This is a genomic window from Microseira sp. BLCC-F43, from assembly GCF_041929235.1.
GTDB lineage: Bacteria > Cyanobacteriota > Cyanobacteriia > Cyanobacteriales > Aerosakkonemataceae > Microseira.
This window is the reverse complement of the sequence record NZ_JBHFNP010000089.1, coordinates 1-48,998: the sequence shown is the minus strand read 5'-3', so window position 1 is coordinate 48,998 and position 48,998 is coordinate 1. Positions and strand designations below refer to the sequence as shown.

At 46.1% G+C, this 48,998-nt stretch carries 47 protein-coding genes, 1 tRNA gene and 2 pseudogenes; 26 read left to right on the top strand and 24 right to left on the bottom strand.

What is annotated here, in order from left to right; translation table 11 throughout:
* Nucleotides 1–123 precede the first annotated feature (123 nt).
* Nucleotides 124–336: pseudogene (gene tnpA / locus ACE1CM_RS13765) on the top strand (IS200/IS605 family transposase); the annotation flags it as partial.
* Between the two features lie 81 nt (nt 337–417).
* Here tnpA and ACE1CM_RS13760 read toward each other — a convergent pair.
* The 11 genes from ACE1CM_RS13760 to ACE1CM_RS13710 form a co-directional block, all read right to left on the bottom strand.
* Nucleotides 418–491: transfer RNA gene (locus ACE1CM_RS13760), tRNA-Met, on the bottom strand.
* Nucleotides 492–638: 147 nt separating this feature from the next.
* Entirely contained in the window at nt 639–2,975 is a 2,337-nt protein-coding gene (locus tag ACE1CM_RS13755) for a peptidoglycan DD-metalloendopeptidase family protein (protein ID WP_374878088.1), read from the bottom strand.
* A gap of 787 nt (nt 2,976–3,762) precedes the next feature.
* Entirely contained in the window at nt 3,763–4,224 is a 462-nt protein-coding gene (locus tag ACE1CM_RS13750; protein WP_374878087.1) for a tRNA (cytidine(34)-2'-O)-methyltransferase, read from the bottom strand.
* A 113-nt stretch (nt 4,225–4,337) separates the two neighbouring features.
* The gene (locus ACE1CM_RS13745) at nt 4,338–4,502 is read right to left on the bottom strand and encodes a hypothetical protein (RefSeq protein WP_374878086.1); all 165 of its coding nucleotides are present in this window, start codon (nt 4,500–4,502) and stop codon (nt 4,338–4,340) included.
* A gap of 33 nt (nt 4,503–4,535) precedes the next feature.
* Nucleotides 4,536–5,672, bottom strand: a complete 1,137-nt coding sequence (gene gshA / locus ACE1CM_RS13740) for a glutamate--cysteine ligase (RefSeq protein ID WP_374878085.1) — start codon at nt 5,670–5,672, stop codon at nt 4,536–4,538.
* A gap of 135 nt (nt 5,673–5,807) precedes the next feature.
* A complete protein-coding gene (locus ACE1CM_RS13735) occupies nt 5,808–6,725 on the bottom strand; it encodes a histone deacetylase (RefSeq protein WP_374878091.1) in 918 nt (305 codons plus the stop codon).
* A 108-nt stretch (nt 6,726–6,833) separates the two neighbouring features.
* Nucleotides 6,834–7,475 carry a DUF4276 family protein gene (locus ACE1CM_RS13730; RefSeq protein WP_374878084.1) on the bottom strand — a complete coding sequence of 214 codons (642 nt, stop codon included), beginning with the start codon at nt 7,473–7,475 and terminating at the stop codon, nt 6,834–6,836.
* Complete coding sequence (locus tag ACE1CM_RS13725; protein ID WP_374878083.1) at nt 7,469–8,644, bottom strand: AAA family ATPase; 1,176 nt, start codon at nt 8,642–8,644, stop codon at nt 7,469–7,471. Before ACE1CM_RS13725 ends, ACE1CM_RS13730 begins: the two co-directional genes overlap by 7 nt.
* 172 nt (nt 8,645–8,816) lie before the next feature.
* Entirely contained in the window at nt 8,817–9,170 is a 354-nt protein-coding gene (locus ACE1CM_RS13720) for a DUF86 domain-containing protein (RefSeq protein ID WP_374878082.1), read from the bottom strand.
* A complete protein-coding gene (locus ACE1CM_RS13715) occupies nt 9,160–9,450 on the bottom strand; it encodes a nucleotidyltransferase family protein (protein WP_374878081.1) in 291 nt (96 codons plus the stop codon). Before ACE1CM_RS13715 ends, ACE1CM_RS13720 begins: the two co-directional genes overlap by 11 nt.
* A gap of 422 nt (nt 9,451–9,872) precedes the next feature.
* The gene (locus ACE1CM_RS13710; protein ID WP_374878080.1) at nt 9,873–10,592 is read right to left on the bottom strand and encodes a Uma2 family endonuclease; all 720 of its coding nucleotides are present in this window, start codon (nt 10,590–10,592) and stop codon (nt 9,873–9,875) included.
* A 78-nt stretch (nt 10,593–10,670) separates the two neighbouring features.
* Between ACE1CM_RS13710 and ACE1CM_RS13705 the strand changes: the two genes are divergently transcribed.
* On the top strand, nt 10,671–11,129 hold the full coding sequence (locus ACE1CM_RS13705; protein WP_374878079.1) for a hypothetical protein: 459 nt from the start codon (nt 10,671–10,673) through the stop codon (nt 11,127–11,129).
* A 75-nt stretch (nt 11,130–11,204) separates the two neighbouring features.
* Here the strand turns inward: ACE1CM_RS13705 and ACE1CM_RS13700 are convergent.
* Nucleotides 11,205–11,792 (bottom strand): annotated as a pseudogene (locus ACE1CM_RS13700) (Uma2 family endonuclease).
* A 171-nt stretch (nt 11,793–11,963) separates the two neighbouring features.
* Between ACE1CM_RS13700 and ACE1CM_RS13695 the strand changes: the two are divergent.
* On the top strand, nt 11,964–12,479 hold the full coding sequence (locus ACE1CM_RS13695) for a hypothetical protein (protein WP_374878078.1): 516 nt from the start codon (nt 11,964–11,966) through the stop codon (nt 12,477–12,479).
* On the opposite strand, the gene ACE1CM_RS13690 is transcribed toward ACE1CM_RS13695, so the two are convergent.
* From ACE1CM_RS13690 to ACE1CM_RS13675, 4 genes are all read right to left on the bottom strand, one after another.
* Nucleotides 12,480–12,953: an MEKHLA domain-containing protein gene (locus ACE1CM_RS13690; RefSeq protein ID WP_374878077.1), complete on the bottom strand. Its 474-nt coding sequence runs from the start codon at nt 12,951–12,953 to the stop codon at nt 12,480–12,482.
* An 812-nt stretch (nt 12,954–13,765) separates the two neighbouring features.
* The gene (locus tag ACE1CM_RS13685; RefSeq protein ID WP_374878076.1) at nt 13,766–15,361 is read right to left on the bottom strand and encodes a glycosyltransferase family 39 protein; all 1,596 of its coding nucleotides are present in this window, start codon (nt 15,359–15,361) and stop codon (nt 13,766–13,768) included.
* A 47-nt stretch (nt 15,362–15,408) separates the two neighbouring features.
* Nucleotides 15,409–15,588, bottom strand: a complete 180-nt coding sequence (locus tag ACE1CM_RS13680) for a hypothetical protein (protein ID WP_374878075.1) — start codon at nt 15,586–15,588, stop codon at nt 15,409–15,411.
* Nucleotides 15,589–15,612: 24 nt separating this feature from the next.
* Nucleotides 15,613–18,075 (bottom strand): S-layer homology domain-containing protein, encoded by a 2,463-nt coding sequence (locus ACE1CM_RS13675; protein ID WP_374878074.1) that lies wholly within the window; start codon nt 18,073–18,075, stop codon nt 15,613–15,615.
* 128 nt (nt 18,076–18,203) lie between these two features.
* Between ACE1CM_RS13675 and ACE1CM_RS13670 the strand changes: the two genes are divergently transcribed.
* Nucleotides 18,204–19,094 (top strand): alpha/beta fold hydrolase, encoded by an 891-nt coding sequence (locus ACE1CM_RS13670; protein ID WP_374878073.1) that lies wholly within the window; start codon nt 18,204–18,206, stop codon nt 19,092–19,094.
* Nucleotides 19,095–19,676: 582 nt separating this feature from the next.
* On the opposite strand, the gene ACE1CM_RS13665 is transcribed toward ACE1CM_RS13670, so the two are convergent.
* Entirely contained in the window at nt 19,677–20,579 is a 903-nt protein-coding gene (locus ACE1CM_RS13665; protein WP_374878090.1) for a CHAT domain-containing protein, read from the bottom strand.
* Nucleotides 20,580–20,681: 102 nt separating this feature from the next.
* Nucleotides 20,682–21,932 carry a tetratricopeptide repeat protein gene (locus ACE1CM_RS13660; protein WP_374878072.1) on the bottom strand — a complete coding sequence of 417 codons (1,251 nt, stop codon included), beginning with the start codon at nt 21,930–21,932 and terminating at the stop codon, nt 20,682–20,684.
* A 236-nt stretch (nt 21,933–22,168) separates the two neighbouring features.
* Between ACE1CM_RS13660 and ACE1CM_RS13655 the strand changes: the two genes are divergently transcribed.
* Complete coding sequence (locus ACE1CM_RS13655) at nt 22,169–22,645, top strand: hypothetical protein (RefSeq protein WP_374878071.1); 477 nt, start codon at nt 22,169–22,171, stop codon at nt 22,643–22,645.
* Between the two features lie 3 nt (nt 22,646–22,648).
* Complete coding sequence (locus ACE1CM_RS13650) at nt 22,649–22,918, top strand: hypothetical protein (RefSeq protein WP_374878070.1); 270 nt, start codon at nt 22,649–22,651, stop codon at nt 22,916–22,918.
* A gap of 567 nt (nt 22,919–23,485) precedes the next feature.
* On the opposite strand, the gene ACE1CM_RS13645 is transcribed toward ACE1CM_RS13650, so the two are convergent.
* Nucleotides 23,486–24,337, bottom strand: a complete 852-nt coding sequence (locus ACE1CM_RS13645) for a caspase family protein (protein ID WP_374878069.1) — start codon at nt 24,335–24,337, stop codon at nt 23,486–23,488.
* A 961-nt stretch (nt 24,338–25,298) separates the two neighbouring features.
* On the opposite strand from ACE1CM_RS13645, the gene ACE1CM_RS13640 reads away from it, so the two are divergent.
* Nucleotides 25,299–26,198: a hypothetical protein gene (locus ACE1CM_RS13640; RefSeq protein ID WP_374878068.1), complete on the top strand. Its 900-nt coding sequence runs from the start codon at nt 25,299–25,301 to the stop codon at nt 26,196–26,198.
* Between the two features lie 235 nt (nt 26,199–26,433).
* Here the strand turns inward: ACE1CM_RS13640 and ACE1CM_RS13635 are convergent, their stop codons facing one another.
* A complete protein-coding gene (locus ACE1CM_RS13635; RefSeq protein ID WP_374878067.1) occupies nt 26,434–27,279 on the bottom strand; it encodes a GGDEF domain-containing protein in 846 nt (281 codons plus the stop codon).
* A 397-nt stretch (nt 27,280–27,676) separates the two neighbouring features.
* Nucleotides 27,677–28,936 carry an HhoA/HhoB/HtrA family serine endopeptidase gene (locus ACE1CM_RS13630; protein ID WP_374878066.1) on the bottom strand — a complete coding sequence of 420 codons (1,260 nt, stop codon included), beginning with the start codon at nt 28,934–28,936 and terminating at the stop codon, nt 27,677–27,679.
* 244 nt (nt 28,937–29,180) lie between these two features.
* Between ACE1CM_RS13630 and ACE1CM_RS13625 the strand changes: the two genes are divergently transcribed.
* The 11 genes from ACE1CM_RS13625 (at nt 29,181) to ACE1CM_RS13575 (ending at nt 38,061) form a co-directional block, all read left to right on the top strand.
* The gene (locus ACE1CM_RS13625; protein WP_374878065.1) at nt 29,181–30,302 is read left to right on the top strand and encodes an AI-2E family transporter; all 1,122 of its coding nucleotides are present in this window, start codon (nt 29,181–29,183) and stop codon (nt 30,300–30,302) included.
* A 118-nt stretch (nt 30,303–30,420) separates the two neighbouring features.
* Nucleotides 30,421–31,923: an acyl--CoA ligase gene (locus ACE1CM_RS13620; protein WP_374878064.1), complete on the top strand. Its 1,503-nt coding sequence runs from the start codon at nt 30,421–30,423 to the stop codon at nt 31,921–31,923.
* Entirely contained in the window at nt 31,920–32,927 is a 1,008-nt protein-coding gene (locus tag ACE1CM_RS13615) for a 2-dehydropantoate 2-reductase (protein WP_374878063.1), read from the top strand. Before ACE1CM_RS13620 ends, ACE1CM_RS13615 begins: the two co-directional genes overlap by 4 nt.
* A gap of 199 nt (nt 32,928–33,126) precedes the next feature.
* Nucleotides 33,127–34,515 carry a F0F1 ATP synthase subunit beta gene (gene atpD, locus ACE1CM_RS13610; protein ID WP_374878089.1) on the top strand — a complete coding sequence of 463 codons (1,389 nt, stop codon included), beginning with the start codon at nt 33,127–33,129 and terminating at the stop codon, nt 34,513–34,515.
* On the top strand, nt 34,512–34,901 hold the full coding sequence (locus ACE1CM_RS13605; protein WP_374878062.1) for a F0F1 ATP synthase subunit epsilon: 390 nt from the start codon (nt 34,512–34,514) through the stop codon (nt 34,899–34,901). Before atpD ends, ACE1CM_RS13605 begins: the two co-directional genes overlap by 4 nt.
* A gap of 213 nt (nt 34,902–35,114) precedes the next feature.
* Entirely contained in the window at nt 35,115–35,459 is a 345-nt protein-coding gene (locus ACE1CM_RS13600) for an AtpZ/AtpI family protein (protein ID WP_374878061.1), read from the top strand.
* On the top strand, nt 35,452–35,742 hold the full coding sequence (locus tag ACE1CM_RS13595; RefSeq protein ID WP_374878060.1) for an ATP synthase subunit I: 291 nt from the start codon (nt 35,452–35,454) through the stop codon (nt 35,740–35,742). The genes ACE1CM_RS13600 and ACE1CM_RS13595 overlap by 8 nt, the downstream gene beginning before the upstream one ends.
* Before the next feature lie 110 nt (nt 35,743–35,852).
* Complete coding sequence (locus ACE1CM_RS13590; protein ID WP_374878058.1) at nt 35,853–36,551, top strand: F0F1 ATP synthase subunit A; 699 nt, start codon at nt 35,853–35,855, stop codon at nt 36,549–36,551.
* Nucleotides 36,544–36,822 (top strand): F0F1 ATP synthase subunit C, encoded by a 279-nt coding sequence (locus ACE1CM_RS13585; protein ID WP_374878056.1) that lies wholly within the window; start codon nt 36,544–36,546, stop codon nt 36,820–36,822. The genes ACE1CM_RS13590 and ACE1CM_RS13585 overlap by 8 nt, the downstream gene beginning before the upstream one ends.
* Before the next feature lies 1 nt (nt 36,823).
* The gene (locus tag ACE1CM_RS13580) at nt 36,824–37,582 is read left to right on the top strand and encodes a F0F1 ATP synthase subunit delta (protein ID WP_374878054.1); all 759 of its coding nucleotides are present in this window, start codon (nt 36,824–36,826) and stop codon (nt 37,580–37,582) included.
* A 167-nt stretch (nt 37,583–37,749) separates the two neighbouring features.
* Nucleotides 37,750–38,061 (top strand): response regulator, encoded by a 312-nt coding sequence (locus ACE1CM_RS13575; RefSeq protein WP_374878053.1) that lies wholly within the window; start codon nt 37,750–37,752, stop codon nt 38,059–38,061.
* Nucleotides 38,062–38,324: 263 nt separating this feature from the next.
* Here the strand turns inward: ACE1CM_RS13575 and ACE1CM_RS13570 are convergent, their stop codons facing one another.
* Complete coding sequence (locus ACE1CM_RS13570) at nt 38,325–39,308, bottom strand: helix-turn-helix domain-containing protein (protein ID WP_374878052.1); 984 nt, start codon at nt 39,306–39,308, stop codon at nt 38,325–38,327.
* Between the two features lie 448 nt (nt 39,309–39,756).
* On the opposite strand from ACE1CM_RS13570, the gene iscB reads away from it, so the two are divergent.
* The 5 genes from iscB to serC all read left to right on the top strand — a co-directional run bounded on the left by iscB (nt 39,757) and on the right by serC (nt 44,650).
* Nucleotides 39,757–41,049, top strand: coding sequence for an RNA-guided endonuclease IscB (gene iscB / locus ACE1CM_RS13565; protein WP_374878051.1), 1,293 nt, complete (start codon nt 39,757–39,759; stop codon nt 41,047–41,049).
* 41 nt (nt 41,050–41,090) lie between these two features.
* Nucleotides 41,091–42,167 carry an RNA-guided endonuclease InsQ/TnpB family protein gene (locus ACE1CM_RS13560; RefSeq protein WP_374878050.1) on the top strand — a complete coding sequence of 359 codons (1,077 nt, stop codon included), beginning with the start codon at nt 41,091–41,093 and terminating at the stop codon, nt 42,165–42,167.
* Entirely contained in the window at nt 42,124–42,474 is a 351-nt protein-coding gene (locus tag ACE1CM_RS13555) for a zinc ribbon domain-containing protein (RefSeq protein WP_374878049.1), read from the top strand. Before ACE1CM_RS13560 ends, ACE1CM_RS13555 begins: the two co-directional genes overlap by 44 nt.
* A gap of 660 nt (nt 42,475–43,134) precedes the next feature.
* A complete protein-coding gene (locus tag ACE1CM_RS13550) occupies nt 43,135–43,410 on the top strand; it encodes a hypothetical protein (RefSeq protein ID WP_374878048.1) in 276 nt (91 codons plus the stop codon).
* A 100-nt stretch (nt 43,411–43,510) separates the two neighbouring features.
* The gene (gene serC, locus ACE1CM_RS13545; protein WP_374878047.1) at nt 43,511–44,650 is read left to right on the top strand and encodes a 3-phosphoserine/phosphohydroxythreonine transaminase; all 1,140 of its coding nucleotides are present in this window, start codon (nt 43,511–43,513) and stop codon (nt 44,648–44,650) included.
* A 68-nt stretch (nt 44,651–44,718) separates the two neighbouring features.
* Here the strand turns inward: serC and ACE1CM_RS13540 are convergent, their stop codons facing one another.
* The gene (locus ACE1CM_RS13540) at nt 44,719–45,390 is read right to left on the bottom strand and encodes a class I SAM-dependent methyltransferase (protein WP_374878046.1); all 672 of its coding nucleotides are present in this window, start codon (nt 45,388–45,390) and stop codon (nt 44,719–44,721) included.
* Between the two features lie 138 nt (nt 45,391–45,528).
* Here ACE1CM_RS13540 and ACE1CM_RS13535 point away from each other — a divergent pair, with 138 nt between their 5' ends.
* The 3 genes from ACE1CM_RS13535 to ACE1CM_RS13525 all read left to right on the top strand — a co-directional run bounded on the left by ACE1CM_RS13535 (nt 45,529) and on the right by ACE1CM_RS13525 (nt 48,292).
* The gene (locus tag ACE1CM_RS13535) at nt 45,529–46,926 is read left to right on the top strand and encodes a methyltransferase domain-containing protein (RefSeq protein ID WP_374878045.1); all 1,398 of its coding nucleotides are present in this window, start codon (nt 45,529–45,531) and stop codon (nt 46,924–46,926) included.
* 366 nt (nt 46,927–47,292) lie between these two features.
* A complete protein-coding gene (locus ACE1CM_RS13530; RefSeq protein WP_374878092.1) occupies nt 47,293–48,111 on the top strand; it encodes a DMT family transporter in 819 nt (272 codons plus the stop codon).
* A complete protein-coding gene (locus ACE1CM_RS13525) occupies nt 48,011–48,292 on the top strand; it encodes an EamA family transporter (RefSeq protein WP_374878044.1) in 282 nt (93 codons plus the stop codon). Before ACE1CM_RS13530 ends, ACE1CM_RS13525 begins: the two co-directional genes overlap by 101 nt.
* Before the next feature lie 134 nt (nt 48,293–48,426).
* On the opposite strand, the gene ACE1CM_RS13520 is transcribed toward ACE1CM_RS13525, so the two are convergent.
* On the bottom strand, nt 48,427–48,570 hold the full coding sequence (locus ACE1CM_RS13520) for a hypothetical protein (RefSeq protein WP_374878043.1): 144 nt from the start codon (nt 48,568–48,570) through the stop codon (nt 48,427–48,429).
* Nucleotides 48,571–48,998 lie beyond the last annotated feature (428 nt).

The following is a 48,998-nucleotide window of genomic DNA, read 5'->3' as shown; positions in this document are numbered from 1 at the left end:
TCCCCTAATCCTGAAACACCGGAAAGCGGTACACATGACAAGTGCCAAACAAACGAGGAGCCGATGAGGTGAAAGTCTCACGTCCGGTTTTGAAGGAGAGTTCGGGTAGGTGACTACTCGTTCGACTCTAACCATTTGTTTTTAAATGTGAAACCTACGGATGCACCAGCAGATATTATGAGAAAGATTAAGGGACGTGCATCCCATCATTTAAGAAAGGAGTTCCCAGAGCTTCTTAAAATCCCGACTTTATGGACTCCAAGTTACTTTGTCTCGACTGCTGGTAATGTCTGCACGGAGACGGTGAAGCGATACATTGAACAACAAAAAGGTTAGCGAGACTAAAGTCTCACGCGGTTACCCCGGTCTCTTGACGCGGGGTGACCGCGTTAACTCCTATAAAAAAGATGGGAGAAATGGCTCAGGTCGGATTTGAACCAACGACCTTGGGCTTATGAGTCCCCTGCTCTGACCTACTGAGCTACTGAGCCAAGCTTTATTAGATTAGCACAAAACAAATAAAAATTGGAATAGCTGCACCCGTTTCAAGCAAAAATGGGGGAGGGGGTGAAATGGGTTTGGGGTGAGCTGAAGACTTTTGCAGTCTCCAGTCCCCAGTTCCCAGTCACCTTAACGTATTAGCGACGGCGGGGCAGGAAAGCCATTGGGTTGACTGCTCCCCGTCCGGAGGGATGGATCTCGAAGTGCAGGTGCGGCCCGGTGCTGAAGCCGGTGCTGCCCATGGCAGAAATATGCTGTCCTTGCTCGACGACTTGGCCTTCTTGCACGAAAATGCGGCTGTTGTGACCGTAGCGAGTCAAACTGCCATCGGCATGTCTGATATCGACCAGATTGCCGTAACCGCCAGAATTCCAGCGGGCGTAAACCACGACGCCGGGAGCGGCGGCGAAAATCGGCGTGCCAGTTGGAGCGGCAATATCGATTCCTCGGTGCATCCGTCCCCAACGACGACCATAACCAGAGGTGAGGACTCCCCGCGTCGGCCACATAAACCCGTTCAAGTTTTGGGAGCCACCGGGCAGGTATTGATTCGGGTCGCCCAGGGGCGGTAGATCGGGAGACACCATTTGTCCCCTGGAAGGCTGGAAGGGTTGATAGGGTTCGGATCCCAAGGGTGCGGTAGCAACCGTTGGTGGTTGGGTTCTGGGTAAAGTTTGAGTTTGAGGCAGGTTGGCTCGCTCGCTGGCGGCTCTTCTTTCAATTTCGGCTTGTAATGCCTGGTTATAACGGCGGGAATCGAACTCGGGATTGACGGGAGCAGCAGGTGTGGGTGAGGGAGCGGGAGCGTTTGCTGTTTGGTGGCGGAAGCTTGCTTGCCCGTTGCGATACTGGTCGCGCAGTTGAGAAAGTTCTGCCCGCAGTCGTTCGATGTAGGGATTGTTTTGCTGTTTTGGTTTGGCGGCGATCTCGTTTCTATCTTCCGCGTCAGAGTACTTGGATTCAGGTTCCCCTACTGCGAGTTGCTTAACTCCAGTACCGTTGAACTTTGGTGGGGCAAAATCCGTGCCCAAGTTAGCGTCACCAGATGCTGCCAGAGGCACTGAAGCTTCATCTGACAATGGCACCGTCGGCCCTAAATTGCGATCGCGATCTGGGTCGATGACTAAACCTGGAACAACTGCCAGCGCCAGGGTTGAAGACGTTCTTTGCTTGGTTGGCACCGCCACGTTAGTTAGCCAAGATGCACTTGCAGGCAACTGCTGCCCCGGACGAATGTAGGCTGTTTCTCTGAGGTGGGATCCGAAGTTTTGGGCGTTTGCTACTAGGGTAGTGCCGCCTTTCTCGGTTTGAGGAATTGCCAGTAATTGAGCAATTTGAAGCCGGTGCGGGTTGTCGATGTGATTTGCCTGAGCCAGCACCGTTGCCGTTACACCGTAATGCTGGGCGATGCCGCTGAGGGTGTCTCCCGGTTGTACTTGATAAACCGCGGTCACCGCTTCGGTTCGGGTTGGTTCGGGTACGACAACCTGGGGTAATGCTTCTACGCGAGCGTTTTGCTGTTCCGACTGTGGCTTTCTGGCAGATATAACTGGTTCTGTTGCGGGTTCGGTAACGCTAGCGCTTCCTACCGCCTCAACTTGCCCATCCACCACGTCTGCCGACTCTTGTTGTGAGGGGACAACGGGGTTGACATAGCTAGGAACGTAGGGTTGATATAGCTCGTTACTTTGATCTGGTAAATTGGTATACTCCTCAGACTTCCACTCCGCCAGACTGCTTCTTAAACGGTTCGATGAATCCCTCAAGCGGTCGATTGCAACTGTTTGCTTGGCTTTTAACAGGTCGTTAACCGGATTGGGAATTGTGGCTGCAACGCCTGCCGATGATTCTTGTGCCACTGACGGCTTGTAAGGAGAGGTAACTCTGCCGAGGCGCGCAGCGAAGCTATCCCTGCTAGCCCCATCGCTGCTGTAGCCGTTTGCTCTTTGCAAGATAGCCGGTGCGATGCCCAAGAGTGGATTCTCTGGAGCAGAAATCCCCTGACTCTTTTCCATCAACGCCGGTATTCTGGGAGCTGCTGCACTCGTTGCGATCAAAGCTGGCAACTTCGTCTCGGCGGCCAAGGTTGGATCAACCTGGTTCGTTTGAGTGTTTGACCCAATGGTTTGCCCTTCCCGATCCTGGTGCCCAATTGCTGGCTGTTTGGGCATGATCTCTGCTGCTGCCATGATGGGCTGCCCTTGTGTCTCGCCCACTGCTGGCGAGGTTGCAGGTGCGGGAACTGTTGATACTGGACTACCGTCTGTTGCTTCGGTAGCCATCGCACCTTCTCCCTGCTGTGGTAGCAAGAGGCTAGACGCACCCACTGAAATGGCCAAGCCAATCATGGCAGCGCTTCTGCCCACCCGAAGATTGCCCTCGCTTGGCAATGACTTCAGGTTTTCTTCCGCTGCACGATCAAGGAAGGCACAGGCGGGAATTGGCTTAACCTTTTGCGTCAATACTCGTTTCAAAGAACGACCTCCTGTGATGACTAGCGCTTAACTTTCCCCGATTTATGCTGTCTAACTTACCAGTCTATGACTTGGATCGTTAGGAAAATTGATCTGGATCACTGACAGTAAATATTACTTAGGTCAGATTACCCTGGTTTCTGAATTTAGACAAGATTACACAACTAGGCAATCTTTAAATAGCCTCTAGAGCCAGCCATAGCCTATTGTTTGGCTGCATTCGAGCCAACAACAGCCGCGCTCTTGCTAACGGGTCAGAAACAGTTGTAACCCCAATCCTTTTGTAGCATTTTACACATATCCTTTCTTCCCAACCCCTTGGTTGCCGAAGAACGACTTGGGAAAAGAATATCTTTTTGCTGCGTGGGTGTAGGAACATCTTGCGTATCTAACAACCAGTGACTCGTGAGAGAACAGAAGCGACTTTAGGCCAATTTATCGGAAAACAACATCCGTAGAATTACGTATGCCCCAGATTGCAGTTGCTAATTGCCGTTGGCAGTAAAAAGCTAAAAAGCTTGATATTGCAACCTACTACATCCCGGCCTCGTTTTACTCAGGGTGGTTCAAAATGAATAATATCTATCAATCGAGGTGGGGCTGGCAACCGGGAGCGCCATATAAATTTCTTATCATAGCGACAGCAGTCCCGGAGTAGATAACTGGATGCTGTTGAGGTAATTTTAGTAGAAAAATAGCCATTTCTCCCTCGTCTCTACAATCAAAGCGTCCCCCGATTGATCTGGGGCTTTAAAAAAATTAGCCGGATACAATACAGGGAACGAACTTATTCTAAATAGCCGAGTTGCCGTCTCGCTTCAAATAAACCTGCTGCTACACTTACCGAGAGGTTCAAGCTGCGGACACCAGGCTGACTCATGGGAATATACACAGTTTCAGCGCAAGCTTTCAATACATCTGACGGGAGTCCCTCTGTTTCGCTACCAAATAGCAGCCAGTCATCGGGAAGAAATTGAAATTTTACATAACTGCATCGTCCAGAAGTGCTGAAACCGATCCAACGTCCGCCGCGTTGGTGATGAAATGCCTGAAAGTCTTGTAGGGAGGGGTGATAGCGCCAGTTAACATAAGGCCAATAGTCTAAACCAGCACGTTTGAGATAGCGATCGCTAATTTCAAAGCCCAGGGGACCTACTAAATGTAACTCCGTGCGGGTGGCAGCACAAGTACGGGCGATATTGCCGGTGTTTGGCGGAATTTGCGGGTTAATTAACACAATCTGCCCCATAAAATCTCGAAATTTCCTTAATTACACACAAAAGCGCCGGTGGCTAATCGTCTCCAGCATCCCAAAATCTACCTAAAGATAGAGGGAAAGTATATAATTATCTAATATAAGAATTAGGGATAAGATTGATTAAATATTTTGATGCGCCAAGCGGGATGGGGCAGGGGAGATAGGGAGATAGGGAGATGGGGAGATGGGGAGATGGGGAGATGGGGAGATGGGGAGATGGGGAGATAGGGAGATGGGGAGATGGGGAGATGGGGAGAATAGAGATTCAAATGCCCACCTGCCCCTCTACCCACCTGCTCGAATTAGGCCGCCAGCTGGCATAATTTATCTTCGAGTTCAATTTCCTGGAGGAGCGCTGCTTTAATCGCTTGAATAATAATACTCTGACAGTCTTCGCCGCTTGCGTGCAGTTTTAACCACTGTTGAGCGGTGTTGCCTTCCCGGAGTATTTTTTTCAGGGGTGACAGGAAGCAGCTAAAACCTTGTGCTTTGGCAAGGGGCCAGACTTGGTGGTAAACTTCTTCAATCCAGTCGCGGGCGAGGAGGGTTCTGCCGTCTTGCCAATGTTTGAGTTGGGCGTCGAGACTATTTCTTGCCGCAGCATCTTCGTTAGCATCGGTAATAGCGAGCAAATCTGCGGCGGAAAACTGACTTTGTTCTAGGGGGTCTAAACTGCGATCGCCAATCAACTGTACCAGACGCGCTTCTAAAAATGCGGTGACGGCAAGCAAGGCAATCGGGTCTACAATCAAATCGCAGATTCTCAACTCCAAACGGTTGAGGTCGTAAGGACGACGGTTCCCATTCGGTCGCACTGATGACCAAAGGTGACGCACGTTTTGCATCTTCTTGGCGTCTAGTTGTTGCTCAGTCCACCGGATAAAATGGGCGTGGCTTTCAAATAAGGGGACGTGAGCGGGTGTTTTGGGGAAAACGCCCCAGCGAGTCGAATGATATCCAGTAGCGCGACCATCGAGAAAGGGAGAAGAAGCACTGAGGGCGAGGAACAAGGGTGCTTCGACGCGGATGAGACGAATCGCGCGCATCAGTAATTCCGGATCGTTGATACCGATATTGATGTGGACGCTGGCGGTAACGACGTTAGTGCCGTAGGTATTTTCGATGTAAGTGTGATAAGGATTGTTGGGGTCGGAACGGTAGAAGATATCGCTTCTACCCAAAGACAAAGAACTCCCCGGAATTAGGGTATAGTCTCCCAATCGCTTTAAGTAGGCGCGCAGTCGCTGTCTAGGACGCACTAAAGCACAGAGCAAACGATCGTAACAACACAGGGGTGCGGTTGTATATTCCACGTTGCGGCTATCTGGCTCATATACAAATCCATCCAAATCTGCCACAATCCGATCCGAGAGTCCGACAATTTCCCCTTGGGGGGTGCCGGTGTACATCTCTATTTCAAAGCCTTTCGATAACAGCACGGTTTTGTCCTTTAATCGGTAATGGCGTTCCCAGGCAGAGCGGTGGGAACGAGGGTAATTGGTAATGGAGACCCACTACCTTCTGCCAAACTGTATCGAGAAAAACAAAATCCATCCTCTGCCAATAGTTTGGCACTAAAGTCGGTACTGGCGATAGACCTCGCTGGCGGCACGATGGAGTAAAGAGTGGCGATAAACTAAGGAGTTCATATCGTCAGCATAGCCGCCGCCGATGACGCAGGCGACGGGATAACCTGCGGCGATACAGGTAGTCAAAACTTGCATCTCGCGGCGGAAGATGCCCCTGTCTGTGAGGGATAATTTTCCCAAGCGATCGCCCACATGGGGGTCAACTCCTGCATCATACAATACTATATCGGGTTTGACTTTTGACAGCAAATCTGGTAGGTAATTTGCCAAAGTTTGTAAGTATTCATCGTCTTCCATTCCTTCTGTGAGGGGAACATCTAAATCGCTGTTTTGTTTGGTACCGGGAAAGTTGACTTGGCAATGCATTGAGAAAGTGAAGACGCTTTCGTCGTTTTGGAAGATAAAGGCAGTACCGTCGCCTTGGTGTACGTCTAAATCGACGATGAGGATTTTTTGGACGAGGTTGAGATGTTGGAGGAGACGGGATGCGATCGCTAAATCGTTGAAAATACAAAAACCAGAACCATAACTGGGGAAGGCGTGATGGGTTCCACCGGCGGTATTGCAGGCTAAACCGCACTTTAGTGCCAGTTGCGCTGTCAATATTGTACCGCCAACGGCGACGCAGGTACGATTCGCCAAAGCGGGAGTCCAGGGTAAACCGATGCGTCGTTGTGCTTTAGGTTCGAGGGTGCCTTCGCAGTAAGCTTGGACGTATTCCGGAGTATGGACTAATTCTATCCAGTCTTGCGGGGGACGAAAGGGGGTGTGGAATTGTTCTCGATGGGCGACGCCATCGGATAAAAGTAATTCATAAAGTAGCCGAAATTTGGGCATGGGGAAGCGATGACCTTCCGGGAGGGGTGCGACGTAGTCGGGATGGTAGATAATTGGCAAGTCCATCGAGGAATTTTGGATTTTAGATGCGATCGCTGATTCATTCAATACTTACATCTGATAAGGTTAGCTCAGTCGTAACAGCCAGCTACTACTGAATCATCGCTGATTGCTTCATTCTGCACCAGTATTGTCAGAGGAATCTTCCATGATTTGGGTAAGGGTTGTGAATAAGCGATCGCAATTAGGAGACGCCTTGCGTACTTTAGCGACATTCAACAGCTTTAAAAGCTGTGAAGCATGTTTGCTCTTTTGATATTCACCTTTAGATTTTGTGTCGCTAGTAGCTGCTTTCAGACTAGGAGCCAATAAATCTTTATGAATTGTCTCTACATTCGTACTCTTGGGAATTGAATTTTCTTTAAATCCCTGACCATAAAAAATTTTTAGGGTATCAATGTCAGCAATAAACCATGCTTCCATTGCTTGAACCATTAAATGGCAATGATTATCATCTACACCGGGTGATTCCCAATTATCTCTAGACTTCAAATGTTCCCAAGGTGTTTTTTTCACTGGTGCTTCCGAGTCTACCAGCAATAGATTAAAAGCATCTCGATGATCTTCCAAAGCATTCTGGAAGTCACTGAAAGCACTATTGCGACTACCACAGATAATAATCTGCCACTTAATTCGCTTACTGCGTGCAATCTGAACTATGTCTTTCAGAGAACCGCTAAAGCCTTCGCTTATTCGAGCTTTTGTATCCTTTTTATCCCCACCACCTTCAACATAAATCTGAATTTCCTTTACCATCGATTTCCACCAATTTCACCCATTCTCCATATTACCCCCAACGAATACTTTTCCAGCCATTTTTTCAGTCTTTCAGGAGCAAGAAGATGCAAATGGCTTCCCATATCATCTCGATCGCATACCAGCACTGACTCAGGGGAAAGTGCAGAAACCAAAGCATCAGAATTAGTGGTAACAATTAATTGTGTCCGCTGAGATGCTTCGATTAACATTTCAGCAATAGTAGGCAGAATATCTGGATGTAAACCTATCTCCGGTTCTTCAATACAAATGAGTGGTGGTGGAGTTGGTTCTAGGAGTAATGCCATTAAGAATAAATAACGCAGTGTTCCATCTGAGAGACGGGTTGCAGGAATTGGTTGACTTAGACTTTCCTCACGAATAAATATTTGGACTGTACCTCCGTAAATCTTGGTTGTAAGTTCTTCTGCTGCATCGTAAAATTTTTTTAGCTTCTCTATGAGTTGTCTTGTTCCCAGTTGGTATTGTAAGTTGATTAAAACAAGTCCAACGTTACTCGCATCTTCTAGTAGAGGATGTTCGGGTAAGTCTGGTTTTTGAGGCATCCTGGGTTCTGAATCTCGTCCTATATGCCAGTCTCTATATAAAGCGATGCTGGAAAATTGATTGCCAATATATGTGAGTTCTGGATACTGTTCGGGGTCTTTTCTTTGAGACAAAACAGACTTATCTGGGATGAGATATTCTCGGCGTAGATGGCGTGGGCTGATGTCAGCTTTTACATTTAAAACTGGACGACCATTCTGATATCGGTAGTAAAAATAGACATCATTTTCACCTGGATATGGGTCTTCATTCTCTATCGCTTCATCTACCAGTTCCAGCCTTTGACCAGCTATTGTGAACCCAATAAGATAGCGTAGCGGCATATTTCCAGAGTTATCTAAGGTAGCTTCAATTTCAGATCGTGGAATGCCCCTTTCACCTTTCCAAAGGAAATCGCTAATGCCTCCTCCTTTACGAATCGGGACAGTTAAATCTGTAGGTGTTGCCTTCAGGAGTTTGATTGCTTCGATTAAATTCGATTTACCAGATGCGTTGGCGCCAATCAGCACATTCAGTGGCTGTAGTTCTATTGTTTCACCCTCACTTCCGTAGGATAGGAAGTTTTGTAGTCGCCGGGTGCGGATAAATCTTTTACCTTCCATCTTATCCTTATATTCCAAGCTGCTAACATTGTAATCGATACTGTAACTCTCCTAAAACTTATCAAAAATAAAATTTTGATATAGAGATGCGATCGCGCTTAAACCACTGTGAAAGAGCGATCGTATGATTCACGCTTGGAGAAATAAGAAAGCGATCGCATTCCTCTATCAACTATTCTCCCGATGCTTCCCTCTCCAGCACTTCCTGTAGTTGTGATGCCAGTAAAGGAAGATTATTTTGAATTGTTCTCCAAACTATCTCTGATTCTACCTGGAAGTATGCGTGAAAAATTACATTTCGCATATCTCCCATCAAACGCCAGGGTATTTGAGGATAGCGAGATTGTATATCACTGGGGATGTTTCTCGCCGCCTCACCGATAATGCCAAAGTCATAGAGTACAGCTTTAACAATTGTTCTGTTCGCAATGAAATCCTCAAACTCTATCCCTGCTGTCCGCTGCAAGATTTCGGTAATACATTCCAGAATATCTTGAATGCGAAGCCGCCAATCTCTAGAAGGCATGGATGACATCCTTTAGTACAGGTTCTCGCAAATGTTCCCTTAAAGCATCCTGGGTTCCCATATCTACAGAACATCCCAATATATCCTGTAAATAAAGCCTTACTGCGATAAATTCAAACAGTCCTACGGGTCGATTAAATTCTACTAAAAAGTCTACATCGCTATCTGGACGAGCTTCATCCCGTGCGACTGAACCAAACAAATTAAGGGATTTTACTCCCATTTCCTGCAACTGTTCTCGGTGTGCCGCTAGAATTGCCAATACCTCATCCCGTTTCATGGTTTGTTTCCCGAAATTAATTTAATATTACGGTAGCAGTTTCTATATCCTACAGTTTCAGATCGGCTTTAGCCACATCTTGCACCATTGTCCACACCCGCCAGAGAATATAGCGGATTGCAGGCGCATGAAGTACACCGAAGGAATGCAATAGCGGCTGCCATTTTTGCTGCCGCTATACTTGCCTTGCGCCAAAAGGCTGTACTTCACAAGGCTTGCAATCTGCTGTAAATTCTCTGGCTAATAGCGAAAGTCCATTGAAATGGACTAAAATCCGCTAAACAGTCCACTTAAGTGGACTTAAGCTATTAGCCTTGGACTTAAGTCCAAGGCGGGTTAAAAACACAGGTGCAATATCTGAAAACAGCAGTTTAGGTGGAGGAAGTAAGAAGAGCGATCGCATTAACTTCTCTTAACTGCAATCAGTCCAAATTATCCGGATCTATCCCCAACTCTCGCAATCGTTGAGCTAATTGTTCTACTCGTTGTTGAGCTTGTAGCGCCTGTTGTTGGGCTTGTAGCGCTCGTTGTGATTCCTGCTTCACTTGTTCTTCAGGGGTTAAATAACGCTTTCCCTGGGCGTCATACCAATACAACCACTCCCGCGTTACCCCAGAATAATTTCCCCTTTCATAACCAATTCCCAAACCAATTTCCGGCATCCACACTGGATTTCCTTGCTGTAACTCATACTTACCATTGACTAACTTATGGACTTCCAAACGCGGCTTGCGGCGACGACGGGAAGAATAAATGATATAATAAAGTATGCCTAAAACTTCATAGTCTGCTAATTTATCAGTGTATTCCTTCCGATAGGTTTGAGAAACAACTTCCAGCGCCAGACTTGGGACAACATTTTCATCCCACAATACATAACTGGGGCGTAACTCTTCATCGTAAAACCGTTCCACCCCTAAACTCAAGAAACCATCTGGGACAATGGAAGGTTTGTCGGGGTGATAATAAATACCCATATCAATGCCGAAAAACCAGTCCATGCGATCTGCCCAAAGTATGAGCAATATTGCCTTCAGTAACCCTGGTATTAATTCTTGCAGTTCGTTATCCACAGGTGTCTCATCAGAGTCGGGTAGTTCTTCGGCGGAGGGTAAGTACCTCGGCAGGTTGTAATCTAACATGGCGGCTTTCCCCAAAACTCATCTAAATTATAGCGTTGAGGAGAAGTTTTACAGTAGAAGTAAATTTGGTAGCAGCTTATGACTCAAATGAATCCCGATGGAATTACTGGAACAATTTCGATTACAGTGTTTCCTCAAGATAATGGGCAGTATGTTTGCGATATTTCGCCATCTTTGAGCGTTGGCGAAGCCTCTCCAAAGGAGACTCGCACTAAGGATTGCACCCGGTTTTACGGACAAACTAAAGAACATGCGATCGCTTGCGCTTTAGAAAGTTTAGCTGATGAATATCGTCAGAAAGCTGAAGATTGTCAAAATATAGATTCGCTCGCGGTGGAAAGATCGGACTCTGGAGAATCAATTCAAAAGCATTACCACGTGATTTTGCACTACGAACGAATTGCTAAGGATGAATCTAAGTTTGAGGCAATACACAATACAATTTTAGGAAATACGGTGGTTGAGAATGCCAAGATATCAGTAATTGAGATTTCTCCAGATATCGAAATTGATCCGTTAGAGCGAGGTTGGGATTAAGCGATCGCATTTCCATAAAACCAGAAACCAGACTTTTTAGAAAAGTCTGGTTTCTCGGGATGATCTAGCGACAAATTACGAGTTTTGCTTTCGAGGAAACACTTTGGTTAAATCAAGGGATAAATCGGGAAAACAGGGAAGCGCAATGCTCTGATTTGGCAAAACCAGACGCTTATTTAAATAATCAAATTTACCTCGTCTCAATTCAAATGGTTCGCTGCACACTTCCAGCCAATTATCGATTAAGTTGAAAATCCAATAATCAGGAATACCCGCTTCAGCATAAAGCGAGGTTTTAACATTTTTGTCGTAATCCAAAGAAGAATCTGCAATTTCAATCAATAGCAAAATGTCAGCGGGAGTCGGATGAGCAGATAAATAATCGTCGGAGCGATTTTTTACAACAGTAAAATCCGGTTATGGTTCGCTGTTGTAGGGTAAAACAATCGGAGATTGGCATTGCAGAGTTGCTCGTTCTGCTAACAGTATTGGTAATTCCCGCAACAATTTTCTAAGACAGGTTTCGTGGCGCGTACCTTTTACTGACATCTGTACAATCTCTCCGCGAATCAGTTCAACTCGGTCATCTTCATGGAAAAAGCCGATTTTTCCATGAAGATGATATTCTTCCAGGGTGAAGCGTTTAGCTTGAATTAGAGTCATAATTTTAACGGCTTCGCTGACGCAGTTATTCTGATTCTAGGTCAACTGAGCAGACAAGGTGTTATCGATGCAGAGAGAATAGGGATCTATTACCTTTTTCTCCCACCTGCCCGCCAAATTTGCTTAATCTTTGTTAATCTTTAACTGTGCGAACAAATCCAGGAGTCGCTTATGCAACGCATAACAGTTTGGCAGCAAGGTAGCACAAAGCAGGAGAATCCGAATAACTTTGCCATTATCAAACAATGGTTTGCCAGTCTCAACGGTCAGGAAATTACTTGGCGACAGCGACTGATTCCACCCACCGCTGATGTGGGAGAAATCGACTGGGAACCTCAGCGATTTGATGAATTGTTTCTGATATCTAACCCGGAAATTCGCGGGATTACCCTTTATTGGCGCAAACCTGATTCTCAGCAAGAACGCAGTACCACGCCGCATAAACTCGAATTGGACATGCTTCGCCAACAATTGTATATTTATCCCCAGTCACAAAGAGAGATTGTCATCCGGGTGGGTTTAAAAGAAGCGATTTATCAGAAATTTGAGTTAAACAATCCGCAAGTAGAATACAACCAAGAAGGTGAAGGTTGCATTCTGACGCTGCGGGATAACAACCAACTACTCGAGGTGAAAGTAACTTTCAGTCCAGAAAATTTACAGCAGTTCAAGCAACTAATGCCATAATTAAGAAAGGGGTGTATATGTTGAAAATACGGCGGCTTGACCGCAAATTTGCTTTTGCTCGTCTAGTACATTCCAGAGCGTGCCGTTTTCGATCAAAAAGCGCTGCCCTTTACTAGAAATGCGGACGCCGCGATAATTGTTAACAAAGCCTTGGATTTTGGTTTGAGTGAGAATGCGCTCGCGCTCCTCTCTCGCTACAGGTTCAGCCGTATATCGCGAAGGCATTTGGGTAAGTTCTTCCCAGCTTAATTCCCACAAATCGAGGGCTTTTTGATTGCCGTAATTAAAAATAGGATCGGGTTCGGTGCCGTGGGAAACTAGGACAAAGGGCGCTAAAAATAGCTCGCGGGCAATTTCTGCTGCTCCATCGCTGCTATTTTCAAGTAAAGTTTTGCCCGTCCAATGCTGAAAACTGTGCCACAGACGCAAACTGTGCCGGATAACACGTTCCTGTTGCCAAGGAAGTTGTTCCATAATTTTAGATATAATTCGCTTAATAATTTTAATTGCTTTGGCAATGACTTGAGCCTGGTTACAAGGAAAAAGAACCAAGTTACAGGGGCAGCAGCAATATGTTTGCCGTCTTCAAGAAACAGGTAGAACTAGAAAAAGACATAGCAACTTTTGGATAGGTATATATGGTGAAAACTGGCTAATAGCTTTTTATCAATGCCAGTTGTGGGTAGAGGAAATGCTTTGTTCTATTCGCAATAAAAAGCCCTTTTATCAACGAGGTTTGAGAGCCATAAAGCTTATACAGCAACCTAGGAAAGCGACGAAGTCGCCCCCTGAAGATCATATTGACAAACTGGAGAAGAATCAGCTGGAAGAAGACTATTAAGATAAATTTCTTGCTTCAGTTCAACCACCAATAGAGGGTCACACCCCCTAACAAAATAGATTGCTCAAGCCTTCAGCTTGCTGATCGCGCCTTCAGCCATCTGGGATTAGTCGCTGGAATAATCGATGAAATAGGGATAAGCTAAGACGCATTTAAATTGCTGGTTGAGACTGACGCGGGGACGGGGGGACACGGAGACGCGGAGAGGGTTTGACGGTTTGTTTCCTAACTGAATAATATGCAATTTAGATGCACAACAGCTTAGTATAAATCATTAATGAACTCGTTACACCATCTCAAGGGAGCAAGGAGGCATGGCGACGGTAGTTGTCTGTTTCATGACTCAAGCCTTAATGTGAAATGTTTGCCATGCCTGGATTATACCTTTATTGCTTCTCGATTTTCGTTTAAGTCCCGTTAGGGGTTTTGCCTCATCGGAGATTCCTCACAATTTTTCTAATTTCCAGAGAGACAGAGTGCCCTCAAAAACTGGAGCTATCTTGACTTTATGCTCTTTTTTTATTCCATCTTGCAATTCCTTGGAAGGACAGAATAAAAATACATCGCTGAAACCATCAGGAATTCTTGAGATATTTTGTTCAACTACTAACTGAAGTCGAACTTTAGGTTCTAGAAAATCAATAATAGACCATACATGAGTCCTAGACGACCAATTATAATCATCAACAACGATCACAAGTGGATATTTAGTTTGATTCACAATCCTAGCTATTGGAATACTCTCGGAGCTGTAATACTTGTTCCACCAAGTTTCTGCTGGAGAAATAATCGCGCATGAGAGAACTCCACATGAAATTAGGGCAATCAGAGCAATCTGCCACAGCTTCTGTTGCCAAAACTTAGCAGATGCTGATGTTATTTTAGTGGCAAATAGATAAGCTACAGCTAAATGAATACCTAGATAAAACGCGATTAAATACCGATTATTAAGCGAGCGGATACCACCAAAAATTAGGTCTGGGAGTACTAGAGGGAGTGCTGAAACACCAATTAAGGTGAAGATAAACAACCCAATCCGTTTTGAACTATAACGCCAAACAAAATAGATTGAGTATCCAACCATAATTAAGATAACTCTTATGAGATAAATAGACCAGGTATTTTTAAAGCTACTGAAGTCGGTGTCAGTCTGGTAAGTAGGTATTAAATCAAGAAAAATCCGGCTCAAGTTTATTTCCCAATATGCCACCAAAGAAGGCAGTGGTATCGTCTTATTTTGCCATTCTATTGTTTTTGAAACTCGGTCATAGTTAGCCAAAATAAAAAAAAGCCAGGGCAGGAAAGTTAGCAATCCTACCGACGCAGCGATTAGATAAGCAACCAATACTTTACTCAGTCGAACACCTTCAATTGCAACCACATAGATGCCATGTGCTATGGCGACTAATGCAGACAGCGTGTGCGTATATATTGATAGGGACAAACTTGCTGCATAAAGTCCCCAACCAAGCACTGTGTTGACACGAATGACTCGTAGCAACACAGCGCAAGATAACAAGATAGTGACTGTTTGCAAACTATACATTCGTGCTTCCTGAGCGTATAGAACATGAAATGGTGATATAGCTATCAGTGCTACTGCTACCCAACCCACTAACGATGATTGAAATAATTCTAAACAAAGCCAATAGATGCAAGGGAATACTAGCAAGCTAATCAAGGCAGACAAACTTCTGAGCGCTGCTGCTGAACTGCCAAACCATTGGGCCCAAAATCTCGCTATCACGAAATATAGAGGTGCGTGTTTAGAATCCCATGTTGTTAACTCTTTTACGATATCAATGACACTCATTTCAGGGTCGGGGCGCTGATACTTGCGTAAATCAGAGATGGTAATTATTTGACCATTGAATGCTCCTTTATAATCTGTGTAACCAGAAATCTTATATATGGTCGCAATCTCATCATTCCAGAAGACTTTTCTGTCAAGGTTGACGAAGCGGAAAAATATGCCCATTAATAGCACGATAATTATAAAAAAATGCAACCAACGTGGGGTGATTTTTCCGTTTCGAGTCATCTTAACTTTCCTTAAATGTGGATGTTTATTCAATCCAATTTCTTCAGCTATAATTCCTTATTCTTGGAGTAAAGATAGCAGCGTTCCTTCATAGGAGCGGATGGTGCTTTTGGCTGTTTAAATTCGGGAGGGTCAGACCGGATGCTTCTCACTTGAGAAGGGTGACGCTCCGCTTCTCCACGTCTCCCCGTCTGGGCGTCTTCTGGGTCATGGCAAAGAACAGCCATGACCCATTACCTATTTCCTATTACCTATGATTGAGTTTGGCGACGCGGTTGGGTGCGTTGCACGGGTTGAGTTTGGCGACGGGGTTGGGTAGTGGTGCGCTGTACTGGTTGGGTTTGGCGACGCTGCTGAGTCCCGAAGCGTTGCACGGGTTGAGTTTGGCGACGGGGTTGGGTAGTGGTGCGCTGTACTGGTTGGGTTTGGCGTCGCTGCTGAGTCCCGAAGCGTTGTACTGGTTGAGTTTGGCGACGGGGTTGGGTAGTGGTGCGCTGTACTGGTTGGGTTTGGCGTCGCTGCTGAGTCCCGAAGCGTTGTACTGGTTGAGTTTGGCGACGGGGTTGGGTAGTGGTGCGCCGACGTATGGGGGTTCTACGTTCGCTATTTTGACGCGGACGTGAAGGACGTTCGGGTTCGCTGGCGGTTGCTCCTTCTTTTACCACATAAGGCGAGGCGATCGCATTTGCTTGTCCGGTGCTGACCAATGCTTGGTAAATTAAAGCAGCGACTTCGGCTCTGGTTGCTACTCGCCGGGGATTGAGAAATCTGACGTTGGGATAGCTGACGACTAATCCTTTTTCGGTAGCAGCTGCGATCGCTCTTTGTTCTTCTGCGGCAATTGTACCGGCATCGCGATAAACGCGCAGAATTCGATCGGGAGAACCGCTGGGAGTCAAACCAAGTCCCCGCGCCAATGCTACCAAAACATCCAAACGCGAGACATTTTGGTCGGGGTTGAAACTGCGGCTGTTGGGAGAACCTAAAAAGCCCATTTCGTAAGCATCCGAGATGGCGGGATACGCCCAGTGATTCGTTGCCAAGTCTCTAAACGTCGCCATCTCGCGGGTTTTGTTGCGATCGAAGGCTTTGCTAATAATTGTGGCAAGTTCGGCGCGGGTTACCGGATCGTTGGGACGAAATGCACCATCGGGATATCCTTGCAACAATCCCCTTCCCACTAACTGACCGATAAAGTTTCTCGCCCAGTAATTGGCGGGTACGTCGGGAAAGCTAATCTCGACTTCCGGGACGGGTTCTGGGGTGGGTGCTGGCGTCGGTGCGGTTTGTGCGGGTTCTGGTGCGCTTGCTAGTACGGAACTGACATCGTAAACCGAACCATTCCCCACTTCTACGTTAATTACCCGACTTTCCCTTCCCGGTATCGTCGTTAGGGTTGCAGGCAGATCCGAACCGAAAACGACGCTGGCGCCGCTGCTGAGGTTGCCGGGATATACGCTGGTTTGGGGCGGTACGGGTAAGCCAGCGACTTGATACCAAGTCAAGTTTATATCCTGCAAGTTGGCGAGGAAGAGGACTTGTTCCGTACCGGCATTGGTGCCGTTAATTTGGGTGAAGTAGTCGTAAGTTGTCGTACCTGGGTCGATGAGTCCGTCGGCGTTGATATCGATGCCGTAGACGGTTCGCACGACGCGGGTGGCTGTGGGGCGGTTGCCCAATATTAAGTTTACTGCTGCGTTGGCGAGCAATACTTCAAACTCGCTGTAGCCGATGAGGCGATTTTGGAAATCATATAGGCGCACGACGATGCGATCGCCTGGATTCATCCCCCGTCTAAATGTCGCCCGTTGATTGAGTCGATATCGATAATCCCCGATAAACCTTTCGGGTGCATAGCCATCGTTACGTTTGACTTTGAGCGAGACTCTAGCAATGATTTCCGATAGGGTTCCAGAGGGTTGCCGAATTGCGAGGCTAAAACTTTCTTGTCCAAGAGCAGGGGTTGGCACAACCGGCGTCTGAATGCGGTTGTTGGGAGCTACTGGGGGTGGAGTGGCGGGTGCTGTTACCTCGCTTGCAGGTTCTGTTGCTGTTGTCGCTGGTGGTGTCGGACGCGAGGTGCGACGATTCGTTGTTCTGGGATTTTCCCTGGGGTTTGGTTGTTCTGCGGTTGGCGGCGTTGCACCATCAGCGAGTTGTTGCGTTGCGGCTGCATCTAGTTTGACTAGGGAACCTGATAAATTGGTGCGATAGATCCAACGTTGGCGATCGCTGGCAACGGTAACTTGCCATCCGGGAACCAGTGCTTGGGAACAAGCTATCCCAGGATTTCCCAAACCCAAACAACCATCCGACCAAGTTTTCTGTTCTACTTCCACTACGCGCAAGTCGGAAGTTTGCAATCCCGTCTGCTGGGCTAAATTCTCTAAAATTGCCTTCGTTACAGGTTCCGGCAATTGAACCTTATTTTCTTCTGTTGGTCTGCGAGTCGGTTGATTTTGTCTGCTGGGCGTTCGAGACGGTTGGTTTTGTCTGGTGCTTCTTCTAGTCGGTTCTTGGGTTATGGTGCGTTCGCGCAGCGTGGCTAAAGCCGTATCGATTGTAGCTGGTGAAACTTGCTCCTGGGCCCCCCTGCTTTTCTGCTCTACCTGCGAGGTACTACCACTGGCGGAAGTGGGTGTGATCGCTGCGATCGCCACACCCAGCGCTGCAAAAGTAACTCTGCCAATTACACCAAAGATACCTTGATTCATAAGCTTTTACCCCCTCCCGGTATGGCTAGAGCAACGTTGACTGCTTGCAGAACGGTTCTGAAGATTTGATTTTAGGTGAAACGATACTACGATATTCAAAAATAGATTAAGAATCTTAACAGAAAATTGTGACTACTCAGCAACTAGCCACAACCACCCCGTTAGAAAAGCGCACCTGGTCTTGGCGAGGCCACAAAATACTGTACACCGTCAAGGGTACGGGACTCCCCCTCGTGTTGATTCATGGTTTTGGCGCGTCTATGGGACATTGGCGGAAAAACATCCCTGCCCTTGCAGAAGGCGGCTATCGGGTATTTGCCCTCGATTTACTCGGTTTCGGCGGTTCGGATAAACCTGCGTTGGATTATACGCTGGATTTATGGGCAGAACTGCTCAAAGATTTCTGGAGCGAACAGATCCAAGAACCCGCCGTATTTGTCGGTAACTCGATTGGTGGGTTACTCAGTTTGATGGTAGTCGCCCATCATCCAGAAATTGCGGCGGGTGCAATTCTACTCAACTGCGCCGGAGGACTCAACCATCGCCCCCACGAGTTAAACTTACCGTTGCGGTTGGTGATGGGAGCGTTTACTAAAGTGGTGCAAAGTCAGCTAGTAGGGCCAATCTTGTTTAACAGCATCCGCCAGAAACACCGCATCCGCAACACCCTGCTCCAGGTTTACCGCAACTCGGAAGCTATTACCGACGAACTGGTAGATATGCTTTATGCGCCTTCCTGCGACCCAGGGGCGCAGAAAGTTTTTGCTTCCATTCTGACCGCACCCCCAGGGCCGACAATTGCAGAATTACTGCCCAAAGTCAGGCATCCCGTTCTGGTACTTTGGGGAGCAGATGACCCTTGGACCCCCGTGACTGGAGCGAAGATTTTCCAAGAGCGGAACGAGAACGGCGAACCGATAGAATTTATCTCGATTCCCAATACAGGTCACTGTCCCCACGACGAGCGCCCCGACGTGGTGAATCCGTTGATGTTGGATTGGTTGGGTAAATCATTGTAGTAGCACAGCATCTGTCAGTTGCGGCACAAAGCGAAATGATACAGACGCCGTGCCCCCACCCCGCTGATTGTAGTAGCACAGCATCAGTCAGTTGCGCCACAAAGCGAAATGATACAGACGCCGTGCCCCCACCCCGTTGATTGTAGGGGCACGGCATCCACAAATTGCGACACAAAGCGAAAACATAAAGACGCCGTGCCCCCACCCCGTTGATTGTAGGGGGCAGGGCATCATACCAAATCCCCTTCCATAACCCCCTTTGAAATAAACCGCGTTAGCGTTCGCGCAGCGGCGCGGATGCGCAAGAGCGATTCAAGGGTAGCGAATTAGAGAACAACAGGAAGAAGATAAAACAGGTAGTCAACCCAGATTTCGTATCAGTCAGTTTTGACACCAGGCGAAATGATGCCGATGCCGTGTCCCCCACCCCGTTGATTGTAGTAGCACAGCATCCACAAATTGCGCCACAAAACCAAATGATACAGATGCCGTGTCCCTACGCCGCGATTAATCGTTCCATTCCCCTTGCACGACAAACGCCGCCCAGTAATAAGGTGCTTTCCCTTGTTCGCTTTGCCACATTTATAACTGCGCCGCTCTCAGTGCTTGTACGGTATTTAATTTTTTTTGTAACATTTGTTGGTAATATTTCTGCATCAACTGGGACGTTGCCGCATCGTTGACGCTCCACAAACTGACGACGACTCGCTTTGCTCGTGCATACATAAAGCCTCTTGTCAAGCCAATCAGTCCTTCTCCTTGCACTTCTTTACCAATGCCGGTTTTGCAGGCGCTGAGGACGACGAGTTCGGCTCCCAGGTTGAGGTTAAAGATATCGTGGAGGCGCAGGAAGCCATCGGTACTGACGCCGGTTGGCTCGAATTGGGAAAGCGCTACGCCGGATAATTCGGGATGGTCTTCGTTGACGCAGCCGTGGGTGGCGAAATGTACGATTTGATACTGGGATAAGTCCGCGCGGGTGGCATTGGCGCGGGAAGCATCGAAGCCTAAGGCGGCAAAGCGCTTCGCCCCAGGTGCGAGGGCGAGAATATTATCGGCTTCCTTACCGCTAAATTCTAGGCGATCGAGGCTTTCGCAGGCACGCATAACGGCTGTTTTGGAGTCTGTGGCAGTTTGCTGCTGGTTTTGGGCAGAAGGGAAGCGGGGGTGATCGCGGGTAAAAACGGGGTCGGCGATCGCTGCGAGAATTTTAGCCGCCTGTGGGCGGTCTTTGACTTGGTTGCGTAAGACGGCGAGGGTAGAAGCGGAGGGGAGGGAGACGACTTCGTTTTGGACGAGGAGAGGGGTGTAGGAGGACGCGGGGACGCGGGGAGGGGGAGACGCGGGGAGGGAGGGAGTTGGTTGACTGTTGGCGGGGACAGGCAACGCGGCGAAGGGGATATATTGCAAGATGCCGTCGCTGACTACGAGTAAGCGTTTGTTGCCGAGTTGATTGGCGACGGGGGTTAAGATTAATTGACTCAGTTTGGCTGCACTGGTGGCAATTTCTGACTCATCTGGGTTGGCATCGGTTAAAACTTGGCGGAATTCCTTTGCCGCAGCTTCAATGTCAGCGCGTTTGGGGAGTTAGTAGCTAGTGAAGCCGGTTTTGGTAACTGCCCACAAATAGCTGCGTTCTTTGCCGAGGGAGTATGTCAGCAGCAGGGTGTCGTCGTCGAGTACTTGTTGTTGAATTTGGGGTAGGGTGAGGGTGAAGGCTCCTGGTTGCGAGATGGCAGCATAGGCGGGGCTTTTGACTCGGATTTGCGCTTGCACTTGGTCGAGTTGGGTGATGAGATTTTCGATTCGTTGTTTGATTTCGGTTAATTGTTTTTCTGTATACGAACCTTCTAGGAGTTTGATGCGGCTTTGTTCTGCGGCGTTGAGTTGCTGTTGCAAGTTGCGTTCTTGCTCTCGCAATCGGGGGTCTGCGCCAGCGCCGATGTTAACGTTAGCTTCGGCGAGGAGTTCTAGGAGACTGCGGGCTTTAGAGCGTTCTGAAATGTGCAGTGCAAGAGCGTCGTAACCTTTGGAGGGCTTGGTTTTGTGCAACTGCATTAGCAAGTCGATGTAGAACTGGTAATAACCTTGTACGGTGGCAAAGTAAGAGGCGCAAAGTTGTTGGCTTGCTATTTTGGTGCGGAGTTCTTCAATGATTTTGATGGCAGCTTGAATCTGAGTCAGCGCTTCGTTTAGATTGCCTCGCTTGCGTTCAACTGAGGCGATATTGCCAAGGTTGGCAGCTTCCCCTGCCTTGTTGCCCACTGCACGGGATAGGGGCAATGATTGGTTGTAGAACTCTAGCGCCTTTTGCTTTTCTGCCAAATCTAAGTAGACTCTGCCGATGTAGTTGAGGGTAGCAGCTTCCCCTGCCTTGTCACCCACCTGACGACTTTGGGGTAACGATTGGTTGTAGAACTCTAGCGCCTTTTGCTTTTCTCCCAAATCTGAGTAGACTCTGCCGATGTAGTTGAGGGTGGCAGCTTCCCCTGCCTTGTCACCGACTTCTCGATAAAGTGACAGTGCCTCTTCCCATTTTGCGATCACTCCAAGCAAAGATTCCACTGTTCTTTGCCTATACAGCTGCATTCCCTCTTGAAAAGCGCGTTCAGCAGAGGCGCGAGTTTCCTCTTGCGAGGTAGCTGCTGGCTGTTGGGCAATCCTCGATTCTCCCCGCTCAAGGGAGAATTGTGTAGGTATCCCAGCGACGGACTCTGATAACAACAGAATACCGATGAATAAGACTAAACTCTTCGGGACGATGCCCAGAAACCATACTAACTGGTGTAATCGGAAGGCCGATTTCTGCCCCGCGTCGGTTTGAAGAAGTTGAGCCATCGCTGCACCTGCGCCTTGTTGACTCTGGTTTTATTCCTGCTGTTGCTACTTATATCTGAGCGCGTGGAAGTTATGCAGGTTTTGGGATTAAACTGCTTAATAAACCGCGAAGACGCAAAGGACACAAAGAAGAAGAGGAAGAAGATAAGGATGGTTGCCTTTGCTGGATTTAGTATAAGATGTGCGCTCGCTCTCTTTCCTGGGCATTCTAATACAAACTCAACAGGAATCCTACAATGCCCTATCAAAACATCACAGGCACGCTTTCGGAAACCGACATCCAAGAAATCAAAGCCGCACTGGCGATTATTGAGGAAAAACTTCCTTTCCTCATTACCCTGACCGCAGAAGAACGACGCAAACTCTATAAAATGGGCGATAAAAGCCTTGCTTTTGTCAACAACAGTCTCACTGCTGCTCAATCTAACCCCGATATCCTCCCGGCAAGTTTTGACCTCGATGAATTCCAGCGCGACTATCAACTTGCTACTTCTCTCACCGATATCTTCTACCGCATCCAACAACTGACTGAAAAAGTAGACGATACCCGCATGGCAGTCAGCAGCGAAGCCATGAGCAGCAGTTTAACGGTTTACAATTACGTCAAGACAGCGGCGAAAATCACCCCCGGACTTAAAATTATCGCCGAACAGTTAGGCGAACGCTTTAAGGCGATTCGCACTAAAGCTACCAAGGTTAATACTGCCGCTTAGGATGTGTATGCACTCGTTGATGAGATTCTAGATCTCATTAACGAGTCTGGGAAACTCACCCGCGAGTCTTTTCATCTCATCCACAAGTCTGGGAAACTCACCCGCGAGTCTTTTTATCTCATCCACAAGTCTGGGAAACTCGCTCTCGCAGCTGGGGAACTGATGAGTGGTTCTTGGAACTTAATCCCTCAGAAAATTAATATCAATTTTATTTTGTTAATTCAGATCTTGCACCAATCTCATAGCCCGCCCGGAAATTTATTTCCGGGCTAATAGCGAAAGTCCATTTTAATGGACTGAAAGCCTTTAATCATAAGTATTTAGTCCACTTAAGTGGACTTATGCTAAAAGCCCTTGGAATTTATTCCCTGGCGGGGTAATGCCACAAGAGCAACATCTCAATTAATCTAAGTTAGAGTCGATAAACTCTAACTTAGAAACCGGGTTTTTGGCTAATTATTCAAGGGCGCAGATCGATCGATTTTCCGCAACAGCGTCCCTGGCGCTACCACTCCTTCTACCGTGCCTATTCCTACTAAACCATCGCGCGATCGCGTAGCGTGCCGGAGGCATATCGCACCCTCACCATCCCCCCACGATTCCCCGTCGCAGCAACACTCCCCAACACCGTCCCATCCTCTAAACTTGCCAACCCTTTTGCATCAAATCCACCCTACCATAAAGTTGCTCGATTTCCTGTCACTTCAGTTACCACTACATTAGCCGTCGGACGTGGATTATTAATCAAATATAGCGGTTGTCTTTCATAGCCGCTGCCCACTTTCACTTCATAAATAGGACCTCCATTACGTAAGCTGTCGCGTTCTCAAAATTGCTATTTTATTGCCACATATATTGATTCAAACGGTAAGTAAAAGCGCCTGCTTCGAAACCATTCAAACGTTCATATATTGCGAATTTATTTGGAGCATTTGCCGCTAATACAACACCTTTTGCAACGCCCGTCCGATATCCTTTAATAAAGTCTTCCCGCGAAAGATTCAGGCGTGATAGCCACATTTCTTGATAAGCTTTCTCTTCCGGAGAGGTGCGGATATTCTTGCCGCCATCGCGGGAACGCACCCGTCGATCTCGCGTCGCACCTCCAGAAAAACAACTATCGAGAACAACCGTAAGATTTTCACTCTTTACCGCCGACATCAACAAAAATAAAGTGTGTCCCATAATATCTTTAACCACCCCACCTTGTGCAGGATAGCCAGTCGGTAAGTTACCATCAACCGGAACAAAAGTACCGTTTAATCCGCTATTATCCGTCGTATACCTAACAACAATCAGGTCTGGATCGAAAATGCGAGAACCATGTCCTGAATAGTGATATACAACCACATCTCCCGGCTTCGCTTGCTTAATCAAATGTTCTTCAAATACCTGTAAAATACCTTCACGAGTGGCTTGTCGCTCGGTTAAAATTAGAAGATATTTCGGATTAAAACCAAAGCGGTGAATCAAAAGCAACCGCTGCAATTCCACATGATTCACACAGCCGCGCAAGGGGTGTGAGGGATAGCTATTAATGCCGACCAGTAAAGCCAGTTTGCGCGGGGTAATTTGAGCCAAAACCTTGCCGTAGCTATCAGCTTGTCGTTGCAAGTTAAGCTGACTGAATCCCACAGTTGCCAGTGCAGAACCAGCCAATTGGAAGAACTGACGACGAGAGAGGCGGGACATGATAGTTCTCTCTATAACTGCTTGTTCGGTATTTTATCTCAATTGATGAGAGCGTTAGATGTCCAGAAAGCAAACATCTAGAAACCCGGTTTCGCAAAGAAAGTGGGTTTTTTATCCCACGTTGCGTTCATGCATAGTAGGGGCGGGTTTAAAGAGTCGCTACCCATAAAACCCGCCCTGCAATAAATTGCAGGGCTAATAGGCAAAGTCCACTTAAGTGGACTCGAAAGATTTCTTTAGTCTACTTAAGTGGACTTTGGCTACTCGCTGTGGGATTTTAATCTCCGGGCGGGCTGGCACTGGCGGGCTGGTAAGGAAAGCGTCAATCAGACTCCTGAGAAAATGTGGGTAACGACAAGCCCTAAAGGGCTGGGGAGTGTCAAGCTTGTCTGCTATTTTTGAACGCAACTAAGTGTCTCGCAGATGTCGCTCTCAATTGTCTTATGCGAGTAAAACAACCAGGAACAAAAAGACGACAACTGATAGGCCGGATTCAACAAAAAGTTCTAAACTAAAATCGCGGTGCATAATGTTCCCCCTTATGCTGTGGAGTCAGACAATTTCGTTTTTCTGAAAAAGGACTACAGGACAATCCGCAGGTATTCCCGACCGTCTTGACAAATCGAAATATATCTGCAACTCTCGCAATAGAGGCCAGCCTATACCCGTCGGGAGATTTCTGCTAAACTTAGCTCTTTAACTGTTGCTTGAAGAGGACGCTCGCTTTGCGGGGACACAATGACACGGGGACACCCCATGATAAGAGTCAGGGGATTCTAACTTGGAAGACGAAGCGGAGAATGAGAGACGCGGTAACGCGGTGACTGTGATTAAAAACTCCCCGCGTCTCCGGGTCCGGGCGTCCCCGTGTCTTCTTGGTCAGTTCCAGACCCGATCAAATCTAAAATTGCCCGTTGAGTTTGTATTTTCTGCCCAGAGCGATTTGCCCCAGGAGCAAGGTATGAAAAAACCGATTCGCATTTTGTTGCAGACGACGATTCCCACAACGGAAGATGACTGGAGCATCGGGCGTTTTTCGATGTTACGCGAGTATCTGGCATCGGTACAAGACGAGGGGGGAAATCATATATTTGAGGTAACCGCACGCGATCGCACATCCGACGCGGAAGGCAACGACCCCGTTTTAAGCAACCTCGGCGAGTCAGACTTTGACCAACTTTGGTTATTTGCCTTAGATGTAGGCGACGGTTTGACCGAAAAAGACCAAGCAGGAATCAGAGCATTTCGCCAACAAGGCAAAGGTATCCTCACCACGCGAGATCATCAAGATATGGGTTGCTCGATGTGCGGTTTAGGCGATATCGGCGATATGCACTATTTCCACACCAAGAACCCCGACCCCGACGAAACTCGCTGGGATCGCGATGACCCCTATACTAGTTATATTTCCTGGCCTAACTATCATTCAGGAGCCAACGGCGACTATCAAAAAATAATTCCCATCGACCCGATTCACCCAACCCTCAAAAATCCCAATTCCCCTACTGGAACGATCAAATTTTTCCCCACCCACCCCCACGAAGGCGGGATTGGCGTCCCTCCCGGAAATCCACAGGCGCAAGTCATTGCAATGGGTAAAAGTTTAGTCACAGGAAGAGATTTTAACCTCATCGTTGCGATTGACCATTACAAAGACGAACAAGATAATCTGCTGGGACGCACAGTTGCTCACGCCAGCTTCCATCATTTTGTCGATTACAACTGGGATATAGACAAAGGTTTTCCCAGCTTTGTAGACGAACCGGCAGGAAACGGGATGAAAAACGAACCCCGCGCCTTGGAAGATATTCAAACTTACGTGCGTAACGTGGCGCTGTGGCTAGCGGATGCAACCATCTAGAAAGCGGGAGAGGAAACTTTCTCCTCTCCCTACTTTTAATACAATTGACACAAATTGTTCACAAGACTGTCATAATTTGGTGTTAGTTTGAGATTATCTGCCTAGTAACATGCTTGCAGTCTGACTATGCCACCAGTTTTGTTATCTTTATCTTTGATTAGCCTGTTAACTTTATTTGGGTTAGCAGCGATCGCTTACCTATTTCCCTTCTACGATTCCCAAGAATAGCATCTTCTCAATACTCAACGTTATGCTCGATCCGGTTCTTGCCGCTATTCTTGAGCGTATACATTAAAAAATCCACTTTTTCTATCATTTCATCTACGGATTTTGGCGCACTCATAAACGTAATTGCAACGATACTAAACGAAACAGGCCATTGATGATATTCTACAGTTTCCACAAGTTGTTTTTGCACTCTTTCCACTACAATTTGCGATGGTTCGTACCCCGTTCCTGGCAGTAGGAGGGCAAATTCATCTCCACCTAGTCTGGCAATTATATCGGTTGCTCTAATATTCCCGTAAATAGTTTGAGCCACTTCTTGTAAAATCTTGTCACCAATTTTGTGTCCTAACTTATCGTTGACACCTTTAAAATTATCAATATCTATAAAAGCCAAGGTGATCGGATGTCCATACCTAGAGGATCTTTGAATTTCCAGGTTGGTTAATTCATCAAATAATCTTTGATTAGCGATGCCGGTTATCGAGTCAGTACGAGCGAGTTTTTTTTCGCGGTCGCGGGAACTTCGCAATTCGGATAAAAGATAAGTTGTGACTAAATAAAAGCCGAATCGAACGGCGGCGTTCCAATAAGGAATACCTGGATGAGAATGGGTTGATTGTCCGATTACTTCATTGGCGATAAACCAGGCGATCGCGCTGGCAATAGATATCCATATTCCCGCAGCTTCGCCCACGTACCAAGTTGTAAAAGAAATGGGAATTAAATAAAATATTGATAAAGAAACATCGGGAGAAATGAGGGCATCAATCCCTGCGATTAATAAAAGCAATAAAAGTCCTAAAGTTATCAAAACAAACTTGGACTGATTTTCTAGGTATTTGGTAAGACGCACGGCTAACTTCCCGATCAAATAGCAAGATAGTACAAATTTTAGCCCAAGAGTGCAAACGGGATAGGCTAAAAGCCTATCCCGCAATCATAAGTAACCTGAGTTCGATATCATATGATGTCCGGTTAATCACCCATAGTTAGGAATGACTCTGAGGGGGTGACACGGTGACTTGGGAGAGATTTTGATTCAGAGTAATTAGGCGGACATCATATCAGACAAGATTTTGGACCCAGTAGGGGCAGGGGATTAGATGGTGTTTTGATCTAAACCAAAGCCGTGCTACTAAGCTGCGGGAGCATTTAAATCCAATAAAGAGGCGGGCAATACGTCCCACCCCACAAGAAGAAGGGAAAATTTGGCTCTCAAATTAGGTGCTCTTGCAGCTTACTAGCTTGTCCTATTGAGACGAATTGGCGGGGAAAGCACCTGTTTGTACAGTCAGGTTGAGGCTTTGTCCGCTGCGACGCAGCCCCACTTGGAGATTATCGCCCACCTTTGTATTTTCAACGGCTCGTTGGACGGCGTCGGCGTCTTTAACGGATTGACCGTTGATTTGAGTCAGGACATCGCCAGAACGCAGTCCAGCACGGGCAGCGGGCGAATTGGGCATGACGCGAGCGATCAAAACGCCGCGATCTTCATTCACGGTCAAATTACTGTCGCGACTGTTGTTGATGTTTTGTTTCACTTCTGGGGTGAGGGTCACCATTTGAATTCCCAAGTAAGGATGTTCCACCCGACCTTTGGAGATTAACTGATTGGCGATGCGTTGGGCGGTATTGATGGGAATGGCAAAACCCAAACCTTGCGCCCCTTGGATAATAGCGGTATTAATCCCGATTACCTGACCCGCAGCGTTGAGCAATGGCCCGCCAGAATTGCCTGGATTAATCGCCGCATCGGTTTGGATAAAGCTAACGCGCTTATCGGGTACGCCCACTTGGGAGCCAGATCGACCCGTACCGCTGATAATGCCGGTGGTGACGGTATTATCCAGACCCAGGGGGTTGCCAATTGCGATCGCCCACTCACCCGGTCTCAACTGGTCGGAATTGCCCAAACGAGCCGTTGGCAGTCCATTAGCTTCAATTTTGATCGCCGCCACATCGGTCACCCGATCCACGCCTATAACCCTACCTTGGAAGGTACGACCATCCTTGAGGGTGACGTTAACCCGATCCGCACCATCCACAACGTGGGCGTTGGTGAGGATTTGACCGTTAGCACTGATAATAAAACCCGACCCCGTACCGCTTTCAACCCGCCGCCTGGGTTGTTGTGGCGTTGGGGAGCCAAAGAACTCCTGCATAGGGTCTTCCTCAAATTCCTCAGCCATTGGATTTCTCACCGTGCGGGAGGAGTTAATTCTTACCACGGCAGGCCCAACTTTGTCAACTACATTGGTGATGAAATTGGTATTGGTCGCGCCTGGGAGTCTGATGGGCGAGGAGTTAACCGTGGGAGGAAGCGGGGCTTGAGCTAGCTGAGAACTGGATAGATCCGCAGGACTTCGCATCGAAGTAAAATAGCTGCCAGCAAAAGTTACACCGGCTCCCAGCAGCATCAGGGATAGATATTTGATTGGAGTTGCCAATGAAAAAGCTTTGGGGCGAGGGGGCTTTTGGTCGGAAGATTTGACTGGGTGCAAGGAGTGCATTTTTAACACCTTGTATAAGGAACGGAAAACTCTGGCAGTCTAAGGATAGTAATAGAGTAGTAGCGCCTGATAGGGGTTTACCTCCCGCGAGGGTGAGCCACCTGAGAATACGCAGTCGGATAGGTGAAGCCTCACACTTTTAAAGATAAGAACTGAATATGACATGCTTGTTACAGAGGTGTCGCAGTTTTGTGGAGTTTCCAGCAAACGCTGGGTATCGGTACCCTGCCGCGCTTAAGTCATTATGCTCAAATCAGCAAGTAAACTGCCTCGATGGATATTTGTGGGGTTGGCGTTTCCCTTAATCGTTCTCAACGGCTGGCTAGGGCTGTTGGTGTTTCATTATTTCCAATCCATCATCGGCATCTTGGTCATCGCCACCATTTTATCTTTCCTGTTGGACTATCCAGTTGGGTTTCTCCGGCAGCGAGGAATGGAACGAACCCGTGCCGTTTTGTTGGTTGTCCTGTTCACTTTATTAATTTTGGGTGCTTTTGGCCTCACCTTAGCGCCCCTGCTGATCGATCAGCTTAACGGACTGATCGTGCGCCTTCCGAGTTGGATTGCTTCTGGCACCCAGCAACTCCAAGCCTTTCGCGACTGGGCGGCGGAGCGAAACCTGCCGATAAATATATTTGAGTTGGCTAGCCAAACAATTGGGCGCTTATCGAGTCAATTGCAGTCGCTGACGGGGCAAGGCATCAAATTTGTTCTCGATACTCTGGGTAGCGTCATCAACGTCATCTTGACAATTGTCTTGACTTTCTACCTGTTGTTGCACGGAGAGCGACTCTGGGACGGAATTTTCCAGTGGTTTCCCTCCACAGTCGGTTCGCAGATCCGGCAATCGTTGCGGCAGAATTTTCACAACTATTTTATCGGTCAAGCCACATTAGCCACCCTAATGGGGATTTCCTTGACCGTGGCATTTTCCATCCTCAAAGTTCCGTTTGGCCTACTTTTTGGTTTGGGAGTGGGATTGATGACGTTGATTCCTTTTGGTGGCGCAACTGGCATTAGCACCGTCAGTTTACTCATGGCCTTCCAAAACTTTTGGCTGGGGATTAAAGTTCTGATCGTCGCCAGTCTAATTGACCAGGCGATTGGCAATATTATTGCTCCCCGAATTTTAGGAGAAATTATCGGTCTAAATCCCGTTTGGGTTTTAGTTTCTTTGTTGCTAGGTGCCAAAGTTGGAGGATTGCTGGGTTTGTTAATTGCCGTGCCAATTGCTGGTTGTATCAACAGTATCGCCCAGAGCTTGTATGCGGCATTCAACCAAGAGCAGCCTGAAACCGAAACGTTATCTAAAGCAACCAATGTAGAACCTGGGAATCGAAATTTGGAAATCTCTGCTCCCAAGTGAAACTCAAGTAGAATTTTAGATTGTAGATTTGAGATTTCAGATTTGGAATTTTTCCATTCAAAATCTGAAATCTCAAAAGCTTTCACAGTGATGCTAAAACTGCTGGGAAAAACTCCACATGAACATCCTTGACTTGTTGGCAGAAGATACTCATCCGGCGCTAGTTGCTCCCGATCAACCGCCCCTATCCTACAAGCAACTGCGCGAGAATATCGCGCGGTTAGTGTCTCAACTCCACAGCTTTGGTTTAGGACAGGGGGATCGAATTGCGATCGCTATGCCCAATGGTACCCCAATGGCTCACGCTTTCCTGGCATCTGCCCTCTGCGCCACGGCATGTCCGTTAAATCCCAAATACAAGCAAGAAGAGTTTGCCTTCTATTACGAAGACACCCAAGCGCAAGCATTGATTGTCTTACCGGGAACTGTGGCAGAAGCGATCTCCGCCATTACTCCGGCGATGAAGTTAATCCACGCCAACGTAGAACCCGATGGCACTCTCAGTTTTGAACTGATAGGGGGAGAGAAATGCGATCGCAATTTAGCAACTCAATCCTCCGCACCCGATGCTGACAGCATCGCCATGATTTTGCACACCAGCGGCACCACCAGTCGCCCGAAGCGCGTCCCCCTGCGCCATCGCAATCTAATTGCCTCTGCCAAAAACATCATCAGCGCCTACAACCTGACCAGGGAAGACACCACCCTCTGTCTCATGCCCTTGTTTCACATTCACGGACTGGTAGGATGTATGCTCTCCACCTTGGCATCTGGCGGTACTGTAGTTTGTCCCAACGGCTTTAACGCCCTAGAATTTTGGCAGCTAGTCGATACCTTCAAACCCACTTGGTACTCGGCAGCACCCACGATGCACCAAATGATTTTGGCACGCGCGACGCGCAATCAAGAGATAGTCAAAGCGAATCCTTTCCGTTTCATTCGTTCTAGCAGCGCCCCCCTGCCTCTCGTCGTAATCGAGCAAATTGAGGCAACGCTAAACGCCCCCGTGCTGGAATCTTACAGCATGACAGAAGCCGCTCACATGATGACCACCAATCCCCTACCGCCAAATTTACGCAAACCCGGAAGCGTCGGCTACGGTTTTGGCGTGGAAGTCGCGATTATGGACGAGTCAGGCAATTTGCTGCCCCAGGGTAGTTTAGGCGAAGTAGCGATCAAAGGAGCCAATGCGATCGCCGGTTACGAAAACAATCCCGAAGCCAATGCCAAAGCCTTTGTCAACGGCTGGTTTCGTACCGGCGATCAAGGCAAACTAGATGAAGACGGCTATCTCCATCTCACTGGACGAATCAAAGAACTGATTAACCGTGGCGGCGAAAAGATTTCTCCCCTAGAAGTAGATAACATCCTGTTGCGCCATCCCGCCGTCGCCGAAGCGCTGGCGTTTGCAGTTGCCCATAAGTCTCTAGGTGAGGATATCCATGCGGCAGTTGTCCTCAAAGATGCCGCAACTGAAACCGAACTCAAAGCTTATTGCGCCGAAGTTTTGGCAGATTTCAAAGTTCCCAAGCAGATTCACATTTTGGATCAACTACCCCGTGGTGCCACAGGTAAATTGCAACGTTTGAGTATGGCGAAATTACTTAAGCTAATCCCATGAAAATTTGCATAGTTGGTGCGGGTGCAATTGGTGGATACCTGGGAGCAAAACTAGCATCTTCAGGTGCAGAGGTAACGCTAATTGCCCGCGGCGCGCATCTAGAAGCAATTCGCGCCCAAGGATTAAAACTAATAATGGCAGACGGTTCTAGTCAGGTAGCAATGCCAAAACTAGCAACCAATAGTTTGGAAGAAGCTGGCGCGCAAGATGTTGTAATTTTGACAGTGAAAGCTCAGAGCTTACCGGCGATCGCTCCCTCCCTACCCGCACTCTATCATCCTGACACAATCGTTGTGACTGCCCAGAATGGCATACCTTGGTGGTATTTCCGCCAGCACGGTGGCGAATATGAAGGCACTCGCATCAATTCCGTCGATCCCGATGGTATTGTGGAAGCCAACATAGGAGCAGATCGCGCCATCGGATGCGTCATCTATCCAGCGGCAGAAATTGTAGAACCGGGAGTAATAAAGCACATTGAAGGCGATCGCTTTACACTGGGAGAAATTGATGGGTCAAAAAGCTCGCGCATCCAAACATTAGCGCAGGTACTAAAACAGGCAGGTTTTAAAGTCCCAATACGGAATCAAATTCGCACAGATATCTGGGTAAAACTATGGGGAAATCTCGCATTCAACCCCATCAGCGCCCTAACTCGCGCCACGCTAGCTTCAATTTGTCAGTATAATTTGACACGCGAACTGGCCCGAGAAATGATGAGCGAAGCGCAAGCGATAGCGGAAAAACTGGGAATTGATTTTGGTATCACTTTAGAGCAAAGAATTAACGGCGCCGAAAAAGTAGGCGCGCACAAAACCTCAATGTTGCAAGATATTGAAGCAAATCGTGCCACAGAAGTTGATGCGATCGTGGGTGCGGTAGCAGAATTGGGAAGGTTGACCGGAATACCGACACCCCATATTAATGCCATCTACGCCAGCGTTAAATTGTTGGAAATGAACCGCAGAGACGCAGAGGACGCAGAGGAAGAGAAGAGAGGTTAGTAAAGCAAAGATTTTTGAACGCTGTGTTCCGGCGATCGCTGTTTTGGCGATGATAGATAAAGCTCGTCAGAGCAAATCCGACTCGACAACCTCTGTTATCTTCCTTTTCTTGGCGTCCTTGGCGTCTACCCTACGGGAAGCCGCTGGCGCGTCTATGGCGGTTCAATTAAAAGCCCCTACTGAATATTTTGCCGGTGGAATCGCTGCCATGATTGACCACTCTAACCAAGGTACAGTAGTTTCCGTCCGGGGAAGCGTCATCGATGCTTATTTCCCCCACCAATTGCCAGAGCTTTACAGCCAATTGCAAGCCGGGGACAATGGTAACGTCGCCATCGAAGTCGTTTCCCATCTCACTTCCCATGTAGTGCGCGGAATTGCCCTCACCCCGACTTCAGGGTTAGCGCGCGGTGCTTTTGTCACCGATACGGGACACCCTTTGCAAGTCCCCGTGGGAGAACGCCTCAAAGGCAGGATGTTTAACATTTTCGGCGAAACCATCGACGGCGAAGCCAACCTACGTGGGGGCGAGTGGCGATCGATACACGCTCCTCCGGTTTCCCTGGCGCAGCGCGCGACCAGTTCCGAAATTCTCAAAACCGGAATTAAAGCAATTGATATCCTCGCACCTCTAGAACGAGGCGGAAAAGCGGGACTCTTGGGCGGCGCAGGGGTTGGCAAAACCGTCTTGATTACCGAAATGATTCACAATATGGTGAGTCAGCATGAAGGGGTGAGCATCTTCTGCGGCATTGGGGAACGCTGTCGCGAAGCAGAAGACCTCTACCGAGAAATGCAGGCAGCGGGTGTATTGCATAATACCGTGATGGTATTCGGGCAGATGAACGAACCCCCCGGCGCCCGGTTTCGCATCGGACATGCGGCGCTGACGATGGCGGAGTATTTCCGCGACGATGAAAAGCAAGATGTATTGCTTTTAATTGATAATATTTTCCGGTTTATTCAGGCGGGAGCGGAAGTTTCTGGGTTAATGGGACAACTTCCTTCGCGGGTGGGTTATCAACCGACTTTAGCAACAGAATTAGCTGCACTGGAAGAACGGATTTGCAATACGGCGACGGGGGCGATTACTTCAATTCAAGCAGTTTACGTCCCGGCGGATGATTTTACCGACCCGGCGGCGGTGCATACATTTTCTCATTTGTCGGCTTCGATTGTATTGTCTAGAAAACGTGCCAGCGAGGGATTTTATCCGGCGGTGGATTTATTACAATCTGGCTCGAAGATGTTAATGCCTCATATTGTAGGAGAACGCCACTACCGGATTGCTCAACAAGTGCGACAAACTCTGGCAAATTACGAAGAATTGAAGGATATTATTGCGATGTTGGGGTTAGAGGAACTGTCGCAAACAGACCGGCGGATTGTTAACCGGGCGCGACGGTTGGAAAGGTTTTTAACTCAACCGTTTTTTTCGACGGAACAGTTTACCGGATTGGCGGGGAAATTGGTGGAATTGGAGGATGCGCTTGCGGGATGCGATCGCATTCTCAATGACGAGTTCTCCGACTACCCCGAAAAGGCACTTTACACCATCGGCAAGATCGATGAAGCTAAAAAGTTATGAAACTTAAGGTCTTGCTTCCGACTAAAATTTTGTTGGAGGAAGAGGTGAGTAAAATAACTGCCGAAGCTGAAAATGGTAGCTTTTGCCTCCTGCCCCGTCACATCGATTTTGTCACCGCTTTAGTGCCGGGGATATTAATTTTTGTTTCTGTTGGGGGTGAGGAAAAGTTTCTGGCGGTTGATGAAGGTATTTTAGTCAAAAGCGGAGCAGAAGTGCTGGTTTCGACTAGACATGCGGTGCAGAGTTCTGACCTCGGTTTGTTGCAGGAAACGGTGGAAAAACAGTTTCGCATCCTGAATGAAACGGAGAAGGTTACTCGGTCTGCTTTAGCTAAACTAGAAGTAAATATTGTGCGGCAGTTTCTCGAACTAGGCAAAGGAGGATAGATAAAGATATAACAATCCCAAATCAGTTGTGAAACTCTCTATTCTTTTCCTCTGCGTTCTCTGTGTCCTCTGTGGTTTGTTCAAAAAAATATATTTCACAAATCAAAAGGGATTGTTGCATCAGATAGTTTGTAAATTTTAATTACTATTTTTTTAAACGAACCACAGAGGCACAGAGGACACAGAGGAAGGAAAGGGAGGAACTAATAGATTATGAAAAGAAATTATCGTGAAGTTTGGGCGGGATTTATTAGAAAGATAGCGGCAAAAGAAAGCCGTAAAATTAGAGCGAGACGGGATAAGAACCAGATAATTTGGTTTGGGTTGGGTTTGTTGGGTTTGGTGGGGTGGTCTGTTGTGACGCCCACTTTGCTGGGGACGGCATTGGGAGTGTGGATAGATACGCAATTTCCTAGTCGTGTTTCTTGGACGTTGATGTTGATGTTTGGAGGTTTAATTTTAGGTTGTTTGAATGCTTGGCATTGGGTGAGTAGGGAACAAGCCCAGATGGAGAAAATGCAAAATAAAGAATCAAAAGAGGAGCAAAAAAATGAGTAATCTGGTTTCTTTTATTTTAGCATTGTTGATAGGAGTTGGACTGGGGTTGATTTATTTCGGCGGACTCTGGTTAACGGTTCGCAAACTTCCGAATACAAGCAACCCTGTATTATTGAGTATAGTTAGTTTTTTTGGGCGTATAGGTTTTGTTGGCGGTGGCTTTTATCTAGTGATGGTGAAGGCGCAATATGCACCGATTCATTTATTAGCTTGTCTGTTGACGTTCTTTGGGATTAGAAATTTATTGGTGCAACGCTTAAAACCAAATCAATTTTGGCTCTAAAACACCCCCCCTTAGCAAGGGGGGGCAGGGGGGATTTAGAACACCCCCCCTTAACAAGGGGGGGCAGGGGGGGATCGGATTTATGGTTTCAAACTAATAGGGTTGCAAAAATGCATATTAGTACAGATCAGATAACAATTTGGGGAATAAATGGCACGCTGTTATTTACTTGGGCGATAATGGCGTTGTTGGGAATCGGTTCTTGGTTGGTGACGCGCAAGCTTTCAGAAGAAACTCATCTTTCTAGGTGGCAAAATTTACTGGAAGTTTTGGTGGAAGGTTTGCAAAATCAAATCCGAGAAATTAGCGGGCAAAACCCAACTATATATTTACCTTTTGTGGGCACGTTGTTTATTTTTATTGCGGTTTCTAATTGTCTGGCAATTGTTCCCGGTTATCATCCGCCAACAGGTTCGCTGTCTACGACGGCAGCACTGGCGATTTGCGTGTTCTTTGCCGTGCCTTTTTATGGCATCCGCAAGCAAGGTTTGATCGGTTATCTGAGGGAATATATTCAGCCGAGTCCGATCATGTTACCGTTTCATATTATTGGGGAATTATCGCGCACCTTGTCTTTAGCGGTGCGACTGTTTGGCAACATGATGAGCGATGCAATGATTGTGGGTATTTTACTATCGATTGCCCCGCTTTTCTTTCCGATTATTATGCAGGCGTTAGGGCTATTAACGGGATTGATTCAGGCTTATATTTTTGCTATTCTTGCTATGGTTTATATTGCTTCGGCTACCCAGGCGCAGCAGGAAATGGGAACAAATACATCTCAACGTGAGGAGGTTGTGAATGGATAATGTAGGGTTGGTGGGGATGATTTCAATTATAGCTTCGGGGTTGACAATTGCGATTGGGTCGATTGCACCGGCATTAGGAGAAGGAAGAGCGATCGCACAAGCTTTAAGTGCGATCGCACAACAACCCGACGAAGCGAATACTATCACTCGCACTCTATTTGTCGGGTTAGCTTTTATCGAATCAATCGCGATTTATTGTTTTGTCGTGGCGTTGATTTTAATCTTCGCTAACCCTTTTTGGAATTACGTCATCACCAAAGCGGGAGGATGATGTGGAAATTAACTGGTTGACTTTTTTTGCTCAAATTGTTAACTTCCTAATTTTGGTCGCGGTACTCCAGCGGTTTTTGTATGGTCCGATTACACGGGCAATGGATCGACGGGAACAAAAAATAAGCGATCGCCTCCAAGCAGCAGAAAAACAACGGGAAGAAGCGCAAGCAGAAGCGGAAAAATATCGCCAAATGCAGCAGGAATTCGCAGGGGAAAGGGAAGCGATGTTCTCCCAGCTAAAAGCGGAAGTGGAACAAACGCGAAAAGCGTTAATGGAAAACATGCGCGAAGAAGTTGATAATACTTCCCGTCGCTGGCAAGAAGGAATCAAAAGGCAGCAAGATGCGTTTATGCTAGAGTTACGCCATCGTGCTAGCGTGCAAGTTCAATCTGCAATTCGTCACGCTTTAATCGATTTGGCAAATGTAGATTTAGAACAACAGATGATTGAGGCGTTTATTGAAAGAATGGAGAACTTGAATGAGTGTGCGATCGCATCCTTAAACCACAATTCAAATCCCATCGTTGTATGCAGTTCGTTTGAAATTCCAGAGTCGGCAAGGGCAAAAATTATTCAAGCTGTGCGGGATAAAATTCCCAGCCATATTAACCTAGAATTTGAAACTGAACCAGACTTAATCTGCGGCATCGAATTAAGAGCATCCGGTTACAAACTTGCTTGGAGTGTGGCAAATTATTTAGACAGATTAGAAGAAAGTCTTTCTGCTGTTTTTGAAGAGGAAACAGGTATTGCTTAGTTTTTACAGGACTTACGCAAGGGCGTTGCTAGAAACCCGGTTTCGACCGTCGTTCGCGCAGCGTGCCGGAGGCATATATCTCGTTGCCAAACCAACGATTTTTCCGAGAAACCCGGTTTCTTTGCGTCAGACTTGATTAAATTTAACGGTGTAGCAACTTAGCTTCCATGAAAATTCTATTAGTTGAGGACGATCGAACAACAGCAGCGCTTCTCTGCCGAACTCTCACTGACCATCGCTATGCTGTCGATTTAGCGAGGGATGGGCAATTGGCATTGGAGTTGTTAATCCAGTGGAATTACGATCTGATTTTACTCGATGTATTAATTCCCAAACTGGATGGAATTAGCCTCTGTCGTCAACTACGCTCCCAAGGTAATCAAACTCCGATTCTGATGGTCACTGGTCAAAATTCCAATGAGAATGTCATTAGAGGGTTGGATGCTGGAGCAGACGATTATCCGATCAAACCAAATTAGCAATTACCAATTACCAAGAAAGCTAATCATTCCGATGCCACCGGATTTGATATCAGTAATTTCAGATGGCGACTCTATTTGAATCCCCCGTCAAACTACGTTCTGACGGGGGAGTATGTCAACTTACATCTTGCACCACAGGAGGCAGCAGCCCACCGGATCTCGTTCCCAGGTTCAACCTGGGAACGAGAATACTGAGGCTCTGCCTCAAGGTGCAAGATCTGAGTCAATAAACTTCAATAGTCAAAACTAATATCTCTAATTTAAGACTTCCGTCGCAGGGTTTCTGATGGCAACTCACCGAACATTTTTTTATAATCTCTGCCAAAATGCTCTGGACTCCAAAATCCCCACTGATGAGCCAACTTTATCACCGATGTTGTGCTAGAGTCAGCATTTTTCAAAGCGCGACGTACCCCATTGAGTCGTTGAATTTTGATATACGCCATTGGACTAATACCAAAAATATCTTGAAATCCATAACATAAGGCGCTACTGCTAGTTCCTAATTCGTCACATAATTGTTGTAGCGTTAAAGGTTTATCTCTATAGGATCTAGCAATTTCTTCGGCTTTTTTGACCAAGGAATAACGGCGGAAGGGTTTTAGTATTTGTCGGTTTTTTCGAGCGCGGTTGACCACAGTATTAATTAGCAATGGCCAGAAATCTTCCCTCATTATTGATGTCATCATAGATGACATCAATAATGAGGGGTTGCTGCTCAATATTTGAGCGATTTGCTGATAGTAAGCCCTCAAAGGACGCAATGATGCGGGATGGAAACGAAGGAAATTCTGCTGGAGAAACTTTTGCCCCACATCGCATCCCATTTGCTCGGCTAGGGAATGAAAAACCAGCATATTCACACTGGCGAAGATTATGTGGGAGTCTTTCTGGGTAAGGACATCAGTTTCGTGGCTGGAATCGAACCAAAATAAATCGTGTTCTTTGATCTGATAACCGTGAGACACCACTTGTGTTTGATTGGCACCAAGTGCGATCGCAAATGACAAGTCCTGAGCAGACTTGGGTCCTGTTGCTCTAAAAGTTTGATTTTGATTAACGTGCGTAAACTTCAGAATCCCAAAGTCGGCAAAATTAACAGTCCCCAGAAAACGACCTGGAGTTAACTGATTAACCGTGACATCCAAGGGTTTGATCGCTGCGGCAAAAGCATCAAGATCGTCAAACTGGCGAGTCATCACCACAGAGTTCCCGCAGGAATGATGGTCAGGAATCAAGGACATAGATTAATACGGCGGAGTAAAACCATCTGAAACATCGCTTGAACGAGCTAGGAACAGATAAATTGGATTATACAGGATATAGTGGCGTTTATTGAGACGCACAAACCTTGGAATTTTGGAATACTTATTTTTCGCAAGTTGCCATATAATGTGTTTAGCTAAGTTTTGAGCAGGTCAGGAACCCCACGGCTATCTTGAATAAAGCCGCTCCGAAAAACCTATACAGAACTAGCCAAAGCTAGTCATCTGTGGACTCGCGTCGGATCGTGCAGACTAAGCGAAAGCTACGATTTGGGAGTCATGACACCTTGATGTGAACGCCAGCATCATGAACTGTCGAAGGCGGTTAAGTAATCAGCGAACAGGTTTATAGCTGTAGTGCCGCCATCAAACAAGCTCTTAAATCATTGTCGAGGCAAACATTACTTAGAAATAAGGCTGACAGAATATGTCAAATTACGTGTTTCTGATTGACCAAAACAAAATACCACTCAATCCAATCCATCCAGTACAAGCTCGAAAACTTCTCAATGCAGGTAAAGCCGCAGTGTTTCGACGCTATCCGTTCACACTGATTTTGAAACGAGTGATTGACAAATCGAACCTGTATCCGCTAACGCTCAAAATTGACCCAGGTTCAAAGTTTACTGGTATGGCATTAGTTACCAATCAAGGCAATGTCATCTGGGGAATGGAATTGCAGCATCGCGGTCAACTTTTCAAGGATGCACTGGCACATCGTTCTTCAGTGCGGAGAAATCGTAGAAACCGCAAGACTCGTTACCGCAAAGCGAGATTTCTTCACCGTTGTCGTCCCCAGGGTTGGTTGGCGCCATCGTTGCAGCATCGCGTCTTAACCACCGAAACCTGGGTCAAACGGCTACAAAAGTTTGCTCCCATAGGTTCAATTGTTCAGGAACTTGTGCGGTTTGATCCGCAAGCAATTGAGAATCCGGAGATTAGAGGAACCGAATATCAACAGGGAACCCTGCACGGTTATGAGTGTCGTGAATACCTGTTAGAGAAATGGCATCGCCAATGCACTTACTGCGGTGCCAAAGATGTTACCCTAGAAATTGAACACATCCAACCGAAGTCTAAAGGTGGTTCAGACCGGATATCAAATCTGTGTTTGGCTTGCCACAAGTGCAATTGTTCCAAAGGAAATCAGAATATCGAGGATTTTCTCAAAAGTAAGCCAGAAGTTTTGAACCGCGTGCTGATCCTAGCAAAAAAACCGCTGAAAGATGCTGCGTCGGTCAACTCTACGAGATGGGCATTGTTGAATGTCTTAAAGTATTTCAAATTACCTGTAACTACAGGAACGGGCGGTCAAACCAAATTCAATCGAATCAAGTTTAATTTACCAAAAACCCACTTTCATGATGCAGCTTGCGTTGGTGTGGTTGAAGTTATCAAACTTGCTACCACAAAAATTCTTGTGGTTAAGGCTAGGGGTTTTGGTGGCAGACAACGTTGTCAAACAGACAAGTTTGGCTATCCGATTAAGCATCGCCCATTACGTCCTATTCATGGTTTTTGCACTGGTGACATAGTTCGTGCTGATGTCCCTAAAGGTAAATACAAAGGGAGATTCACAGCGCGAGTTTGTCCCATGTCTCACGGCTATGGAGAGTTTGTTATAGAGCAATTCGCGAAAACCCCGCGCCTTCAGGCCGGGGTGACCGCGCGAGACTTAAGTCTCGCGAATATTGCCTTGAATAACAAAAATAAAACTTAGATCGTACCACTTGAAAACCAGCAAGGAACGAGATATTATTGATGGATAAATTGTCTAATACCCAGTGTAAATTGTTAACAAATTACGTTGACAAGTTGAGGCAAAACATTGTCCAAAGCTCGAAGATGGAGGAATGGATAATCATGCTCAGACTGCACTACAAATGGTGCCTTGGCGACAGGATTAGTCAATATAACCAACAATTCATTCAAGGAGAGTACAGCGACTTAAGAACAAGAGCTTCCGCCAGTCCGTTAACTTGTTTTGTTAGCAAGAATGGTGCGACAGGAGAGCCGTGGAAAGATACTAAAAACAGCAAGAATCCTCGCCGCAGCGCTGGCGATATTCAGATTACCGCGTTGCCGCAACTAAAAACTGCTAGACCTTGGTATGCCGGGATTGATTCGACAGTACTACAACAAAACGTCAAGCGTCTGGATATTGCCTATAAAAACTTCTTTGAGGGCAGAGGTTTTCCTAAGTTTAAGAATCCCAGCAACTTCACGTCATTTACTTACACGATGGGGATGAAATCCTCTGGGAGTAAGATTTATTTACCCAAATTCGGATGGATGCGGTTTTACAACTCCAGACCGATTCCGGATGGTTTTAGAGTTAAAGCAGCAACAATTCGCCAACGACAGGATGGATGGTATGTGTCTCTAAGGATTGAGGATAAAACCGTACCGGATGTAGTTGCCAGATGTTTAACCGAAGTCAAATCCGTTATCGGATGCGACTTGGGGATTGCCAAACTTGTACACCTCTCTGATGGATATCAACTTGCTAACCCTAAGTTTGGTAATAACAAGAAAACCTTTGGTTTTCTTAAAATCAGACAGCGACGGGTTAGCCGCAAAGTTAAAGGTAGTAATAAACGAAAAAAGGCATCCCAGAAAGTTGGACGCCTGCATAAAAAGATTGCGGATAAGCGGCAAGCTTATCAGTGGTGGGTAGCGAAAACTATTACCAGCGGACGAGTGGATGCTATTGCCTTGGAGGATTTAAACGTCTCCGGTATGTTGCGCCGATGTCGGGTGAAGAGAGATGAGGAAACTCTGAGGTTTTTGGCGAATGGGCAATCTAGAAAAAAGGGGCTCGCATCGCGCTATCTCTGATGCCGCATGGAATGAATTAATCTTAAAGATTGAGTATCTCGCTGCAAAGCAAGGAAAGGTTGCCATTAAGATTAATCCGAAACATTCCAGCGTTGAATGCAGAAATTGTGGGCATATTGACCGCGAGAACCGCGATGGTGAAAAATTTATCTGTTCGGTCTGCGGATTTTTCGCCCATGCTGATATTTCTGCTGCCAAAACTATCAGAGATAGATCGCTGGAAATGGTACGTGGGGACACAGCTTACCTGCGGGTAATACCGCTAAACGCCCAAAACAATGTAAGGAGAAATCACCGTGTCTTTTAGACGAAGGCGGTGAGCCTGGGAACCTTGGAAACAAGGATATTAAGACCGCAATGTCTTAAGAATCTCCGCGCATCGACGGCCGGAGAGTGTCAACAACAAAAAACGGAGGTCAATCAAATTGGAATACTTAACGCCCGTTCATCGGAGGGATGGTTACGACTATGCCTAAACCTCAGCAAAATGACCAGAAACGTACAGATATGTACAGAAAACAAGTTACAGTTTCTAGCCCTTTCCCTGACCAGACTAAGACTTATGAGGTCTACCTTCAGGACAACTGTTAAAGTTCCTACCTACGAATGCCTGAAGCAGTTTGCAGTTCTAGAACCTCAGCATTACACAGGTGTGCAGCGATCGTGAGTGGCGCAAGCTTGCTTAACCCCTATCAGTACCAAACCTACTTTTGCCAGACAACCATGCCTAATAACTCGATCAATAACTCAAGTTGTTAGTTTTCCTCGTTTTCGTAGCGATTTGCCTTTGGCAGTAGCGAAGCGATCGCATCGTCAATCGTACCTCCGGGTGGGCAATGCCCGTCCTACAAATGTGTTGATCTTGTACTTTTTGAAATTGAGGTAGTTTACAACTATGTACATGAACGCGACTTATCCCGCTTGCAGTTGCTGCAATCCCCTGTTTTACCATTTTTGGCTCCATATCATGCGTCGTAAGTTTCTCCAGGGGACTGCAAACTTTACAGCCGCCATCATAGGTGGTGGCTCAACACCCATGCAAGTCTCAACCAACGATCCTAGTAGCAGTGGAACTGACGCTGGGACATCTCTAGCCAAGGAACAGGAGAATCTGAGCTTAGAAGATCGAGGAATTACAGATCCTTCTGACTCTGGCGCAACGATTTATGTGGCGAAGAACATTATCACGATTGGCGGAATGTCGTTACTTTCTGGATATATCAATAAAGTTCATCAAGAATAGAAAAACGTACTCTTCGTGATTTACGGTGATATTTTTAAAGCTATTCTATCAACTGGTTTGATATCTGTTTATACATTTTAACAACAACTCAGATATAACAATGAATCCACAATCCTCTGTTGCTCAACCTCAAATACAGAAAAAATTTCATAATAACCGAGTTTTAAACTTTTACGCTGGTCCTGGCGCTCTTCCTTTACCCGTTCTGGAAAGAGTTCATGCAGAGTTATTTAACTTCAAAGGTACGGGAATGAGTGTGATGGAGTTAAGCCATCGCAGCCAAGAGATTCAGGATATCATTGATGATAGTGCTGAACGCATTAAACGATTAATGAGTTTAGACGATCAATTTGAGATTATCTTTCTACAAGGTGGAGGATCGTTGCAATTTCTCATGGTTCCGATGAATTTTTCTCAACCAGGCGAGGAAATTGATTACATTGATACGGGATATTGGGCAGGAAAAGCGATTCGCGCTGCCCAAAGTTTAGGAAGAGACTTAAAAATTATCGCGTCATCATCGGATTGTAATTACACCTATGTTCCCGATTTAAATCAGATTCATCCCCGTCCGGGCGCTAAGTTTATTCACCTTTGCAGCAATAACACTGTTGTTGGCACTCAATTTCACAGCTTTCCAGCATTTACAATTCCAGTCGTTGCTGACATGAGTTCGGATTTTATGAGTAAGCCGATTGATGTTAGCAACTTAAGTGTTATTTATGCCCATGCTCAAAAAAATGTCGGACTTGCAGGGACTACGATTGTCTTAATTCGCCGAGAAATGCTGACCAAAATTTATGATAATTTACCTGAATTTCTCGATTACCGTACTCATATTAAAAGCAAGTCTAACTACCATACTCCGCCTTGTTTTTCAATTTATATCACTTGGCAAATTTTGCGATGGATTGAAGAAGATATCGGGGGACTGAAACAGCTGGAAAAGATTAACGAGAAGAAAGCTTCCTTACTCTATAATTTTATTGATGCAACGCCTTTATTTCATTGTGCGATCGCTCCAGCTTCCCGTTCTCAAATGAATGTGGTTTTTACCCTCCCGAATGAAAGCCTGGAAAAACAGTTTATTTACGAAACTTCTCAAGCAGGAATTATTGGAGTGGCTGGACATCGCATTAGAGGAGGATGTCGGGCTAGTCTCTATAACGGTGTCACCCTAGAAGCAGTGGAAACCCTGATAGAATTTATGGATGAATTTGCCAAGCAGCACTCTTTTTAAATCAAGGACTGTACGCTCAACGGGGGTGAACCCCCGTCAGTAAAATGTCAGTTAATTCCTAGTATTTTCTAACGAAAATCCTGTTTGGTTCCCACAATCATCACCCCACAAAACCCTAACTCATAAGTTTCCATTGAGAAATGATTAGACACCATTAAATCTTGGAAATAGTTGATAGGATAAGCATAAGCCGTATGTTCTCCATCTTCCATAATCACCTGATTTCCGTTAATACTATTGACTTGGTAGCCACAATTGTCATAAAGTTTCAATCTTTCCTGCATCACTGCATCACTGCATTGATAGGTGGAAATGAAAATCTTTTCTTCAACCCATTCAGCCAACCCCTTAAACACATCTGGATGAATTTCTGGCGGCATATTACCAATCGTATTCCAAGCTAAAGTAGCATATTGATAGGTCTTAGACAGCAGCAATTGTAAATCCTTGGCATTACCATGAATCACATTGACATTCGGCAAATTTTTCGTTCTGTTTCTGGAAACATTGACAAGATATTCTGCATAGTCAATGCCGAGTATTTCTGCCACAACTGGGGCAAGCATCTCAAGATAGCGACCATCTCCACAGCCGATTTCCAGCAGACTTTTAGCTCCTTGTAAATGCTGTAATAGAAAAGCTTCCTCAAGAGCCATATATTCTTTAATACCTTCTGGATAATTCTGATGGTCAATAAGTGCCAAACCTTTTTCTTGTTCGTAAATATTTGTGCTTTCCATCTTTATTTGAAACCTGTAAAACTCAAAATAATAATATAACATTTTTCCGAAGATTTGAGCGGATATAATATCAAGATATATCTTGAAAATTTCGCCGCTATTTTTATAAATCAAGTTGTTATTGAGGTAAAAATCAGCATGACATCCAAAAAATTCACTGAAGCAGAAACCGAAGCTTTTTATGATAGTGAAGACAGTCTCTATCGCAGTTTCTGGGATGAAGAAGGCAGTCTCCACAGGGGCTATTTTGATAACTTAGAAGACTCTCAAGCTGAAGATTTTCTGACAGATTGTCAACGCTGGAATCAGTATATGCTGAAACACAGCAAAATCGATGCTTCCTCCAAAGTTTTAGATATCGGTTGTGGTCAGGGAAATACAGCGATTTGGCTGGCTGAAAAAACGGGATGTGAGGTAGTTGGGATTGATTTGAGTGGTGTGCGGATTAATAATGCTCAAGAGAAAGCGAAAAATTATCCTCATCTGCATATCTCCTTCGAGAAAGCATCAGCTACTAACTTACCCTTTGAGAATAATTCCTTTACCCATGTTTGGAGTCAAGCCACAATTTATCACATCCCAGAACGGGATAAAGCTTTACAAGAAATTCAGCGAGTTCTCCAAGAAGGGGGAATATTTGTCTTTGATGACTTGATTACACCTATCCCAGAAATTAGCCCATCGGGTTGGCAATATGTTTACGAAAGATTACTATTTGCACCCAATTTTAGCTTTGAGAGTTACGCCGATTTTTTGAGTCAATTAGGATTATTGGTTGGGACAAAAATCGACTTAAGTGACCATCTCAAAAAAAGCTATGAGTTACTCTCGCAACTCGCTTTAGAAAAATATCCCGATTTAAGCATCGCCTATGAAAAAATGTGTGAAGCTATTGAGAAAAGAGACTTAGGATGGGGGTTTTATCTTTGTGAAAAAGTGAGCGATCGCCTCACTTGGATTTTCGACACCAACGACCACGAAACCCTACGAAATAAGTATAATGCTTGGGCGAGAATCTATGACACAGAATTGGATAAATCCTATCGCTGTTCTCCGATTGAATCAGCTCAAACTTTAGCCCAAGTGTTACCCCAGAAAGACGCAATGATCCTGGATGCAGGAGCAGGTACAGGAATGGTAGGAGAAGCGCTATCCGCACTGGGATACACCCAAATTGTTGGGGTGGATCTATCGGAGGAAATGCTAGAAATCGCTCGTAAAAAACAAGTTTATCAAGATTTGTACCAAGGAAATTTGGAAGAAACTCTAAATTTTCTTGATAATGAATCCTTTGATGCTATTATTTCCGTGGGCGTGTTCACCTTTGGTCACGTTCATCCCCAGGCATTAAAAAACCTATTTTCTTTGTTGAAGTCAGGAGGCTATTTTCTCTTGACGGTGCGAGTAGATTACTACAACACTAATGCATCTTTAAAAGAGGTGTTAGAGGAGTTGTCATGGCGTTTAATTGCTCGTCAGGAATTTAATGCTTTTGAAGTAGAATCCATGTATGCTTTACTGTGGCAAAAAACCTAACTATTGACACCAATTTGACCAATCAAATACCAAGTTTAAGCATCTTTATCTTAATCCTGTTTAGTTCCCGGATTTGAGCTTGAAGCGAAGAGGTTGGGTTTTCTTTCGGCAACCCAACCTATAATATCTTTTTATCGAGTGCAATTCACTGATTTATTTTATTGAGTACGGAGATTGCGTATAATCAACAGGACTTACGCACGACGAGAAAAGAAACAAGGGGCGATCCGCGAAATCCTTGGGCAAGGCAACCATAGATTGACTCTGAAACCGGGTTGCTTTGCGTAAGTCCCGCTCAAGTGATTCATGTTGTTTGATAGCGATCTTCTTCAACAAAAATCAAAAAAATCTCAAAAAATGAGGCAGATGCAACAAAATTCAGACTTTCGGCGTTGGCAAAGTAGCATATATCTTTTTATTGTTTCCATAGTATATGGTTCAGTTCCACCAGTAACAAAATGGACAATTTCTTCTCTAAATCCTACAGTAATACTCACTGTTCGCTACACAATCGCATTGGCTTTATTTATGCCGTGGATTGCTAGAGTCATTCTAAATCTTAACCCAATTCAAGAGCGAGTAGCTACAGAGACGATTGGGAGTATTGACTTAAGTAATCTCTCCCAACACGCTCCTGGAATTAGGGGGATTAAGTCAAGGAGCAATAATGTCTTATTGCGAGATGGCTTAGGGTTGGGAATTCTTACATTTGGTATTCATTTGTGTTTGAGTATTGGAGTGCAAACAATTTCGGCTCGGACTTCTTTCCTATTTGGGTTGTGTGCTATTTTCGTCTCTCTTTTAGACTTTATCTATCGCCAGCGGTTTTTCCCTCAAATATTTGTGGCAGCAATTTTAGCGTTTGGTGGAAGTAGTTTGATGGCATGGGAACAAAGTTATGAACCCCTGATTGGAAGCTTGTGGATCTTAGGAGCTATCGGGTGTGAAGTGACCCTTCTTATTCTGCTAGAAGACATTGCTCCTCGTCACGATCCCCTTATGTTATCAGTCTTTCGATTGGTAGTCCCAACAACTTTAGCACTGTTTCTGGCAATGCCCGAACTTGGTTGGGAGTCAGCTAGCTTTGATTCAGACAAATTGGATACCCCTGCTCTATTTAGGCGTTGTTACTGCGGCGATAACTTGGTTAGTCGTTTTTGCCCTACAATCTGTACCAGCGACTGAAGCTGCCTTAATTCAGAACTTAGAACCAGTCTTTGGCGCAATGATTTCATTTCTAGTCTTGGGTGAAAGTTTTGGTTGGCGTGGTTTAATGGGTTCTGGGCTAATCTTGATAGGAACGACCTTAGCAGTATTGAATTCCTCCAATCGATTAGCTGACAAAACGACTTGCCTAAATTCTTAAGGAGTGTAACTATGATACTCCGCAAATTAAATCAACTAATTGGAACTGAATGATTAACAATTACAGGACTAGAAACCCGGTTTCAGAGTCTATTTTTCAGCTCGCCCTTTTTTCTTTGCGTAAGTCCTAATTTTTTAACGAGAATCCTGTTTGCTTACCACAATCATCACCCCACAAAACCCCAACTCATAAGTTTCCATTGAGAAATGATTAGACTCGATTAAATCTTGAAAATAGTTGATGGGATACGCATAAGCAGTATGTTCTCCATCTTCCATAATCACCTGATTTCCGTTAATGCTATTGACCTTGTAAGTAGTCGGACAAAAGTAAACGACACTGTATTAAGTTTTGTAAAAGGCATTTAATCAGCCTACTGTCAGCGATTGGGTATCTTCATTAAACTTAACATAGTTAACATTATTTATGTCAGACTACTTAGTTCGGAGGGGGCAGTTGGAAAAGTGGCAAAGACAACTCACTAGCTACCTACCCTACTTCATATTCCGTTTTAAAGATCAGCCACACTGGTGAGAGTCTCCCTAAGTTGAATTAAACCCTTACTCCGCTCTGCCAAACCTACTCAAATCTACTCATGAGATTTGTATCGGCTTGACTTCCTGCTTCCACCAAGGGAGTCGGCGAAAACAGTCCCCAGGCGTAAATTCGGGAGCAGCTCTCCCTACTTGCTCTAAATTGAGCGCCG

Coding starts and splice junctions, on each gene's coding strand:
- ACE1CM_RS13640 (WP_374878068.1), top strand. CDS start 25,299: ATGAAAAAACCGATTCGCATTTTGTTGCAGACGACGATTCCCACAACG.
- ACE1CM_RS13530 (WP_374878092.1), top strand. CDS start 47,293: ATGCAACAAAATTCAGACTTTCGGCGTTGGCAAAGTAGCATATATCTT.
- ACE1CM_RS13605 (WP_374878062.1), top strand. CDS start 34,512: ATGAAACTTAAGGTCTTGCTTCCGACTAAAATTTTGTTGGAGGAAGAG.
- ACE1CM_RS13535 (WP_374878045.1), top strand. CDS start 45,529: ATGACATCCAAAAAATTCACTGAAGCAGAAACCGAAGCTTTTTATGAT.
- ACE1CM_RS13560 (WP_374878050.1), top strand. CDS start 41,091: ATGGATAAATTGTCTAATACCCAGTGTAAATTGTTAACAAATTACGTT.
- ACE1CM_RS13680 (WP_374878075.1), bottom strand. CDS start 15,588: ATGGCTGTTCTTTGCCATGACCCAGAAGACGCCCAGACGGGGAGACGT.
- ACE1CM_RS13645 (WP_374878069.1), bottom strand. CDS start 24,337: ATGTCCCGCCTCTCTCGTCGTCAGTTCTTCCAATTGGCTGGTTCTGCA.
- ACE1CM_RS13595 (WP_374878060.1), top strand. CDS start 35,452: ATGAGTAATCTGGTTTCTTTTATTTTAGCATTGTTGATAGGAGTTGGA.
- ACE1CM_RS13735 (WP_374878091.1), bottom strand. CDS start 6,725: ATGGACTTGCCAATTATCTACCATCCCGACTACGTCGCACCCCTCCCG.
- ACE1CM_RS13660 (WP_374878072.1), bottom strand. CDS start 21,932: ATGGCTCAACTTCTTCAAACCGACGCGGGGCAGAAATCGGCCTTCCGA.
- ACE1CM_RS13630 (WP_374878066.1), bottom strand. CDS start 28,936: ATGCACTCCTTGCACCCAGTCAAATCTTCCGACCAAAAGCCCCCTCGC.
- ACE1CM_RS13600 (WP_374878061.1), top strand. CDS start 35,115: ATGAAAAGAAATTATCGTGAAGTTTGGGCGGGATTTATTAGAAAGATA.
- ACE1CM_RS13655 (WP_374878071.1), top strand. CDS start 22,169: ATGCCCTATCAAAACATCACAGGCACGCTTTCGGAAACCGACATCCAA.
- ACE1CM_RS13615 (WP_374878063.1), top strand. CDS start 31,920: ATGAAAATTTGCATAGTTGGTGCGGGTGCAATTGGTGGATACCTGGGA.
- ACE1CM_RS13585 (WP_374878056.1), top strand. CDS start 36,544: ATGGATAATGTAGGGTTGGTGGGGATGATTTCAATTATAGCTTCGGGG.
- ACE1CM_RS13590 (WP_374878058.1), top strand. CDS start 35,853: ATGCATATTAGTACAGATCAGATAACAATTTGGGGAATAAATGGCACG.
- ACE1CM_RS13550 (WP_374878048.1), top strand. CDS start 43,135: ATGCGTCGTAAGTTTCTCCAGGGGACTGCAAACTTTACAGCCGCCATC.
- ACE1CM_RS13675 (WP_374878074.1), bottom strand. CDS start 18,075: ATGAATCAAGGTATCTTTGGTGTAATTGGCAGAGTTACTTTTGCAGCG.
- ACE1CM_RS13690 (WP_374878077.1), bottom strand. CDS start 12,953: ATGGAACAACTTCCTTGGCAACAGGAACGTGTTATCCGGCACAGTTTG.
- ACE1CM_RS13520 (WP_374878043.1), bottom strand. CDS start 48,570: ATGGAAGATGGAGAACATACTGCTTATGCGTATCCCATCAACTATTTT.
- ACE1CM_RS13570 (WP_374878052.1), bottom strand. CDS start 39,308: ATGTCCTTGATTCCTGACCATCATTCCTGCGGGAACTCTGTGGTGATG.
- ACE1CM_RS13625 (WP_374878065.1), top strand. CDS start 29,181: ATGCTCAAATCAGCAAGTAAACTGCCTCGATGGATATTTGTGGGGTTG.
- ACE1CM_RS13555 (WP_374878049.1), top strand. CDS start 42,124: ATGGGCAATCTAGAAAAAAGGGGCTCGCATCGCGCTATCTCTGATGCC.
- ACE1CM_RS13710 (WP_374878080.1), bottom strand. CDS start 10,592: ATGTTAGATTACAACCTGCCGAGGTACTTACCCTCCGCCGAAGAACTA.
- ACE1CM_RS13620 (WP_374878064.1), top strand. CDS start 30,421: ATGAACATCCTTGACTTGTTGGCAGAAGATACTCATCCGGCGCTAGTT.
- serC (WP_374878047.1), top strand. CDS start 43,511: ATGAATCCACAATCCTCTGTTGCTCAACCTCAAATACAGAAAAAATTT.
- ACE1CM_RS13540 (WP_374878046.1), bottom strand. CDS start 45,390: ATGGAAAGCACAAATATTTACGAACAAGAAAAAGGTTTGGCACTTATT.
- ACE1CM_RS13725 (WP_374878083.1), bottom strand. CDS start 8,644: ATGGAAGGTAAAAGATTTATCCGCACCCGGCGACTACAAAACTTCCTA.
- ACE1CM_RS13720 (WP_374878082.1), bottom strand. CDS start 9,170: ATGCCTTCTAGAGATTGGCGGCTTCGCATTCAAGATATTCTGGAATGT.
- ACE1CM_RS13695 (WP_374878078.1), top strand. CDS start 11,964: ATGCAACGCATAACAGTTTGGCAGCAAGGTAGCACAAAGCAGGAGAAT.
- ACE1CM_RS13715 (WP_374878081.1), bottom strand. CDS start 9,450: ATGAAACGGGATGAGGTATTGGCAATTCTAGCGGCACACCGAGAACAG.
- ACE1CM_RS13730 (WP_374878084.1), bottom strand. CDS start 7,475: ATGGTAAAGGAAATTCAGATTTATGTTGAAGGTGGTGGGGATAAAAAG.
- ACE1CM_RS13575 (WP_374878053.1), top strand. CDS start 37,750: ATGAAAATTCTATTAGTTGAGGACGATCGAACAACAGCAGCGCTTCTC.
- ACE1CM_RS13685 (WP_374878076.1), bottom strand. CDS start 15,361: ATGACTCGAAACGGAAAAATCACCCCACGTTGGTTGCATTTTTTTATA.
- ACE1CM_RS13705 (WP_374878079.1), top strand. CDS start 10,671: ATGACTCAAATGAATCCCGATGGAATTACTGGAACAATTTCGATTACA.
- iscB (WP_374878051.1), top strand. CDS start 39,757: ATGTCAAATTACGTGTTTCTGATTGACCAAAACAAAATACCACTCAAT.
- ACE1CM_RS13750 (WP_374878087.1), bottom strand. CDS start 4,224: ATGGGGCAGATTGTGTTAATTAACCCGCAAATTCCGCCAAACACCGGC.